This window comes from Cellulomonas sp. NPDC089187 (assembly GCF_040685135.1).
In the GTDB taxonomy this organism is placed as follows: Bacteria; Actinomycetota; Actinomycetes; order Actinomycetales; family Cellulomonadaceae; genus Cellulomonas.
Genome location: NZ_JBFBHI010000003.1, coordinates 77,464 through 132,984 on the forward strand (window position 1 = coordinate 77,464; position 55,521 = coordinate 132,984).

General features: G+C 70.3%; 58 protein-coding genes (1 of these 58 only partly in view). 22 read left to right on the top strand and 36 right to left on the bottom strand.

Going from position 1 to position 55,521, the window contains the following annotated elements; all coding sequences use genetic code 11:
- Nucleotides 1–218: 218 nt before the first annotated feature.
- From AB0N78_RS08555 to sigE, 6 genes are all read right to left on the bottom strand, one after another.
- The gene (locus AB0N78_RS08555; protein ID WP_363388459.1) at nt 219–1,226 is read right to left on the bottom strand and encodes a YihY/virulence factor BrkB family protein; all 1,008 of its coding nucleotides are present in this window, start codon (nt 1,224–1,226) and stop codon (nt 219–221) included.
- 10 nt (nt 1,227–1,236) lie between these two features.
- Nucleotides 1,237–1,818 carry a 2'-5' RNA ligase family protein gene (locus AB0N78_RS08560; protein WP_363388461.1) on the bottom strand — a complete coding sequence of 194 codons (582 nt, stop codon included), beginning with the start codon at nt 1,816–1,818 and terminating at the stop codon, nt 1,237–1,239.
- Complete coding sequence (gene trpS, locus AB0N78_RS08565; protein ID WP_363388464.1) at nt 1,815–2,834, bottom strand: tryptophan--tRNA ligase; 1,020 nt, start codon at nt 2,832–2,834, stop codon at nt 1,815–1,817. The genes AB0N78_RS08560 and trpS overlap by 4 nt, the downstream gene beginning before the upstream one ends.
- Before the next feature lie 64 nt (nt 2,835–2,898).
- Entirely contained in the window at nt 2,899–3,243 is a 345-nt protein-coding gene (locus AB0N78_RS08570; RefSeq protein ID WP_363388467.1) for a Sec-independent protein translocase TatB, read from the bottom strand.
- Nucleotides 3,244–3,287: 44 nt separating this feature from the next.
- Nucleotides 3,288–4,244, bottom strand: a complete 957-nt coding sequence (locus tag AB0N78_RS08575) for a zf-HC2 domain-containing protein (protein ID WP_363388470.1) — start codon at nt 4,242–4,244, stop codon at nt 3,288–3,290.
- Entirely contained in the window at nt 4,241–4,870 is a 630-nt protein-coding gene (sigE, locus tag AB0N78_RS08580) for an RNA polymerase sigma factor SigE (RefSeq protein ID WP_363389866.1), read from the bottom strand. Before sigE ends, AB0N78_RS08575 begins: the two co-directional genes overlap by 4 nt.
- A gap of 114 nt (nt 4,871–4,984) precedes the next feature.
- Here sigE and AB0N78_RS08585 point away from each other — a divergent pair, with 114 nt between their 5' ends.
- Nucleotides 4,985–5,617: an O-methyltransferase gene (locus AB0N78_RS08585; protein WP_363389869.1), complete on the top strand. Its 633-nt coding sequence runs from the start codon at nt 4,985–4,987 to the stop codon at nt 5,615–5,617.
- Between the two features lie 51 nt (nt 5,618–5,668).
- On the opposite strand, the gene AB0N78_RS08590 is transcribed toward AB0N78_RS08585, so the two are convergent.
- The 6 genes from AB0N78_RS08590 to dapE form a co-directional block, all read right to left on the bottom strand.
- Nucleotides 5,669–7,249, bottom strand: a complete 1,581-nt coding sequence (locus AB0N78_RS08590) for a leucyl aminopeptidase family protein (protein WP_363388473.1) — start codon at nt 7,247–7,249, stop codon at nt 5,669–5,671.
- Nucleotides 7,250–7,258: 9 nt separating this feature from the next.
- Nucleotides 7,259–7,426, bottom strand: a complete 168-nt coding sequence (locus tag AB0N78_RS08595; RefSeq protein ID WP_082812748.1) for a DUF3117 domain-containing protein — start codon at nt 7,424–7,426, stop codon at nt 7,259–7,261.
- A 189-nt stretch (nt 7,427–7,615) separates the two neighbouring features.
- The gene (locus AB0N78_RS08600) at nt 7,616–8,803 is read right to left on the bottom strand and encodes a hypothetical protein (protein ID WP_363388477.1); all 1,188 of its coding nucleotides are present in this window, start codon (nt 8,801–8,803) and stop codon (nt 7,616–7,618) included.
- Nucleotides 8,800–9,726 (bottom strand): dihydropteroate synthase, encoded by a 927-nt coding sequence (folP, locus tag AB0N78_RS08605; protein WP_363388480.1) that lies wholly within the window; start codon nt 9,724–9,726, stop codon nt 8,800–8,802. Before folP ends, AB0N78_RS08600 begins: the two co-directional genes overlap by 4 nt.
- Entirely contained in the window at nt 9,723–10,553 is an 831-nt protein-coding gene (locus AB0N78_RS08610; RefSeq protein WP_363388483.1) for a TIGR00730 family Rossman fold protein, read from the bottom strand. The genes folP and AB0N78_RS08610 overlap by 4 nt, the downstream gene beginning before the upstream one ends.
- Nucleotides 10,554–10,577: 24 nt before the next feature.
- Nucleotides 10,578–11,666, bottom strand: coding sequence for a succinyl-diaminopimelate desuccinylase (gene dapE / locus AB0N78_RS08615; protein ID WP_363388486.1), 1,089 nt, complete (start codon nt 11,664–11,666; stop codon nt 10,578–10,580).
- A gap of 41 nt (nt 11,667–11,707) precedes the next feature.
- Between dapE and dapD the strand changes: the two genes are divergently transcribed.
- Nucleotides 11,708–12,649 carry a 2,3,4,5-tetrahydropyridine-2,6-dicarboxylate N-succinyltransferase gene (gene dapD, locus AB0N78_RS08620; RefSeq protein ID WP_363388489.1) on the top strand — a complete coding sequence of 314 codons (942 nt, stop codon included), beginning with the start codon at nt 11,708–11,710 and terminating at the stop codon, nt 12,647–12,649.
- On the top strand, nt 12,649–13,581 hold the full coding sequence (locus tag AB0N78_RS08625; RefSeq protein ID WP_363388492.1) for a hypothetical protein: 933 nt from the start codon (nt 12,649–12,651) through the stop codon (nt 13,579–13,581). Before dapD ends, AB0N78_RS08625 begins: the two co-directional genes overlap by 1 nt.
- Here AB0N78_RS08625 and AB0N78_RS08630 read toward each other — a convergent pair.
- The 3 genes from AB0N78_RS08630 to fdxA form a co-directional block, all read right to left on the bottom strand.
- Entirely contained in the window at nt 13,557–14,849 is a 1,293-nt protein-coding gene (locus AB0N78_RS08630) for a citrate synthase (RefSeq protein WP_363388495.1), read from the bottom strand. The two genes, AB0N78_RS08625 and AB0N78_RS08630, sit on opposite strands and share 25 nt — an antisense overlap.
- A 172-nt stretch (nt 14,850–15,021) precedes the next feature.
- Nucleotides 15,022–16,143, bottom strand: coding sequence for a succinyldiaminopimelate transaminase (gene dapC, locus AB0N78_RS08635; RefSeq protein WP_363388498.1), 1,122 nt, complete (start codon nt 16,141–16,143; stop codon nt 15,022–15,024).
- A complete protein-coding gene (fdxA, locus tag AB0N78_RS08640; RefSeq protein WP_363388501.1) occupies nt 16,143–16,469 on the bottom strand; it encodes a ferredoxin in 327 nt (108 codons plus the stop codon). Before fdxA ends, dapC begins: the two co-directional genes overlap by 1 nt.
- Before the next feature lie 106 nt (nt 16,470–16,575).
- Here fdxA and AB0N78_RS08645 point away from each other — a divergent pair, with 106 nt between their 5' ends.
- Nucleotides 16,576–16,797: a hypothetical protein gene (locus AB0N78_RS08645; RefSeq protein ID WP_363388504.1), complete on the top strand. Its 222-nt coding sequence runs from the start codon at nt 16,576–16,578 to the stop codon at nt 16,795–16,797.
- A 1-nt stretch (nt 16,798) separates the two neighbouring features.
- Here AB0N78_RS08645 and AB0N78_RS08650 read toward each other — a convergent pair whose 3' ends face one another.
- The 6 genes from AB0N78_RS08650 to AB0N78_RS08675 form a co-directional block, all read right to left on the bottom strand.
- Nucleotides 16,799–19,093, bottom strand: a complete 2,295-nt coding sequence (locus tag AB0N78_RS08650) for a VanW family protein (protein ID WP_363388507.1) — start codon at nt 19,091–19,093, stop codon at nt 16,799–16,801.
- 129 nt (nt 19,094–19,222) lie between these two features.
- The gene (locus tag AB0N78_RS08655) at nt 19,223–19,711 is read right to left on the bottom strand and encodes a flavin reductase family protein (RefSeq protein WP_363388510.1); all 489 of its coding nucleotides are present in this window, start codon (nt 19,709–19,711) and stop codon (nt 19,223–19,225) included.
- Nucleotides 19,708–20,073, bottom strand: a complete 366-nt coding sequence (locus AB0N78_RS08660) for a hypothetical protein (protein ID WP_363388513.1) — start codon at nt 20,071–20,073, stop codon at nt 19,708–19,710. The genes AB0N78_RS08655 and AB0N78_RS08660 overlap by 4 nt, the downstream gene beginning before the upstream one ends.
- Nucleotides 20,074–20,078: 5 nt before the next feature.
- Nucleotides 20,079–21,023 (bottom strand): PIG-L family deacetylase, encoded by a 945-nt coding sequence (locus AB0N78_RS08665; protein ID WP_363388515.1) that lies wholly within the window; start codon nt 21,021–21,023, stop codon nt 20,079–20,081.
- Nucleotides 21,024–21,049: 26 nt separating this feature from the next.
- Nucleotides 21,050–22,978: a translational GTPase TypA gene (typA, locus tag AB0N78_RS08670; protein ID WP_363388518.1), complete on the bottom strand. Its 1,929-nt coding sequence runs from the start codon at nt 22,976–22,978 to the stop codon at nt 21,050–21,052.
- 131 nt (nt 22,979–23,109) lie between these two features.
- The gene (locus AB0N78_RS08675) at nt 23,110–24,912 is read right to left on the bottom strand and encodes an ABC transporter ATP-binding protein (protein WP_363388520.1); all 1,803 of its coding nucleotides are present in this window, start codon (nt 24,910–24,912) and stop codon (nt 23,110–23,112) included.
- Between the two features lie 88 nt (nt 24,913–25,000).
- Between AB0N78_RS08675 and AB0N78_RS08680 the strand changes: the two genes are divergently transcribed.
- Entirely contained in the window at nt 25,001–25,627 is a 627-nt protein-coding gene (locus AB0N78_RS08680; RefSeq protein WP_363388523.1) for a PH domain-containing protein, read from the top strand.
- A 16-nt stretch (nt 25,628–25,643) separates the two neighbouring features.
- On the opposite strand, the gene AB0N78_RS08685 is transcribed toward AB0N78_RS08680, so the two are convergent.
- The 3 genes from AB0N78_RS08685 to AB0N78_RS08695 form a co-directional block, all read right to left on the bottom strand.
- Complete coding sequence (locus AB0N78_RS08685; RefSeq protein WP_363388526.1) at nt 25,644–26,705, bottom strand: ABC transporter permease; 1,062 nt, start codon at nt 26,703–26,705, stop codon at nt 25,644–25,646.
- The gene (locus AB0N78_RS08690) at nt 26,702–28,318 is read right to left on the bottom strand and encodes an ABC transporter permease subunit (RefSeq protein WP_363388529.1); all 1,617 of its coding nucleotides are present in this window, start codon (nt 28,316–28,318) and stop codon (nt 26,702–26,704) included. The genes AB0N78_RS08685 and AB0N78_RS08690 overlap by 4 nt, the downstream gene beginning before the upstream one ends.
- A 192-nt stretch (nt 28,319–28,510) precedes the next feature.
- Nucleotides 28,511–30,364: an ABC transporter family substrate-binding protein gene (locus AB0N78_RS08695; RefSeq protein ID WP_363388532.1), complete on the bottom strand. Its 1,854-nt coding sequence runs from the start codon at nt 30,362–30,364 to the stop codon at nt 28,511–28,513.
- A 531-nt stretch (nt 30,365–30,895) separates the two neighbouring features.
- Between AB0N78_RS08695 and AB0N78_RS08700 the strand changes: the two genes are divergently transcribed.
- The 5 genes from AB0N78_RS08700 (at nt 30,896) to AB0N78_RS08720 (ending at nt 34,697) form a co-directional block, all read left to right on the top strand.
- Nucleotides 30,896–31,336 carry a DUF1801 domain-containing protein gene (locus AB0N78_RS08700; RefSeq protein ID WP_363388535.1) on the top strand — a complete coding sequence of 147 codons (441 nt, stop codon included), beginning with the start codon at nt 30,896–30,898 and terminating at the stop codon, nt 31,334–31,336.
- Complete coding sequence (locus AB0N78_RS08705) at nt 31,336–31,869, top strand: isochorismatase family protein (protein ID WP_363388538.1); 534 nt, start codon at nt 31,336–31,338, stop codon at nt 31,867–31,869. Before AB0N78_RS08700 ends, AB0N78_RS08705 begins: the two co-directional genes overlap by 1 nt.
- A 30-nt stretch (nt 31,870–31,899) precedes the next feature.
- Nucleotides 31,900–32,589, top strand: coding sequence for a DUF2510 domain-containing protein (locus AB0N78_RS08710; protein ID WP_363388541.1), 690 nt, complete (start codon nt 31,900–31,902; stop codon nt 32,587–32,589).
- A 123-nt stretch (nt 32,590–32,712) separates the two neighbouring features.
- Nucleotides 32,713–33,315, top strand: a complete 603-nt coding sequence (locus AB0N78_RS08715; RefSeq protein ID WP_363388544.1) for a TetR/AcrR family transcriptional regulator — start codon at nt 32,713–32,715, stop codon at nt 33,313–33,315.
- Nucleotides 33,316–33,449: 134 nt separating this feature from the next.
- Nucleotides 33,450–34,697 (top strand): MFS transporter, encoded by a 1,248-nt coding sequence (locus tag AB0N78_RS08720; protein WP_363388547.1) that lies wholly within the window; start codon nt 33,450–33,452, stop codon nt 34,695–34,697.
- On the opposite strand, the gene ychF is transcribed toward AB0N78_RS08720, so the two are convergent.
- On the bottom strand, nt 34,694–35,779 hold the full coding sequence (gene ychF / locus AB0N78_RS08725; RefSeq protein WP_363388550.1) for a redox-regulated ATPase YchF: 1,086 nt from the start codon (nt 35,777–35,779) through the stop codon (nt 34,694–34,696). The genes AB0N78_RS08720 and ychF overlap by 4 nt on opposite strands.
- 54 nt (nt 35,780–35,833) lie before the next feature.
- Here ychF and AB0N78_RS08730 point away from each other — a divergent pair, with 54 nt between their 5' ends.
- The 7 genes from AB0N78_RS08730 (at nt 35,834) to AB0N78_RS08760 (ending at nt 42,422) form a co-directional block, all read left to right on the top strand.
- Nucleotides 35,834–37,105, top strand: coding sequence for a DNA recombination protein RmuC (locus AB0N78_RS08730; RefSeq protein ID WP_363388553.1), 1,272 nt, complete (start codon nt 35,834–35,836; stop codon nt 37,103–37,105).
- 11 nt (nt 37,106–37,116) lie between these two features.
- Nucleotides 37,117–37,470 (top strand): hypothetical protein, encoded by a 354-nt coding sequence (locus tag AB0N78_RS08735; protein ID WP_363388556.1) that lies wholly within the window; start codon nt 37,117–37,119, stop codon nt 37,468–37,470.
- 152 nt (nt 37,471–37,622) lie between these two features.
- The gene (gene xseA, locus AB0N78_RS08740) at nt 37,623–38,999 is read left to right on the top strand and encodes an exodeoxyribonuclease VII large subunit (protein ID WP_363388559.1); all 1,377 of its coding nucleotides are present in this window, start codon (nt 37,623–37,625) and stop codon (nt 38,997–38,999) included.
- 9 nt (nt 39,000–39,008) lie between these two features.
- On the top strand, nt 39,009–39,251 hold the full coding sequence (locus tag AB0N78_RS08745) for an exodeoxyribonuclease VII small subunit (protein ID WP_363388562.1): 243 nt from the start codon (nt 39,009–39,011) through the stop codon (nt 39,249–39,251).
- An 82-nt stretch (nt 39,252–39,333) separates the two neighbouring features.
- Nucleotides 39,334–40,248, top strand: a complete 915-nt coding sequence (locus AB0N78_RS08750) for a carbohydrate kinase (protein ID WP_363388565.1) — start codon at nt 39,334–39,336, stop codon at nt 40,246–40,248.
- A gap of 70 nt (nt 40,249–40,318) precedes the next feature.
- Nucleotides 40,319–40,972 carry a carbonic anhydrase gene (locus tag AB0N78_RS08755; RefSeq protein WP_363388568.1) on the top strand — a complete coding sequence of 218 codons (654 nt, stop codon included), beginning with the start codon at nt 40,319–40,321 and terminating at the stop codon, nt 40,970–40,972.
- A gap of 22 nt (nt 40,973–40,994) precedes the next feature.
- Nucleotides 40,995–42,422, top strand: coding sequence for a class II fumarate hydratase (locus tag AB0N78_RS08760; protein ID WP_363388570.1), 1,428 nt, complete (start codon nt 40,995–40,997; stop codon nt 42,420–42,422).
- A 53-nt stretch (nt 42,423–42,475) separates the two neighbouring features.
- On the opposite strand, the gene AB0N78_RS08765 is transcribed toward AB0N78_RS08760, so the two are convergent.
- The gene (locus AB0N78_RS08765) at nt 42,476–42,910 is read right to left on the bottom strand and encodes a hypothetical protein (RefSeq protein ID WP_363388572.1); all 435 of its coding nucleotides are present in this window, start codon (nt 42,908–42,910) and stop codon (nt 42,476–42,478) included.
- A 28-nt stretch (nt 42,911–42,938) separates the two neighbouring features.
- A complete protein-coding gene (locus AB0N78_RS08770) occupies nt 42,939–43,424 on the bottom strand; it encodes a MarR family transcriptional regulator (protein ID WP_363388574.1) in 486 nt (161 codons plus the stop codon).
- 59 nt (nt 43,425–43,483) lie between these two features.
- On the opposite strand from AB0N78_RS08770, the gene AB0N78_RS08775 reads away from it, so the two are divergent.
- Nucleotides 43,484–44,674 (top strand): FUSC family protein, encoded by a 1,191-nt coding sequence (locus tag AB0N78_RS08775; RefSeq protein ID WP_363388577.1) that lies wholly within the window; start codon nt 43,484–43,486, stop codon nt 44,672–44,674.
- On the opposite strand, the gene AB0N78_RS08780 is transcribed toward AB0N78_RS08775, so the two are convergent.
- Entirely contained in the window at nt 44,643–45,980 is a 1,338-nt protein-coding gene (locus tag AB0N78_RS08780; RefSeq protein ID WP_363388579.1) for a PhoH family protein, read from the bottom strand. The two genes, AB0N78_RS08775 and AB0N78_RS08780, sit on opposite strands and share 32 nt — an antisense overlap.
- Before the next feature lie 148 nt (nt 45,981–46,128).
- A complete protein-coding gene (locus AB0N78_RS08785; protein WP_363388582.1) occupies nt 46,129–46,890 on the bottom strand; it encodes an isoprenyl transferase in 762 nt (253 codons plus the stop codon).
- Nucleotides 46,891–47,070: 180 nt separating this feature from the next.
- On the opposite strand from AB0N78_RS08785, the gene AB0N78_RS08790 reads away from it, so the two are divergent.
- The gene (locus AB0N78_RS08790) at nt 47,071–47,742 is read left to right on the top strand and encodes a hemolysin III family protein (protein WP_363388585.1); all 672 of its coding nucleotides are present in this window, start codon (nt 47,071–47,073) and stop codon (nt 47,740–47,742) included.
- Nucleotides 47,743–47,749: 7 nt separating this feature from the next.
- Here the strand turns inward: AB0N78_RS08790 and AB0N78_RS08795 are convergent, their stop codons facing one another.
- Genes AB0N78_RS08795 through mca form a run of 3 tightly spaced genes read right to left on the bottom strand, consistent with a single transcriptional unit; the run spans nt 47,750 to nt 49,697 of the window.
- Nucleotides 47,750–48,565, bottom strand: a complete 816-nt coding sequence (locus AB0N78_RS08795; protein ID WP_363388588.1) for a carbon-nitrogen hydrolase family protein — start codon at nt 48,563–48,565, stop codon at nt 47,750–47,752.
- Complete coding sequence (locus AB0N78_RS08800) at nt 48,562–48,852, bottom strand: hypothetical protein (RefSeq protein ID WP_363388591.1); 291 nt, start codon at nt 48,850–48,852, stop codon at nt 48,562–48,564. The genes AB0N78_RS08795 and AB0N78_RS08800 overlap by 4 nt, the downstream gene beginning before the upstream one ends.
- Nucleotides 48,849–49,697 carry a mycothiol conjugate amidase Mca gene (gene mca, locus AB0N78_RS08805; RefSeq protein WP_363389872.1) on the bottom strand — a complete coding sequence of 283 codons (849 nt, stop codon included), beginning with the start codon at nt 49,695–49,697 and terminating at the stop codon, nt 48,849–48,851. Before mca ends, AB0N78_RS08800 begins: the two co-directional genes overlap by 4 nt.
- A 125-nt stretch (nt 49,698–49,822) precedes the next feature.
- On the opposite strand from mca, the gene AB0N78_RS08810 reads away from it, so the two are divergent.
- Complete coding sequence (locus tag AB0N78_RS08810) at nt 49,823–50,218, top strand: DUF4307 domain-containing protein (protein WP_363388594.1); 396 nt, start codon at nt 49,823–49,825, stop codon at nt 50,216–50,218.
- Between the two features lie 189 nt (nt 50,219–50,407).
- Nucleotides 50,408–50,896: a transcription elongation factor GreA gene (gene greA, locus AB0N78_RS08815; protein WP_363388597.1), complete on the top strand. Its 489-nt coding sequence runs from the start codon at nt 50,408–50,410 to the stop codon at nt 50,894–50,896.
- 56 nt (nt 50,897–50,952) lie between these two features.
- On the opposite strand, the gene ilvA is transcribed toward greA, so the two are convergent.
- Genes ilvA through AB0N78_RS08830 form a run of 3 tightly spaced genes read right to left on the bottom strand, consistent with a single transcriptional unit; the run spans nt 50,953 to nt 54,544 of the window.
- Nucleotides 50,953–52,158 (bottom strand): threonine ammonia-lyase, encoded by a 1,206-nt coding sequence (gene ilvA / locus AB0N78_RS08820; protein ID WP_363388600.1) that lies wholly within the window; start codon nt 52,156–52,158, stop codon nt 50,953–50,955.
- Complete coding sequence (locus tag AB0N78_RS08825) at nt 52,155–53,342, bottom strand: AI-2E family transporter (RefSeq protein WP_363388603.1); 1,188 nt, start codon at nt 53,340–53,342, stop codon at nt 52,155–52,157. The genes ilvA and AB0N78_RS08825 overlap by 4 nt, the downstream gene beginning before the upstream one ends.
- Complete coding sequence (locus tag AB0N78_RS08830; RefSeq protein WP_363388605.1) at nt 53,339–54,544, bottom strand: cystathionine gamma-synthase; 1,206 nt, start codon at nt 54,542–54,544, stop codon at nt 53,339–53,341. The genes AB0N78_RS08825 and AB0N78_RS08830 overlap by 4 nt, the downstream gene beginning before the upstream one ends.
- An 89-nt stretch (nt 54,545–54,633) precedes the next feature.
- Here AB0N78_RS08830 and msrA point away from each other — a divergent pair, with 89 nt between their 5' ends.
- Nucleotides 54,634–55,314: a peptide-methionine (S)-S-oxide reductase MsrA gene (gene msrA / locus AB0N78_RS08835; RefSeq protein ID WP_363388608.1), complete on the top strand. Its 681-nt coding sequence runs from the start codon at nt 54,634–54,636 to the stop codon at nt 55,312–55,314.
- A 183-nt stretch (nt 55,315–55,497) separates the two neighbouring features.
- On the opposite strand, the gene deoD is transcribed toward msrA, so the two are convergent.
- Nucleotides 55,498–55,521, bottom strand: the final stretch of a protein-coding gene (deoD, locus tag AB0N78_RS08840) for a purine-nucleoside phosphorylase (protein ID WP_363388610.1). The gene runs 690 nt beyond the window's last position; the window shows 24 of its 714 coding nt (coding positions 691–714); its start codon lies beyond the right edge, outside the window; the stop codon is at nt 55,498–55,500.

Sequence of the window (55,521 nt, forward strand, 5' to 3'; positions counted from 1 at the left end):
CACGCCCACGCCCACGCCCACGCCCACGCCCACGCCCACGCCCACGCCCACGCCCACGCCCACGCCCACGCCCACGCCCACGCCCACGCCCACGCCCACGCCCAGACTACGAAAATCGACGCATCTGGCCGTGTCCAGCGTCGGTTTTCGTAGTCTCAGCGCCGATGGCTGGCGCGGTTGGGGAGGGCGACAGCGAGGGCGTGCGAGAGGCGGGCGGGTCAGGCCGGGTCGTCCGGCGCAGGCGGATCTGCAGTCCACGCCGCTGCCAGCAGCACGATGCGGGAGATCAGGTTCATCCAGACCAGCAGGGTGATGATCACGGCGAACGAGGCCAGCAGCGCGTTCTTGCTCGCCGAGCCCGCCACCACCGAGGTGCCGAGCACCCGGACCACGCCCAGACCGATCCCCGCGATGATCGCCCCACCGCGCAGGTCCTTCCAGGCCGGTCGCAATCCGGACAGCAGCAGCACGATCAGGCAGAAGGTGGCCGCGTCCACCACGAACGCGACCAGGATGCCGAGCACTCGCACGGCGATCGCCCCGGCGGTGGAATCGTCCAGTCCGACAATCCCGAGCAGCCAGTCCGCAGCAGTGGTCGTGACGATGCTGAGCACCGCGGACAGCAGGATTGCCACCCCGAGGCCGACGAACCCGCCGAGCTCGCGCAGTTTGCCGACCACCGGGTTGTCACCGCCGGAGGGGTCTTGGTCGAACATGGCACGCACCGCGGTGCGCAGCGCGGCCATTGCAGAGATCGCTGACATCAACAGCACGACGAACGCGATGATGCTGGCGATCCCCAGCCCACGGCTGAACTGCAGGGCGTTCGGGTCGATAATCCCGCCGCCGTCGCCGGTGTCGACCAGACCGGGCAGGTTCGCGTCGATGGTGTCGAGCACCGTGGCGCGCAGGTCGTCGTTCCCGCCGAGCACGGCCATGAACGCGGTGTACCCGATGGTCAACCCGGCAAAGACTGAGAACAGCGCAGCGTAGGCGATGCCGCCGGTGAGCACCCCGCCACCGGCGGAACCGAAGCGCGCGTTGGCTCGGGCTGCGCGGGTGCGCTGCCACCAGGCCAGCGCCGCCTGGCCCCGGGCGATCAGGCCCTTGAGCCCGGCCGGGTACGCCCGCGTGCCGACATCCTTGCGGTCACCGGCTGCGGTGTCCGCCGGTCCGGCGATGTCGGCGTGCACTCGCCCCGCTCCACGTGGTTCTGCCGGGTTCATGCTGGTGAGACTAGGAGTCGGCGCGGGGCTCCGCACCCCGGAGCGGGTGGGCGGCCAACACCCGCCAGCGCCCGTCGTCGCCGTGCTCGTAGACCTGGATGCTGCCGACCTCGAACCGCGCCTCGAACTCGGCCATGTCGGCGAAGGCCCGGTCCAATGCCTCGTCCGGGACCTCGTGTGCGATGGTGACATGCGGGTGGTAATGGAACCGCAGCTCCTGCGCCAACAGGCCCGTGCGCACCCGGCTCTCCAGCGTCTCGCAGGAGCCGATGCCCTCCACCACCTGCACAAAGACCACAGGGGACACGGGGCGGAAGCTCGCGGTCCCGCGCAGATGCACCCCGAAGGGTTCCTGAGCGCGCGTGACCTCGGCCAGGTGCTCGTGGACGGCCGGCAGCTGGTCCTCGCGGACGGTGGTGGGGCCGAGCAGGGTGATGTGCGGGGCGATCAGGTCGGCGGCGGGGTCGCCGACGCGGGCGCGGGCATCGTGCAATTCGGTGGCCCACGGCTCCGGGATCCCGATCGCCACCCCGATCCGGACGGTTCCGGGGTCGCGGCGGATGATCGGGATCGCCTGCGTGTACTGGGTCATGCCGTCCGACGGGGCAGCAGGCCGAACCGGTCGGAGATCCGCCGCATCACCGGGGCGGCGATCTCCGCGGCACGGTCGGCACCGTCCGCCAGGATCGCGTCCAGCTGCGCCGGGTCGGACAGGTAGCCGTTCACCCGCTCCTGGAAGGGCGCGAGGAACTCCACCACCACATCCGCCAGGTCGACCTTGAGATGGCCGTAGCCCTTGCCCGCGTAGTCGGCGACGATGGCGTCGATCTCCCGGCCGGTCAGCGCGGAGTAGATGGTCAGCAGGTTGGCGATGCCGGGCTGGTTCTCCCGGTCGAAGCGGATCTCGGACCCCGCATCGGTGACCGCGGAACGGATGCGCTTGGCGACCGTCTTGGCCGGGTCCAACAGCTCGATGATGCCGTTCGGGCTGGAGGACGACTTGCTCATCTTGGACGTGGGGTCCTGCAGGTCGTAGATCTTGGCGGTGGCCTTGACGATGTGCGCCTCCGGCACCACCGCGGTGCCCTCGCCGAACCGGGAGTTCAGCCGCTGGGCCAGATCGCGGGTGAGCTCGAGGTGCTGGCGCTGGTCTTCACCCACCGGCACGAGGGCGGTGTCGTAGAGCAGGATGTCCGCGGCCATCAGGATCGGGTAGGTGAACAGCCCGACCGAGGTGCCCTCCGCGCCGTACTTGCTGGACTTGTCCTTGAACTGGGTCATCCGGCCCGCCTCGCCGAATCCGGTCTGGCAGGACAGCAACCAAGCCAGCTCCGCGTGCTGGGACACGTGCGACTGCACGAACAGGATCGAGCGCTCCGGGTCCACACCGGCCGCCAAGTACTGCGCGGCGGTCCGCCGGGTCCGCTCGCGCAGCACCGCCGGGTCCGGTGCCACGGTCAGCGCGTGCAGGTCGACCACGCAGTAGATCGGGTCGTAGGACTCCTGCAGCGCCACCCACTGGGTCAGCGCGCCCAGGTAGTTGCCGAGGTGGAGCGAGTCGGAGGTGGGCTGCATCCCGGAGAAGATGCGGGGCGTACCTGGAGCCATGGGTCCATTCTTGCGTTCGTGGGCCGGAGGGGGCCCGGGGGCGGAGAGGGGCGATGTGCGAGGTCTAGGTGGCCTCGTCGTCAAAGGGCGCTGGCCCCGCGGTGGTGGCGGTGGCGGCAGCCGCAGCAACCCCGGCGGTGGCGGGGCGGACCGGGTCGGGGTCGAGCAGAGCATCCCGGACGATCCGGCGCGGGTCGTAGCGGCGCGGGTCGAGGGCGGCCCAGTCGATGTCCTTGACGTCCTCGCCCAACTCCTCGTCCACGCGTGAACGGGCGTCCTGGACGAAGTGCCGCGCCTGCTTGGTCAACCGCGCCAGCTGCTCGGCGTACTTGGGCAACCGAGCCGGTCCGATCACGATCACGGCGACGAGCAAGATCACAAGGAACTCGCCGCCGTTGATCCCGAACATCGGGCCAGGCTACCTGTCCGATCGCCGGAGCGGGAGTGCCGAGGTCAGGGCAACGAGACCGCCGCGGCCAGGGTGTCCCAGCCGCGGGTCAGCCGCGCGGGCACCCCGTCGTCGTAGGCCCGCCCGGGGAACGCCGAGACCACCTCGGTGGCGGAGACCTGGTCGTCCGCGGACACCACCTCAACCACGGTGTCGCCGTCCTGCCAGGCCAGGTGCCAGGGCGACTCCGAGAGCAGGTACACGGTGCGATCACCGACGGTGAGCTGGTCAGCGCCGACCAGGGCGGTGGCATCCAACTGCCCGTGCTGCTCGGTGATCACCAGCTCGCCGAGCGGACCGGCGATACCCACTCGCAGCGTGTTGCCGTCGTCCTGGAGCCGGGCCGAGGTCACAGACCACCCTGCGGGAATCTCGGTGGGGCAGGTCCAACCGTGCTGACGCATCCAGTCCAGGTACTCCTGTGTGCTGGAATCCTCGGTCGCAGTGGAGATCGGGGCGGCGGCCGCACTGGTCTGTCCGAGTAGGGACAGCGCCTCCTGCGGCTGGGCCGAGGGAGTCACGGTGGCCGGGCGTCCGCCGAGCATGAACAGCCCGACCGCGACCACGCCCACACCGGTGACCGAGCCGACCAGCAGTCGCAGCCCGCGTCGGGTCGGGGTCAGCTCGCCGGTGAGCGCACCGTGCCCGCTCAGTGCCGGGGCCAGCCAGGAGGTGATCCGACCGGGCTGGGGGGCGGATGTCGGAGCCGGACGATGTGCCGTCTCTCCGGGCGGGGCGAAGGCGGCCGAGGCACAGCCCAGCGCCATCAGCCGAGCGGTCAGGTCACCGTCGGGGCGCACGTCGCACACCTGAGCGAGCATCCGGCGCGCCTGCCGGGCGTCGGCGAGTTCGGCGGCGCAGCGCGGGCAACCGGCCACATGGGACAGGGCGCGCTCGGTGGCGGCCGGATTCAGCTGACCGTCGACCAGCGCGCTGACCCGGTCGCCCAGGTGCGCGCTCACCGGACGACCGCCGGTTCGATCGGGTCCACCGCCAGCATGGTCTGCGGGGCGCGATGCTCCAACGAGACCCGCAGCCGGGCGCGGGCGCGGTGGATGCGGGAACGCACGGTGCCCAGCTTGATGCCGAGCGTCACCGCGATCTCCTCGTAGGACAGGCCCTCGATGTCACAGAGCACCACGGCGGCGCGGTAGTCCGGGGGCAGCTCGTCCAGCGCCTGCTGGATGTCGACGTCCAGGTTGTCGTGTTCGAAGGCGCGCTCCGGGCGGTCCAGCCCCTCCGCGGCGGCGAAGCGGTCGGAGTCCTCCCCCATCGCGTCCATCCGGATCCGCTGCTTGCGACGCGCGCCGTCCAGGAACAGGTTGGTGGTGATCCGGTGCAGCCAGCCCTCGAAGGTGCCGGGGGTGTAGCTCGACAGCGAGCGGAAGACCCGGATGAAGGTCTCCTGGGTGAGGTCCTCGGCGTCCTGACGGTTGCCGGTCAGTCGGTAGGCCAGCCGGTACACCCGCGCCGAGTGCTCGCGCACGATGGCCTCCCAGCTGGGAGGCTGCCAGTCCGCGTCGGGTGCCGAAGTGGCCAATCCACGTCCTTCGTCGTCGTGATCCGCTCGGTGCGGAACGGCTACCAGTGTCCACCACAGGTGAACCCCGATGCTCCCCGAACGCGTGAGGGTGTCGTGGAGTTCCCGGGCACTAGGCTGAGCAGCAGCGTTTCACCCCGTCGATTTCACCAGGAGGGCACCATCGCCAGCGACAAGGCCGGGAGCTGGGTCTACGCCGAGTCCTTCGTCCCCGAGGACGAGATCCTGCTGCGCGCCCGGGAACGGGCCGCCGAGCTGGGCTGCACTGCGGTCGCGCCGGGCACCGGTGCGGCGCTGAGCATGCTGGCCGCGGCCTCCAAAGCCCGGGCCGTGGTGGAGATTGGCACCGGCGCTGGAGTGTCGTCGCTGCAACTCCTGCGCGGGATGCCGGCCGGCGGTGTGCTGACCACTATCGACGTGGAGGTCGAGCATCACCGGGCTGCCAAGCAGGCCTTCGCTGAGGAGGGCATCCGCCCGGCTCGGACCCGGACCATCTCCGGGCGTGCGCTGGACGTGATCCCCCGGCTGACCGATGCCGCCTACGACCTGGTGTTCGTGGACGCGGACATCGAGCACTACCCGACCTATGTCCGCCAGGCCGTGCGACTGCTGCGTCCCGGTGGCGTGCTGGCTGTTGACGACGCGCTGTGGCACGACCGGGTGCCCGATCCGGCTCGCCGGGACGAGGCGACCACCCTGGTGCGGGAGACCGGCAGGATCGTGCGCGAGGACGAGGATCTGGTGGCCAGCCTGTTGCCGGTGGGCGACGGCCTGTTGGTGGCCGTCCGCCGCTGACTCCACGCGCGGGTCCGGCGCGCATGGCACCGGACCCGCGCTGTGTGCGCCCTACACCAGCGCGCTGAGGTAGCTGAGCAGCAGGCGCGCGCCGTAGCCGGTGGCACCCTCGGTCAGCTCGTGCTTATCCGCGGTGGACCGAGCGGGCCCGGCGATGTCCAGGTGCGCCCAGGCCCGGCCACCGGTGAACTCCCGCAGGAACAGGGCCGCGGTGATCGACCCGGCCCCGTACTTCAGGTCCTGGGCGACGTGCCGCAGATCGGCCACATCCGAGTGTGTGGCGTCGAGGTAATCCGGCACCAGCGGCATCGGCCAGGCCGACTCACCGGAGACATCCGCGGCGGCGCGCAGGGCGTCCACCAGGGCCGGGTCCGTGCCGTAGAGGGCTGCGTGCTGCTTGCCCAGGCCGAGGCTCGCCGCACCGGTGAGGGTGGCGACGTCGATCAGCACATCCGGGTCGAGGGTGGCATCGGCGAAGGCGAGCGCGTCACCCAGCACCAGTCGGCCCTCGGCGTCGGTGTTCGCCACCTCGACCGTGCGTCCGCCGTACATCCGTAGCACGTCCGCGGGCCGGTAGCTGGCCGCACCGAAGTGGTTCTCGGCCAGCGGCAGCACGGCGGTCACCCGGTGCGGCAGCTGCGCGTCCGCGGCGGCAAGCACCGTGGCCAGGGCGACCGCGGCACCGGCCATGTCGGTCTTCATGGTGACCATCGACTCGCGCGGCTTGATCGAGATACCGCCGGTGTCATAGGTGATGCCCTTGCCGACCAGCACCACATGCCGACCCGTGTCAGCGCTGGGCCGGTACTCCACGGTGACCAGACGGGGGGTGGAGGCCGACCCGGCCCCGACGGCCAGAATCCCGCCGAAGCCTTGCGCGGTCAGCTCCTTCGGGCCGAGCACCGTCGCGGTCAGACCAGCGGCCTGCGCCAGTTCGGTGGCCCGATCGGCCATCCAGGCCGGGTCCTTGACGTTGGACGGGGTGTTGGTCAGGTCGCGGACCAACCAGGTGGCGGTGGCTCCACGGACCGCGGTGGCCAGCGCGTCGGTGGCGACCGCATCGTCCCGGCCGACCAGCACCAGCTCGGCAGCGGGCTGCTCGGACTCCGGCGCGGGGGCACCGATCCGCTGCACCCGGTACGCGGCGAGCAGGTAGCCCTCCGCCGTGGCACGCACGGTCTCCGGCGACTCGATGCCGACGGTGGTCAGCACCCGGCGCAGGCCACGGGTGGCGCGGGCGAGTGCCGCACCGGCCCGGCGCAGCGCCAGCGGGGAACCGTTCCCTACCCCAACCAGCACCACCCGGCGCGGCAGTGACTGCCAGGGCAGCGCAGCGGCGGCGCTGCCCACGGGCCGGGGCAGCAGCAGAGTCCAGGCCTCACCCGCGGCACCGGTCAGACCGGCACGTTCGGCCAGTTCGGCCAGGTCGATGCCGTAGCGGGCGGCCGCCTCAGCGGTGCCCTGGCGGGGCTGGAGGTCGGTGTCGTCCGGGGCAGCGGGAGCCACCGGCACGGCGACCGCGTCCACATCCTGCGCATCGAGCAGGGCCGAGGACGCCAGCGAGCCCGGTGCCAGCGAGATTGCCGGCACCGGGCGTCCGATACGCACCTGGTGCGCAGTGGTGCGAGCCATGTGGGCTCGTCAGCTGACGACGGAGGTGAGGGCCTCGCCCAGCTCCTGCGCCTCGGTGGCGTTCAGCTCGACGACCAGTCGACCGCCACCCTCGAGCGGAACCCGCATGACGATGCCGCGCCCCTCCTTGGTCACCTCGAGGGGACCGTCACCAGTCCTGGGCTTCATCGCGGCCATGCGTGGCTCTCCTTCTGCATCGGTAGCGGGTCGGTGTTCACGGTCCGTGCGCGCTGCTCCGCGGGCTGCGGAACGGGTCGTTCACGGGCACCGACTCGATGGATGTCCAGCGCACAGTCTAGTTCACCGGGCGCACTAGTCCGCCGAACAGCGCCGGTCAGCGCGGCCAGACACCCGGACGGCGGCCGATCACGGCGGCCAACCCGACGGCGGCACGAAGCGCCAGATCTGCCACAGCCACACCACCTGGAGCACCAGCATCGTCAACGTCAGCAGTCCGGTCCACAGCCGGGCGGCCCAGCGCGGACCCGAGACGATGCCGACCGTCGCCGTTCCCAGCGGGAACGCGAGCAGCAAGAACCGCGCCAAGCTGCTGCCCGGCTCGATGGCGGCTCCGATGTACAGCGGGTAGGCAGCGCCCCAGGTGTAGAGCTCACCGCCGAGTCGCCGAGTGGACGGGGCCAGCAGGATCACCGCGACCAGCGCGATGATCCCCACGGCAACCCACGGCCAGTGGTCGTGGAACCAGAACGGCAGGATGTACCCCCAGGCCCCGAAGGGGGCGATCTCCGCGCTCCCCCGCCACGCCGCCTGGGTCCGCAGGTAGCCGTCCGGCACACCGGTCATCACCCCGCACAGCACCGGCCAGAGCACACCGGAGACCGCCGAGGCCCCGGCCAGACCGATCAGCGCGGCCCAGGTCCGGCCAGGCAACGACCGGGTCTCCCGCCAGCGCAACCAGGCGTGCACCAGCACCACCGCGGCGATCGGCAGGGCCACCGCACGGGTCAGCCCGAGTGCCAGCACGCCGAGCGCCGCCCAGCCGTAGCGCCGGGTCACGATGGCCCACAGCGTCAGCGCGATGAGCAGCAGCGCCAAGGACTCCGTATAGCCGACCTGGAGCACCACCGCGGTCGGGAACACGCTGACCAGCAGCACCGTCGCCAGAGGCAGGCCGGGCCGGGCCGCCACCGCCCGCGGCGCACCGCGCTCGACCAGTCGGTGCATCACCGGCATCGCCGCCGCACCCAGCAGCAGGGCCAGCGTCGGTGCCACCACCGTCCACGAGGCCCCGGTCACCGTCATGAGCAACCGAGCGAGCAGCGGGAACAGCGGGAAGAACGCCCAGGCGTTCTGCTGCACCGCCCCGTCCTCGCCCACCGGCAGTGCCTCCGGGTAGCCGTCCTCGGCGATCTGCCGGTACCAGCTCGCGTCCCACATCAGCCCGGTGTAGTCGGCATAACTCGGGGACTCGCCGGTCCAGCCGTTCGCCACCTGGTGGGAGGCCACCACCAGCAACGCCACTGCGGAGAACAGTCGGGCGGCGGCGTAGATAGCCAGGCACTGGACCCACCACGGCCAGCGGCGCGGGTTCACAGCAGCCCCCGTGTCACCCGGGCCGGAACGCCCTCACCCCGCACCGCCGCGACCAGATCCACCGTCCGGCGGGTGGCCTGAACGTCATGCGCCCGGAACACGCGTGCGCCCTGCCAGGCCGCGAGCGCCGTCGCCGCCAGTGTGCCCTCCAACCGGTCCTGCGGCGGCAGGTCCAATGTCTCGCCGATGAAGTCCTTGCGGGACAGCGCCACCAGCACCGGGTACCCGAGCTCGACCAGCGCGGCGGTACGACGCAGCAGGTGCAGCGAGTGCCAGGTGTTCTTGCCGAAGTCGTGGGTGGGATCGACCAGCACCGACTCCGGGGGCACACCGAGCGCCGCTGCCCGGGCCGCTGCCGCTCGCAGGGTGTCAAGCACGTCGATCAGCACCCCGTCGCGCGGGTCGGTCGGTACCGGGGCGTCCGGGGGCACGGGGTAGGACACCCGGAACGGATCAGTGCGGGGCGGCAGGCCCCCGGTGTGCGAGCAGACCACGCCCAGACCCCGTTCGGCGGCGACCTCGACCAGTGCCGGGTCGTGTCCGGCCCAGGTGTCGTTCAGCAGATCAGCGCCGGCGTCGGCGGCGGCCCGGGCGACCTCGGACCGCCAGGTGTCCACGCTGACCAGCAGGTCCGGGTGGCGCTGGCGGACCCGAGCGATCAGGGGCACCACCCGGTCGATCTCCTCGGCGACGGTGACCTCCGGCCCGCGCCCGGCACGCACCCCGCCCAGGTCGACCAGGTCAGCGCCCTCCTGCTCGGCGCGGGCGACGGCGGCGTCCGCTCCCGCGTCGTCGTAGCGTGCCGCGGCGTAGAACGAGTCCGGGGTCCGGTTGATGACCGCCATCACTGCCGGGTGTTCCGGGCCGAAGCGTCGACCCCGCAGCACCAGGTCGGCACCGGCCGAGGGAACGCCGGTGGTCATTCCTCGGCGTAGGCGGCCGCGGCGGAGGCGTCCTGGTCGGTCTCCTCCTGCTCGCGGGCGGCCTGCTCGGCGGCACGGAGCTGCGCGCCCCGTTCGGCGACGATCCGCACCGCCTCAGCGGGGTCGTCCACCAGCGTGATCAGGGCCAGGTCCGCCTCGGAGATCATGCCGCGCTCCAGCACCGGGCCCCGCACCCAGTCGAGCAGGCCCTGCCAGTACTCGGTGCCGACCAGCACGATGGGGAACTCGACCACCTTGTGCGTCTGCACCAGGGTCAGTGCCTCGAACAACTCGTCGAAGGTCCCGAAGCCGCCGGGCAGCACGATGAAGCCCTCGGCGTACTTCACGAACATCGTCTTGCGGGCGAAGAAGTACCGGAAGTTCACCCCGAGATCGACCCACGGGTTCATTCCGTGCTCGAAGGGCAGCTCGATGCCGAGCCCGATGGACAGCCCACCGGCCTCACTGGCTCCCTTGTTGGCGGCGGACATGATGCCCGGGCCGCCACCGGTGATCACGGCATACCCGGCCTCGACCAGACGTCGCCCGACCTCCTCCGCGGCGGCGAAGTCCGGGTGCTCCGGCTTGACCCGGGCCGACCCGAAGACGCTGACCGCGGGACCGACCTCGGCCAGCGCACCGAAGCCCTCGACGAACTCGCTCTGGATCCGCATCACCCGCCACGGGTCGCCGTGCAACCAGTCGGCGCCGTCGCTGCCGGACAGCAGGCGCTGGTCGGTGGTGGTGGCAGGGATCTGGTCCCGGCGCAGCAGCACCGGGCCCTTGCGGTAACCGGTGCCGGGGACCGGGAGGCCGTCGTCGCTCATGGCCCCGACTGTACGGCGCGCGGCTCAGGCAGTGAGCCAGGCCCGCAGCGCGTCCCGACACTGGTCCAGCTGCTCTACCGGCAGGTGCTCGTCGTCCTTGTGCGCCAGCAGCGGGTCACCCGGGCCGAAGTTCACCGCGGGCACGCCGAGCGCAGAGAACCGGGCCACATCCGTCCAGCCGTACTTGGGGGCGGGCACACCACCGGTCACGCCGAGCACCGCCGCCGCAAAGTCCGCCGCGACCGGATCGTCCAACCCCGGACGCGCCCCGGACGCGGAGTCGGTGATCCGTACGGTGAAACCGTCGAAGAGCTCACGGACATGCGCCTCGGCCTGCTCCACCGACCGTGCCGGCGCGAAGCGGTAGTTCACGGTCACCACACACCGGTCCGGGATGACGTTGGTGGCGATGCCTCCGCTGATCAGCACGGCGTTCAGGCCCTCGCGGTAGACCAGTCCCTCCACCTCGACCTGCTCCGGGGTGTACGCCGCGAGCCGGTTCAGCACCTCCGCGGTGCCGTGGATCGCATTGCGGCCGGTCCACGCCCGAGCCGAGTGCGCGGCCACCCCGGTCACCTCCACCTCCGCGCGCAGGGTGCCGTTGCAGCCGCCCTCGATGCCCGCATTGGACGGTTCGCACAGCACCGCGAAGTCGGCGGCCAACCACTCGGGGTGGTTCCGCGCGATCCGGCCCAGGCCGTTCAGCGCGGCGTCGACCTCCTCGTGGTCGTAGAACACCCAGGTGATGTCCCGGCTCGGCGCGGTCAGCTCCGCGGCCAGCGCCAGTTGCACGGCGACGCCGCCCTTCATGTCGACGGTGCCGCGGCCCCACAGGATGCCGTCCGCCAGCCGGGTCGGCAGATTCGCCGGGTTCTCGGCCACCGGCACCGTGTCGATGTGTCCGGCGATCACCACCCGGGAGGCCCGGCCCAGATCAGTGCGGGCCACCACCGCGTCACCGTCCCGGTCGACCGTCAGGTGCGGCAGCGCCCGCAACGCCAGCTCCACCGCATCGGCCAGCGCGGTCTCCTGGCCACTCACCGAGCGCAGGTCGCACAACTGCGCGGTCAACGTGGTCAGGTCGGCGCTCAGATCCAGGGTGGTGACAGTCATGTCACCGGACCCTAGTCGCCCCGCCCCGTAGGCTTTCGGTCATGACCGACACGCGCACCGCCTGGGGCTGGGGACTGGCCACGCTCACCACCACCGGGAACGTCCTGGACACCTGGTACCCCGAGCCCGCGCTGGGCGAGCCGACCTCCGACACCGCGCCGCAGCACCTGCGGGCAGCCGAGGGCGAGGACCCGCTGCGCGACGTGCGAATCGAGCTGGTGTGCACGGTCATCGACCTGGACGCCGACCCTGCGGACACCGCGGACGCCTACCTGCGCCTGCACCTGCTCTCCCACCGCCTGGTCCGCCCGCACGGGGTCAACCTGACCGGGATCTTCGGCGTGCTGCCGAATGTGGTGTGGACCGACCGCGGCCCCTGCGCGGTGGACGGGTTCGAGGACGTGCGCGGTCGTCACCTGGTGGCCGGACAGCGGATCAGCGTCTTCGGGGTGGACAAATTCCCGCGGATGGTCGACTACGTGCTGCCCTCCGGGGTGCGGATCGCCGACGCGGACCGGGTCCGGCTGGGCGCGCACCTGGCCTCCGGTACGACCGTCATGCACGAGGGTTTCGTGAACTTCAACGCGGGCACCCTGGGCACCTCGATGGTCGAGGGACGGATCTCCGCGGGTGTGGTGGTCGGCGAGGGCTCGGACATTGGGGGCGGTGCGTCGATCATGGGCACCCTGTCCGGCGGTGGCCGCGAGGTGGTGTCCATCGGTGAGCGCTCCCTGCTGGGTGCCAACGCCGGGCTGGGCATCGTGCTGGGTGACGACTGCGTGGTCGAGGCCGGGCTGTACGTCACCGCGGGCACCAAGGTCACCATCGTCGGCGGTGAATCCGCGGGCACCGTGGTCAAGGCGCGTGAGCTCTCCGGCGCGAACGGTCTGCTGTTCCGCCGCAACTCCGTGACTGGCGGTGTGGAGGTTGTGGCCCGCACCGGCACCGGGATCACCCTGAACGCGGATCTGCACGCCAACTGATGTCGGCCCGGCCCGCGAGCGCCCGCCCACGGTCCTCGCGGATCGGGTGCGCGGCGCTCACTGCCCTCCTGCTGCTCCTGGCCGCGGTCGCCGGTGGCGTGGTCTGGCTGGTGCAACGCCCAGCGACGAGCACCGCATCGAACCGGTGCACCGCCGAGGCCGAGGACACCGACTGGGAGCTGTCAGCTGCGCAGGCGGACAACGCGGCGCTGATCGCGGTGACCTCGATGCGGCGCGGTATGCCCGCCCGGGCCGCGACCATCGGCTTGGCCACCGCACTGCAAGAGTCCCGGCTGATCAACATCGACTACGGCGACCGCGACTCGGTCGGGCTGTTCCAGCAGCGGCCCTCCCAGGGCTGGGGCACCGTGGAGCAGATCATGGACCCGGTGTACTCCACCGGAAAGTTCTACGACGGCCTGGCCGACGTCGAGGGCTATACCGAGCTGGAGATCACCGAGGCCGCGCAAGCCGTGCAGCGCTCCGCCTTCCCGGAGGCCTACGCCCAGCACGAGTTCCGGGCCCGCGCCTGGGCCTCGGCGCTCACCGGCTGGTCGGAGACCGTGCTCACCTGTGATCTGTCAGCACCGAACGAGCCGGGCTCCCCTGATGCCCTCGCCGAGCGCGTCGCCCGCGACTTCGGCAACACGGTGGTCGCGACCACCGATGGCACCACCGACGGGAACCGGGTGCTGCTGGCCACCGACGAGCTCGCCCGGGTCTCCGGAGCCGAGGCACGCCGGGCGGGCTGGGCGGTGGCGCAGTGGGCGGTTGCGGTCGCTGCCGGTCAGCAGGTGATCGAGGTGCGGGTGGGCGATGCGGTGTGGGACCGCGCCACCGGGAGTTGGACGCTCGACACCGAGGCCGACCCACTGCCCGATGACACGGTCGCGGTCACTGTGGAGGCTCAGCGCCCGGCGACCTCGACGTAGTCACGCTGGCCGGAGCCGGTGTAGACCTGGCGCGGCCGCCCGATCTTGGTCTTGGGGTCGAGCATCATCTCCCGCCACTGCGCGATCCAGCCGGGCATCCGGCCGAGTGCGAACAGCGGGGTGAACATCGACTCGTTGAATCCCATCGCCTTGTAGATCAGGCCGGTGTAGAAGTCGACATTCGGGTAGAGCTTGCGCGAGACGAAGTAGTCGTCGTTGAGTGCGATCTCCTCCAGCGCGCGGGCGATGTCCAGCAGCTCGTCGTTCTTGCCCAGCGCGGACAGCACCGCGTCGGCGCTCTCCTTCACGATGGCGGCGCGCGGGTCGTAGTTCTTGTACACCCGGTGCCCGAAGCCCATCAGGCGGACGCCCTGCTCCTTGTCCTTGACCCGGCGCATGAACTCGGTGGCGTCCCCGCCGTTGGCCTGGATCTCCGCCAGCATACGCAGCACCGACTCATTGGCCCCACCGTGCAGCGGGCCGGAGAGCGCGTTGATCCCGGCGGCGACCGAGGCGTACAGATTCGCGTGGGCGGAGCCGACCTGGCGGACGGTGCTGGTGGAGCAGTTCTGCTCGTGGTCGGCGTGCAGGATCAGCAGCTTGTCCAGCGCGCGCACCACCGTCGGGTCGACGTCGTACTGCTGGTAGGGCACCGCGAAGGTCATCCGCAGGAAGTCCTCGACGTACCCGCGCGAGTAGTCCGGATAGAGCAGCGGCTCGCCCCGTGAGGTCCGGTGCAGGTAGGAGGTGATCGTGCGGGTTTTGGCCAGCAGCAGGACGGTGGCCAGCTCGACCGCCTCGGGGTCGAAGGGGTCCAGCGACTCCGGGTAGAAGGTGGCCAGCGCGTTGATCGCCGAGCTCATCACCGCCATCGGGTGCGCCCCGGACGGGAAGGTCCCCATGAAGGTGCGGAAGTTCTCGTGCACGAAGGTGTGCCGGTTCACCCGCTCCACGAAGGCGTCCAGCTCGTCCGCGGTCGGCAGCTCCCCGTTGAACAGCAGGTAGGCGACCTCCAGGAACGAGGAGTTCTCGGCCAGCTGGTCGATCGGGTACCCGCGGTAGCGCAGGATGCCCGCGTCACCGTCGATGTAGGTGATCTGCGACTCGCAGGATGCGGTGTTCATGAAGCCGGGGTCGACGGTCACCAGACCGGTGTCCCGCAGCAGCGACGAGACCTCGATGCCGGAGTTTCCCTCGGTCGCGGGGACGACGGGCAGCTCATGGGTCCGGGCGTCCACGGTCAGCTGCACGGTTGCGGGGTCGGTCATGACGCTCCTCCTCGGGCGGGGTGTCGGGCGGGGATGGATCGCCCGGAGCGGGGTACGGCTGCGGCTACGTTGCGGCGCCTCACCCGGTCGGCCGGTTGACGGCCCGCGAGCACGCTACGTGACCCGGGGCCCGGCGACCATCCCGAGATAGGACTAACAGCTGTGACCCGTCTCACACGGCGGAGAGCCGATCCGCGGCAGCGGCGATCCGCTCGTCCGTGCCGGTCAGCGCGACCCGGATGTGCTCCGGCGCGCCGTAGAACGAGCCCGGCGCGACGAGGATTCCGGCATCGGCCAAGCGACCCACCGTGGCCCAGCAGTCCTCCCCGGCAGTCACCCACAGGTAGAGGCCCGCCTCGGAGCCATCGAGGCGCAACCCGGCACCGGTCAACGCCGGAAGCAGGGTCGCCCGGCGAGCGCGGTACAGCTCCCGCTGCGCGGCAACATGCGCGTCATCCCCGAGCGCAACGGTCATTGCCGCCTGCACCGGACCGGGCACGATCATCCCGGCGTGCTTGCGCGCGGCCAGCAGGGCGGCGATCAACGCCGGGTCACCGGCCGTGAACGCCGCCCGGTAGCCGGCCAGATTCGACTGCTTGGACAGCGAGTACAGCGCCAGCACGCCGGTCGGGTCGCCGCCGGTGACCCGCGGGTCCAACACGCTCGGCACACCCTCGGTGATCCAGGGCGCGGACCAAGGCAGCTCGGCGTAGCACTCATCGGAGGCCACCACCGCACCCACCGCACGCGCCGCCTCCACCACAGCCCGCAGCTGCGTCACGCTCAGCACGCTGCCGTCCGGGTTGCCCGGCGAGTTCAACCAGACCAGACGCACCCGGGCACCGTCGGGGCCGACCAATATCTGCACCGGGTCGGCGGTCGGCACCGGTGTCGCACCGGCCAGACGAGCCCCCACGTCATAGGTGGGATAGGCCGCAGCCGGGTGCAGCACCAGGTCCCCCGCGCCCAGACCCAGCAGGGCGGGCAGCAGTGCCACCATCTCTTTGGAACCCACCGTCGGCAGCACACCGGCCGGGTCCAGACCCGGCACATTCCTCCGCCGGGCGAACCAGTCGACCACGGCCTGCCGCAGCGCCGGGGTGCCCCAGGTCTGCGGGTAGCCCGGCGAATCGGCTGCTTGCGCAAGCGCGGTGCGCAACAGCTCCGGTGTCGGGTCGACCGGGGTGCCCACCGACAGGTCGACGATCCCGTCCGGGTGCTGTCGCGCCCGGTCGGCGAAGGGGGTCAGGGTGTCCCAGGGGAAGTCCGGCAGCGCCGCGGTGAACAGACCCATCAGTCGCCGTGCACCTGCAGCGGGAGGGTGGCGATCACCGGGTGGTCCTTGTCGATCTGGCCCATCTTGGCCGCGCCGCCCGGAGAGCCGATCCCGTCGAAGAACTCGACGTTCGCCTTGTAATAGTCGGACCACTGCTCGGGGACGTCGTCCTCGTAGTAGATCGCCTCCACCGGGCACACCGGCTCACAGGCACCGCAATCCACGCACTCGTCGGGGTGGATGTACAGCGAGCGCTTGCCCTCGTAGATGCAGTCGACCGGACATTCCTCGATGCAGGCCTTGTCCTTGACGTCCACACAGGGCTGAGCGATCACATAGGTCACGACATGTCCTCCACGCACCCGGTTCGCCCGGGCGTCTGTCATCGGTCCGGCGGCTGATGCCTAGTATCGCTCACCTGCACCCCCGACGACGCTCCGAGGAGGACCGATGGCCGAGGAGGACCCCTGGCGCAGCTGGCCGGTCGGCGCACGTGCGATGGTGCGGCGGCGGCTGCCCGCCGAGGACACCCACCTGTTCAGCGATGTGGTCGGGGACCTGCTGGCGGTCGACGACGACGGTGTGCTGCTACGCACCCGACGTCACGGGGATGTCCGGGTGCCGGGGACGCAGATCGCCATCGGCAAACTGGTGCCCCGTCCCCGGCGCTGACTCAGCCCTCGGGCGCGGGCGGCTGGGTCGCCGGATCAGCGCCGCACACCACCCGGTTCTGTGCCTTGTACCGCCAGGACAGGTTGTCGGTGGACTGCACCTCACCGTTCAGCGAGATGGTGCGGGTCACCTGAATGCTGAACCCGGGGTTGCCCGCGGACTGCGGTGAGCAGGAGGCCGAGGTGTTGTAGACCGTGGTCGGGGAGACGACATTGGTCTTCTCCCCCGACGTGATCGACACCTCGTAGTACGGGGTGCTCCACAGCCGGACCCACGTCTTGCCGTCCGCGACATAGGACTGCACCAGCACTCCGTACGGTGTGGTGTTCTTCCACTGCATGTCGATGGAGCCGGTGTACAGCGTGGCCTCACGACCCGCCGGGTAACGCTGGAACCACTCCGAGTGCGGGGTGTGGTCGGTGTCCTCCATCCCGGCCTCGAAGGCGGCGTTGAAGGTGGTGGTGGACAACTGCGACAGGCCGCCGCCCCAGGCATCGGAGTGCTCGCCGTTGACGATGGCCCCGGCCTGCACGAACCCGTGCGCGGCATCGATCGGCCCCAAGGCGTCGGTCAGCGAGAAGGTCTCCCCCGGGCGGACCAGGGTGCCGTTGATCGCCGCGGCCCCCGCGGAGATGTTCTGCGTGCGACGGGACTCGCTGGTCAGCGGGGTGGAGAACTCGGAGATGACCTCCTTGACCCCCAGCTCCTCCAGCGCCTGCGTGCTCTGCGCCGGGTCGGAGGACACCAGCTCCACACTGGCCGTGCGCTCGTCGGTGCTGCTGGCCGCTGTGGTGACGGCGGTGCCGAGTGCAGCCGGGTCCAACGTGGTACCCGGGGTGCCCGGCACGATCACCGGCGCACCGTCCTGGAACTCGAATCGGGCGTCCGCCGAGTCGGTGAGCAGATTCGATGTCCGGGACACGACCTGCTCGACCAAGGCCGCACCGTCCATCTGCAACACCAGCTGGTCGCCCTCCGGGACGAAGGACGCCGCTGCCACCAGCACATCGACCGGGAGCTCGGCATTCTGTCCCGCCACGCCCACCGTGACCGGACCGGAGACCACCGCCGAGGCGACATCGCGCACCACGCGGTCCACCTCGTCCTGGGTGATCGCGGGTTCGACCGTGTCACTGGGCAGCTCGATGGGCATCGCCTCGGTCAGCCAGCCGTCCTCCAGTGTGCTGCGGGCACCCTCCTGGTCCAGCGACCAGCCGTCCACCGCGTCGACCCCCTGCGGGGCACCGTCCACGAACACCACCGACCCGTCCACCGGCGCGAGGGTCAGCGCACCGGACAGCTCCTCGAGTGCCGCGTCCAACTTGGCCTCGTCCACCGTCGTCACCGGGGACTCCTCGCCACCACCGGCGATGTGCTGCCACATCCGCTGCGGGCGCAGGTCCACGCCGGTCAGGGAGTTCACCGTCGCGTCGACGTCCAGACTCAACCCCGCGGTCGCCGGGTCCACCGACCCGCTCACCTCACGGGCGATCACCGCGATGGCCTGATTGGATCGCTCCGACAGGCCGTCGGACAGGGCAGTCCGGGCATCGTCGGCGGTCATTCCTCCGACCTCGATCCCGGCCACCGTCGTCCCGCGCGGCACCCGATCCGCCAGCGCATAGGCACCGCCGACGTACGCGCCGCCCAGCACCACCAGCACACCGGCCACGATCAACACCGGTCGCCACCAGCGGCGCTGTCCGGTGGGCTCGGATTCGAACACGTCCAGCGGGGATCCTTCACTCGGGGTGGCGTCCGACTCGTCATCGGCGACCGGGTCCGGGGTAGCCGGGGCTGCAACGGGGAGGACGGTGGTGGTCTCCGTGGCTGGGGTGCCTTCCGGCACGGGCTCGGCGAGCGACGCGGTGACGTCAGTGGCGGTGGCCTGCGCCGACGGTTCATCGGCGAGCCGCTCGGTGACGGGGGTGCGGACCGGTGCGGCGGGGGTCTGGTCCGGGGCATCGGCGTCCTCGTCGGGCGCGGCGTCAGGGTCGGCAGCCGGCGCATTCAGGTCCGTGTCCGGCGTGCCGTGGTCGGTGTCCCGCTCGTCCAGATCGGTGACCGGCTCATCCACGTCCGCGGCAGACTCGTCCGCGTCGGGGGCAGGTGCGTCGTCGCCGGGCTGCTCCGCGACGTCGGCATCGCCGGTCGGGCGCTCGCCGGTGTCGTTCGGCTGCGGCACTGGTGCGGTCACGTTCGGGCTCGCAGAGGTGGCCGTGGTGTCAGCCTTTCCCTGCGGCGCGTCGGCGGTGGTGTCCTCCGGCGCGCTGCCGTCCGCGTTCCCCTGGCCCATCTGGTGGTCCCTTTCTCACCGGTGCCTCCCGCAGCCGCGGGCACAGTCCGCGATTCTACGGGCGGATACCCACAATCCCGCGCCGGATTCGCCGTGACCCGGTGCAGAAACCAGGCACTGTGGGCGAGTTCAGCGAATGGGGTGCATCCGTCGACGCAGATGCACCAGGCCTCCGGCGTCCGGGCGGCCCTCGCGCACGCTGAGCACGTCGCCGAGCACCAGGTCATGGTCCCCGGCCGGAACGATCTGTCGGGTGCGGCACTCGGCCCAGGCGGCGGCACCGTCGACCCAGGCGGCACCGAACTCCGGCGCGCGGTGATGCGGCACCCGGTCGAGTTGACCGATCACCGGTCGCCCCGGCGAGGCCAGCCAGTCGGCCACCGGGATCTGGTCGTCGGCCAGGATGCTCAATCCCCAGGTGTCCACCTGGTCGAGCGCGTCGCGGATCCGGCTGTCGGCGTGCAAGCTGACCAACAGGATCGGCGGTTCCAAGGAGACCGAGACCACCGCGGAGACCGTGGCGGCGTGATCCGCGCCGCGCCAGCGCACCGCGGTGACCGCCACTCCCCCGGGCAACCGCGCCATCGCCGCCCGGAACGCCTCGACGTCGACGCTCATACCGCCGACCGACGCCGCAGCGGCTGGTCGCTGAACCACCGCGACGGTAGGGCGAGCACACCGAGCGCGACGACGACCGCACCGCCCAGCCAGTACCAGCCCCAGTTGTCACGGCCCGGGATCAGCACATCGCCGCCCGGACCGTATTGGGACAGCCCGCCCAGCACGAGGAGCAGACCGGCCAGCTGCACCAGGACGTACACCCGACCGAAGCCGGCCCGGACCAGCACACTCGAGGTCAGCACCAGCGCCAGGGCAAGCACCAGGCCCCACGGCTGACTCGACCGGTGCATCACGGTGCCGACCGCGCCGACGACGGCAGCGATCAGCAGGACACCGAGCAGACGGAGAAGGGCGCGCACGCGGCTCAGGCTACGGGGTCGGGCTGGGACGGGACCGCCCAGGGCAGGTCGACGGTGCGAGAGGGGTCCGCCCACTCGTAGCGCTCCTCCGGGAGAATGGGGGCCAGCACACCGTTGGACAGCGCATAGCACCCGGCCAGAGCGGGCCGTCGTTCCAGCGCCGTCACCGCCTGCACCTGGGTGGCGTGTGCACCCAGCGCGTCCAGCACCGCCCCGCGCACCGGCCACACCGGGACGATGAACCCCGCGCCCGGGCGCGTCCGGGCCATGGCGGGTAGGGACCCCGCTGGGTCAGGCAGCGTGAACGGCCCTTGACGGCTCGACGCCCATGCAAGGTCAGCGTGTGCGGCAATCAGTGCTGCCACGTCGGCGTCGTCGGCCAACACCCGGTAGGCCGCGTGCAGATCAGCGCCAAGGGCGACCGCCCACGCCACGGGTGGCGCAGCAACGCCCATCAGCTCCGCCGCACGCCGCACGATCCGGTGGGTGCGCACGTGGTCCGGGTGCCCGTACCCGCCACCCGGCTCATACGTCACCACCAGAGCAGGCCGACGCTCCCCCAGCCACGCAGCCAGTCGTCCGGCTTGCGCATCCAGATCACCGGCGACCAGCGCGTCAGCGGGCAGCTCAGCCGCGGCACCGGCCTGGGCGAACCCGTCCATCCACGCCATGCCCGAATCGACGTAGCGCACCGCCGGACCGGGCAACTGGTCGAGGAACCGCTGCTCCACTCCCCCGAGCGCCCGCATCGCCGCGGCGATCTCGGTTTCCCGATACGCACCGAGCGCCGGGCCGTTCCCCTCCAGTTCAGCGCGGAGGGGACCGATCACCTCTCCCTGCTCACCGCGGGTGCAGGTGATCACCGTGGTCGGCAGATCAGCCGCGACGGCGGTGGACAGCAGAACGCCCGAGGTGAGGGTCTCGTCATCGGGGTGCGCGTGCACCGCCACGACCCCACCTCGGGCGTTCAACGGGTTCAGGCCTTCTTGCTGCGCGCGGTGATCCGGGCGCGCTCGGACTGGTCGAGCACCACCTTGCGGATCCGGACCACCTCCGGGGTGACCTCGACGCACTCGTCCTCGCGGGCGAACTCCAGGGACTCCTCCAGGGTCAGGTGCCGCGGCGGCACCAGGTTCTCGAAGTTGTCCGCGGTGGACGACCGCATGTTGGTGAGCTTCTTCTCCTTGGTGATGTTGACGTCCATGTCCTCACTGCGGGAGTTCTCACCGACGATCATGCCCTCGTAGACCTCCTGCGTGGGGTCGACAAAGAAGCTGCCGCGCTCCTGCAGGTTGATCATCGCAAAGGGCGTCACCGCACCGGCGCGGTCGGCGACCAGCGACCCGGCCACCCGGGTCTCGATCGGCCCCGCCCACGGCTCGTAGCCCTCGGCCAGCGAGGAGGCGATGCCGGTGCCACGGGTCTCGGTCAGGAACCGGGTCCGGAATCCGATCAGGCCACGGGCCGGGACCAGGAACTCCATCCGCACCCAACCAGTGCCGTGGTTGGTCATGGTCTCCATGCGGCCCTTGCGCTGGGCCAGCAGCTGGGTGACAGCACCGAGGTACTCCTCCGGCACGTCGATGGTCATCCGCTCGACCGGCTCGTGCACCTTGCCGTCGATCTTCTTGGTGACCACCTGCGGCTTGCCCACGGTCAGCTCGAAGCCCTCGCGGCGCATCTGCTCGACCAGGATGGCCAGCGCCAGCTCACCGCGGCCCTGCACCTCCCAGGCATCCGGACGCTCGGTGGGCAGCACCCGCAGCGAGACGTTACCGATCAGCTCCTTGTCCAGGCGGTCCTTCACCTGGCGCGCGGTGACCTTGTGGCCCTTGCCGCCCTTGCCGGCCAGCGGGGAGGTGTTGATCCCGATGGTCATGCTGATCGCCGGGTCGTCCACGGTGATCAGCGGCAACGGGCGCGGGTCATCCGGGTCGGTCAGGGTCTCACCGATGGTGATGTCCTCGATGCCCGCCACCGCCACGATGTCACCGGGGCCCGCCTGATCGGTGGGGACACGCTCGAGCGCCTTGGTCTCCAACAGCTCGGTGATCCGCACGTTCTGCGTCGTGCCGTCCGCACGGCACCAGGCCACGGTCTGCCCCTTGGTCAGCGTGCCGTTGAAGATCCGCAACAGCGCCAGTCGACCCAGGAACGGCGAGGCGTCCAGGTTGGTGACATGCGCCTGCAACGGTGCGCCCTCGGTGTAGGTCGGGGCCGGGATCTTCTCCAGGATGGTGGCGAACAGCGGCTCGAGGTTCTCGCTGTCCGGCAGCTCGCCATCGCCAGGCTGGTTCAGCGACGCGCGACCGGCCTTGGCAGCGGCGTAGACCACCGGCACGTCCAGGATCGCGTCCAGGTCCAGGTCCTCGACCTCGTCGTGCAGGTCGGACGCCAGGCCGAGCAGCAGGTCGGTGGCCTCACCGACGACCTCGGTGATCCGGGAGTCCGGGCGATCGACCTTGTTGACCACCAGGATCACCGGCAGCTTGGCGGCCAGCGCCTTGCGCAGCACGAACCGGGTCTGCGGCAACGGCCCCTCGGAGGCGTCCACCAGCAGCACCACACCATCGACCATCGACAGGCCGCGCTCGACCTCACCGCCGAAGTCCGCGTGGCCCGGGGTGTCGATCACGTTGATGGTGATGCCATCGGGCTGGCCCGCCGCGACCGCCGCCGGGCCGGAGTACCGGACCGCGGTGTTCTTGGCGAGGATCGTGATGCCCTTCTCACGTTCCAGGTCACCGGAGTCCATCGCCCGCTCGTCCACGTGGGAGTGCTCGCCGAATGCGCCGGACTGCCAGAGCATGGCGTCGACGAGGGTGGTCTTGCCGTGGTCGACGTGGGCGACGATCGCGACGTTGCGCAGATCGCCGCGCACGCTGGTGCCGGAGGGCACGGACATAGAAGGTTTCCGTTCCGGAGAGTGGGGTGTGGGGGCGCAGCGTCGTCGAGCGCCGATCGATTCTACGCGTAGACGCGAATGCGGCGCGGAGGCGTTCGTCACGCTCCGCGCCGCATCAGCGTCAGGACAGGTCAGGCCTTCGGGGACAGCCCGAGGGCAGCGGCCTCCTCCGCGGCGGCCTGCTCCAGCAGCCGGTCGCGGGTCTCGCGGCGCAACTTCTGCTCCGCCGGGTTCGGCACCGGCACGGCAGCCAGCAGTCGCTGGGTGTACAGCTCCTTCGGCTGGTGCAGGATCTGCTCACGCGGCCCGACCTCGACCAGGTCACCGTGGTTCAGCACCGCGATCCGGTTGGACAGGATCTCCACCACCGCGAGGTCGTGGCTGATGAACAGGCAGGCGAAGCCGTACTCGGACTGCAGTTGCTGGAACAGCTCCAGCACGCGCGCCTGCACCGACACGTCCAGCGCGGAGGTCGGCTCGTCGGCGATCAGCAGCTTGGGCGACAGAGCCAGAGCGCGGGCGATACCGACGCGCTGGCGCTGACCACCGGAGAGCTCGTGCGGGTAGCGGTTGCGCATCGCCCGGGGCAGGTGCACCTGGTCGAGCAGATCTTCGACCCGCTTGTTCAGCTCGGCGCCCTCGGCCACCTTGTGCAGCTTCAGCGGCTCGCCGATGGACTCACCGATCGGCATCCGCGGGTTCAGCGAGGAGCCCGGGTCCTGGAAGACGATCGACACGTCCTGCCGGACCGCGCGCAGGTCCTTCGCCTTCACCCCGGCCAGCTCGACACCGTTGATCTTGAGCGACCCGCCGGCGACTGGCAGTAGACCGACCGCCGCACGGCCGACCGTGGTCTTGCCGGAGCCCGACTCGCCCACCAGGCCGACAACCTCGCCCTTGCCGATGGTCAGGTCAATCCCGTTGATCGCCCGGAACGCCGGCACCCGACCACGGCCGGGGTACTCGATGATCAGGTCCTTGGCCTCAAGCGCGAACTCGGTGAACACCTTCGCGGCCGGTGCCGGCTCGCTGACGTGGGCGACGCCCTCCTCCACGGCCACCGGGTGCTCGCCGTGCAAACCCTGGGCGGCGTAGGTCTCCGAGCCCAGGTGCGGCACCGCGTCCAACAGCTGGCGGGTGTACGGGTGCTGGGGCCGGTTGAAGATCTCGTCCGAACTGCCGGACTCCACCACGCGACCGTTCTTCATCACCATGACGCGGTCGGAGAGGTCCGCGACCACACCCATGTCGTGGGTGATCAGCACGATGCCGGAGTCGATCCGGTTCCGCAGGTCGCGCATCAGCTTGAGGATCTCGGCCTGGACCGTCACGTCCAGTGCGGTGGTCGGCTCGTCGGCGATCAGCAGCTTGGGGTCGCAGGCCAGCGCCTGGGCGATCATCGCGCGCTGCCGCTGACCACCGGACAGCTGGTGCGGGTACTTGTCCACCGAACCCTCGGGGTCCGGGATGTCCACCAGCGACAGCAGTTCGATCGCCCGTGCCCGGGCCTGCTTCGGGGACATCTCAAAGTGCACCCGCAGCGTCTCGGCGATCTGGAAGCCGATGGTGTAGACCGGGTTCAGCGCGGTCATCGGCTCCTGGAAGATGACCGAGACGTCCTTGCCGCGCACCGAGGACAGTTGCTTGTGCGACAGGCCCAGCAGCTCCTTGCCACCCAGCTTGGCCGAGCCGGAGGCGCGACCGTTCGGCGGCAGCAGACCGATCAGCGACATCGAGGACTGGGTCTTGCCCGAGCCGGACTCACCCACGATGGCGAGCACCTCACCCGGGCGCACGTCGTAGTTGACGTCGATCGCAGCGGGGAACCACTCGCCGTCCACGAAGAACTCGACCGTCAGGTCGCGCACCTCCAGGATCGGGGCCTTGCCGGCCGGCTGCGCGGGGACGCCGGCAGCAGTGGTGTCAGTGGTCACGGTGGTGATCCTTCCGTGTGGCGCGGTGTCCGCCGATCTGGCGGGTTCCCTGCGACTCGGTGTCCGGCCGGTCTGCGACGATGACCGCATGACTGCGGCAGACAGCTCGGCTGAGGTGGTGGTGTTCCGACCGGTGTTCGGTCGGGTCCTGGCTGTGGTGGTGATCGTGCTCTGCCTGGGCGGAGCGATCACCGGGCTGGTGACGGATGCCGGGGCGACGCTGCGGTTCCTCCCGCTGCTCGCCCTGCTGGGCACCGCGATGTGGGCGGCCTACTGGCGTCCGGCGGTCATCGTGACCCCCGCCGCCGTGGAGCTGCGCAATGTCACCCGCACGGTGGAGATGCCCTGGCCGGCGATCCAGCGGATCGATACCCGCTTCGCGCTGACCCTGCACACCCCCTACGGGCAGTACGCCGCGTGGGCAGCTCCCGCCCCGGGCCGGGCCCAGGTCCGGATGGCCGGCCCCGCCGATGTGCGAGACCTGCCCTCCTCGACCTACGGCGCCGGTGGCACGGTGCAGGCCGGTGACCTGGCGTCGACCGGCTCCGGTCAGGCCGCCCTGCTGGTCCGCGCCCGCTGGGAGGCACTGCGCGACGCCGGTGTGCTGGACGACCCGCGGCTGGAACGTGAGCGCCCCCGCGTGCGTTGGCACACCGGCACGCTGGCCGCGATCGTGGTGCTGATCGCGGCCAGCGTGCTCGCGCTGGCGCTGTGACATCAGGGGCACCGGGTCAGGCCTTGGCCGCGGCCCGCTGCTCGGCGCGCTGCTTGCGCTTGTCCGCCTTGGCCAGCGCCCGGGCGGTGGGGATCCGGCGCTGACGCGGGTCGAAGGCGTCCCGCAGTCCGTCACCGATGAAGTTCACGCACAGCGCGATGATCACGATGAACAGACCGGGCCACCAGAACAGCCAGGGCCGAGTGGCGAAGGCGGTCTGGTACTCGTTGATCAGCTGACCCAGGGAGACCTCGGGGCTGTTGATACCGAAGCCCAGGTAGGACAGCGCCGTCTCCAGCAGGATCGCCGAGGCCATCAGCAGGGTGGCGTTGACGATGATCACGCCGACCGCATTCGGCAGCATGTGCTTGAACATGATCCGGAAGTCGCTGGCACCGGCCACCCGGGCCGCGTCGACGAACTCCCGCTCACGCAGCGCGAGGAACTGTCCGCGCACCAGTCGGGCCATGTTCATCCAGGACACCAGCGACAGCGCGATGGCCAGCGACCACGGGCTCGCACCGCCGACCAGCACACCCAGGATGGAGCCGACCATGATCACCGGGATGGTGATGAACATGTCGGTGAGCCGCATGAGCAGCCCGTCGAGCCAGCCGCGGAAGTACCCGGCCAGCGCGCCGACGATCACGCCGATCAGCGTGGACAGCAGACCGATGACGAACATGACGGTCAGCGACTGCTGCGTACCACGCATCACCATCGCGAAGCCGTCGTGGCCCACGTTGTCCTGACCGAAGGGGTGCGACCCGAAGACGAATCCGCCGTCCTTAAAGCCCATGGTGGGCGCGCCGCCGGAGTTCACGATGGCGTTGAGGTCGCGGTAGCCGTACTGCCACCAGCCGGGGATCGGGCCCCAGCCGATAGAAGTGGTCACCAGGATGATCACCAGCAGCAGCACGACGGTGGACACCATCGCGCCGCGGTGCCGCAGGAACCGGCGCAGGACGATGCGGCCCTGGGACAGGCCCTCGACCTCCTTGAGCTCGATCGCGTTCTCGACGTTCTCGGCCGGGGTCGTGGCGCCCTCAGTGGGCTCGATCGGGGGATTGATGCTCATGAGTTCACTCGAATCCGGGGGTCGAGGGCCGCGTAGATGAAGTCCACCGCGATGCTGGCGATGACCAGGAGCGTGCCGGTCACGAGGAAGTACCCCATGATCGGGTCCGGGTCACGCTCGTTCAGCGCCTTGATGAACATCGTGCCCATGCCGGGGATCGCGAACACGCGCTCGGTGATGATCGCGCCACCGAAGAGCGCCGCGATGTCGAGCGGGATGACCGTGGCCAGCGGGATCAGGGCGTTGCGGAACGCGTGCCGCATGGTGACAACCCGCTCCGGCAGGCCCTTGGCCCGCGCGGTGCGGATGTAGTCCTGGTTCATCACCTCGAGCAGGCTGGCCCGGGAGTACCGGGTGTAGCTGGCGAAGGAGATCAGGATCAGCGCGATCGTCGGCAGCAGCAGGTGCGTGTAGGTGTCCAGCGAGGTGACCCAGAAGTCACCGGTCAGACCCGGCGTCTGCGAGCCGATGGTGGCGATCGGACGCCCGTTGATCTGCGACGCGTTGGAGTAGGCCTCCCAGACATCCATCACCCGGTCGATGAAGATCAGCGCGCCCACACCGACACCGGTGATGATCGCGGCCCGGGCGGTCTGAGAGACCTCCCAGCCGCCGAAGAGCTTCGCGACCACGATGCCCACGATCACGACCGTGGCCACGAGCCCCAGCATGAGCAGCCAGGAGGCGTGCACGAAGGCGTACTGCAACGGGTAGTACAGCGCAGTACCGATGGCGACCATCACCAGGCTCGCATAGAGCACCCGGCGGTTCTGCACCCCGGCGGTCAGGGCGACCACCGCGAAGGCGATGCCGACACCGATCACCGCGACGCCGGCAACGCCGAAGCTGGGGTTGAGCAGCCAGTCGGTCTCACTGAGGAACAGCAGGAGGAGCGCGGTGGCCACGGTGGACGCCGCGAAGGAGATCCAGCGGGTCCGGGAGCTGCCACCGATGATCGACGACCAGATCACACCGGAGATCAGCGACACGATCACCATCACCAGCGGTGGGATGTGCGGGTCCGCGAGGAAGTCGTTGAAGCCGATGGCGCCCCAGAGCTTCAGCAGCACCGCGACCCAGAACGAGGGCAACGAGTACAGCACGAAGGACAGGAACGTCACGCTGTAGTCGAAGCGGGTGTACTGGCGCAGCGCGGAGACGATACCGACCAGCACGCCGAGGCCAACCGCGATCACGATCGAGAGCGCGACCAGCTGGACGGTGTTCGGCAGGGCGTTGCCGAGCATCGAGCTCACGGACTGCCCGGAGCGGAAGGCGACACCGAGGTCACCGGTGAACAGCGCGCCGAGCCACTTGAAGTAGCGGACCACCGGCGGGGTGTTCAGGTCGAGCTGGCGGACGCGCGCTTCGATCAGCGCTTCTTTATTCGGTGCCGTGCTCTGGCGCAGGTCCTCGAGCGGATCGAGCGCGTACGACAGGAGCATGTACACGATGAACGTCGCGCCCAGCAGCACGACGGCCGACGACAGGAGTCGACGGGCCAGGAAGATCAGGGTGGGCGCGCTGTTCCGGAACCAGGAGCTGCGCGCGGTGACCGGTGCGTCGGGCGCGGATGGCGCGCCGGAGGCACGGGTCGTCACAGAGGTGGCCATGGGGTCGTGGACCTTACGGGAAGGGGAGTACTCGCGGTCGGCGATTCTACGCGGCTCGTGGCCGACTGCGGTCACCGGTGGTGGAACGGGCCTCCCAGAGCGGGCAATTGAGCAGATCAGGCACAGCAGAGGGGGTACCGCGGCGGGTGCCGCGGTACCCCCGTGCCGTAGCGCTAGATCCGGGTCAGACCGTCACTCGGAGGCCGAGTCGGACGGAGCGCCCAGGGAGTCGTCCGCGCTGATCTCCCAGTCCCAGTAGTTCCAGAAGATCGTCGGGGACAGGGTGATGGTCGAGACGCCCTGCAGCACGTCGCGGTGCGCGACGACACCCGGGAACTGGAACAGGGTCACACCGAAGGCGTCCTCGTTCAGCAGGGTCTCCATCTGGGTGGCCAGCTCCACCTCCTTGGCCGGGTCGGTGTTCGGGCGGATCTGCGCCCAGAGAGCGTCCACCTCGGGGTTGGAGTAGCCGCTGTAGTTGTTCTGGCCACCGGTGAGGAAGTTGCCCTCGCCGTTCAGCACGAACGTATTGGTGGACTGCCAGCCGAAGAGCGCGGCGTCGTAGGAGCCGTTGCCCAGGATGGTGCCCCAGTTGTCGTCACCGTTGTCGATGACGTTGAAGCCGGCCTGCGCGGCCGAGGCAGCGATCAGCTGGTACTCGTTGGCGCGCCGCACGTTGGACTTGCCGTACAGGAAGCGCACGTCCACCGGAGTGGTCACGCCAGCCTGGGCGAGCAGGGCCTTGGCACCCTCGATGTCGACCTCGGCCCACGCGTCGGAGCCGTTGTTGGCGACGACCTCGTCGTAGTCCGGCGAACCCGGCACGTACAGCTGGGAGTCACGGGTGGTGGCGTCCTCCTGCAGCGGAGTGATCAGCTTCTCGATGATCTCCTGCCGCGGGATGGTCTTGAGGAACGCCTCGCGGACCAGACGGGCCTTCTCGGCGTCGCCGCCGTAGGTCGCCGGGTCGAACGGACCACCGTTGTCGAAGGTCAGGTCGACGTGCTCGTAGGTGCCCTCGGGGGCGGTGGTGTAGGAGACACCGTCGATGGTGTCCAGGGTGGACAGCACGTCCACGGAGGACTGCGGCTGGATCAGGTCCACCTCACCGTTCTGGAGCGCGGTGACCGAGGCCAGCGGGTCCTCCGAGTAACGGACGGTGATCGAGTCGACCTTGGGCTGCGGGCCCCAGTCGCCGAAGTTCTCGTTGCGGACCAGGGTCAGGTACTGGCCCTCGACGTACTCGCTGAGGATGTACGGCCCGTAGGAGAGGTACTGGAGCGGGTTGTCCGGCATCGAGGTGAAGTTGAACCCGTTGGTCCAGGTGTCGGCGATCTTCGCCAGCGCCTCGGTGTCGTTGTTCTCGAACGCGTCCTCGATGGCCTGCTTGCCCTCGGTCGGGTCGTCAATGCCCAGGGCCAGGCTCGCGACGGCGTGCGCGGCGACCGGCGCCGGCTGGTTCATCGACACCTCCCAGTCGGAGCGCGGCTCGTCGTAGACGAACGTGACCGAGCGGCCGTCGTCACCGATCTCCGGGAACTGGGAGATGGAGGTCATTGCCTGCGAGGAAGCGTCGAAGTAGACCTCGCCCTCGCCGACCACGGCGTTGCCGTCCGCGTCCGTCTGCACCTCGTCACCGGCGACGGTGTCGAAGTTGTCGTTCTGAGTGCCCCAGAACAGGATCATGTCAGCGGCGTCGACGGGGGTGCCGTCCGACCACTCCACACCCTCGTTGACCGTGTACTTGACGGTGAACGGGTCCTCGGTGACGACCTCGTAGGTGCCGAAGTCCTCGTTCTTCGCGAGGTTCAGGTCACCGTCGTAGTAGTTAAAGAACGAGGTGGTCAGGTAGATGATGTTGGCGTTCGCCGTGGCGTTGCCGTTCGCCGTCAGGTTGTTGGTGGAGCGGAACGGCTCGTTCCAGCCCACGTTGACCGACGTGGTCTCGTTGATCTCGGAGCCAGTCTCGGGGCCCGAGCACGCGGTGAGCACCAGGGCACCCGCTGCGACGGCCGCCAGAGCAGCTCCAGTTCGCCTGATCTTCAATGTTCCTCCTGAAAAGGTGGCGCCCGGTGTCGTGCCGGCACCCGAACCAGAGGGCGCTCGGCGGACGCACGGTCCCGCCATGGATGGGGACACGCTAGTGAGCCGAGGTGGGACAAATCGGACACTGTCCCGGGTCAGAGGTGATCGTTACCGGATTGATACTGAGCAGTAGTGTCCAGCATTCGAGACGACACCGGGTGGAAACATGCCGGAAACACGCACAAGGGCCACCGCTCCCGTCTCGCCAGTCGGTCAAAGTCCGGAACCGGCCAGCGCGGACATCACCGGGTGTGTTATGGGTGCCGCAGCTGGGTGCTCGGCGTGTGGTCCAGCACCGGCAACGCGGTCGCGCAGAGGGACGCCGCAACGATCAGCCACCCGACGGCGCGCAGGCCCGTACCGAACGGCGCGTCCCCGAAGGTGGACCGCTCGTCAGATCACGGCCAGTCCAGACTCGACGCTCACTCTCCGAGAGCGAGCCGACTGCTTCTACGATGTCCGTCGTCAGCGTCACGGAGCGAGAGGGGCACCATGAACGCCAAGCGCGACGACGAGGTCGAGGGCTTCACCGCTGAGGAGAAGGCCGCCATGAAGGAGCGCGCCGCCGAGGTGCGCAAGAGCAAGCGCTCCGGAGCCTCCGGCGATCCCGCCCAGGAGGTGCTCGACAAGATCGCCGAGATGCCCGACGAGGACCGGGTCGTCGCCGAGAAGATCCACGCCCTGGTCGTTCAGCACGCCCCGAGCCTGACCCACCGCACCTGGTACGGCATGCCCGCCTACGCCAAGGACGGCAAGGTGCTGCTGTTCTTCCAGCCCGCCAGCAAGTTCAAGGCGCGCTACTCGACCTTGGGCTTCAACGACATCGCCGCGTTGGACGACGGCACCATGTGGCCCAACTCCTACGCCATCACCACGCTGACCCCCGACGACGAGCAGCGGATCGCCGAGCTGATCGTCCGGGCCGTCGGCTGATGGGCACCGCCCTCGTCGTCATCGACGCCCAGGTGGACGTGCTCGACGACTGCGTCCAGGTGGAGCCCACGCTCGACGCCATCCGCACTCTGCTGACCGGCGCGCGCTCCGCAGGTGTGCCCGTGGTGTGGGTGCAGCACGCCGACTCCCACCTGGTCGCTGGTTCAGACGGGTGGCAGATCCACCCGGCGCTCGACCCGCTGCCCGGTGAGGCAATCGTGGCCAAGGCCTACCGGGACTCCTTCGCCGACACTGAGCTGCGGGATGCACTCGGCGACGCCGACCACCTGGTGCTCTGCGGGGCGCAGACCGACTACTGCGTGCGGACCACCGCCCAACGCGCCGCGGCGGACGGGTACGGGCTGACCTGGGTCACCGATGCGCACACCACGACGGATGCGCGGACCACCGACGGGGTGGTGCGTGCGCAGGACGTGATCGCGCAGCACAACCACTACTTCGCGGGGCTGCGGTACCCGGGGCAGACGGTGCGGGCGGTGGCGGCGGACCAACTGGCCTGGTCACGGATCTGATCTGCGGGGCAGGGCCGCTAGATTGCGGACATGACTGAGAGCGCTCCTGTTCCCGGCTGGTACCCCTCCGACAACCAGCTCCGCTGGTGGGATGGTCACCAGTGGACCGAACACACCCAGCCGATGCCCGCGCAGAACGTGCCCACACCGGCAGCCGGTCCTGCAGCGGACGTTCCCGCAGGCACGATCTGGCACGCGGTGGGCAAGCCACTGACCGGCATCGGCGCCGGTCGGTACCGGCTGACCGAGCAGTACCTGTTCTTCGAGAAGGGCACGCTGCGCACCACCGCCGAGCAGATTCCGGTCGAGAGCATCGTGGACGTGGATGTCGACCAGTCGATCTCCCAGAAGGCACGAGGCATCGGCACCCTGACCGTGCACTACCAGCTGGGTGGCGGGCGCGGCACCAGCTCCGTCGAGCTGGAAGACATTCCGGACTTCCGCGACGGGGTACAGGCGATCAACGACGCGGCGCACACCCGCCGAGAGCAGCTGCAAGCCCGGGCCAACACGCAGACGCTGCGCTACCAGGGCGGCGGATACCCGGCCCCGGCGGCACCGACGGTTCCCTCGGCACCCGCGGCTCCCTCGGCACCGACGCCCTCTGCCAGCGACGAGATCTTCGCGCAGCTGGAGCGCCTCGGACAGTTGCGCGATGCGGGCGTGCTCTCCGGCGAGGAGTTCGACGCCAAGAAGGCCGAACTCCTCCGCCGCCTCTGACAGCTCGGGGTGTGGGCCTCGGCCCACACCCCGCCGGGCCGGCATCTGCTCCGCGCAGAGACGACGGGGCAAGCGGGCTCAATTCTGTATTGCTGATTCCAGAATGAGCTAGAGTCGCCCCCCATGGGACGACCACGAGGCTTCGACGAAACCGCAGTCCTGGACGCGGCCGCCGGACAGTTCCGTGTGCACGGCTTCGAGAGGACCTCGACTGAACAGCTGTGTGAGGCTGCGGGCGTGCGGCGCAGCAGCCTCTACAACACCTTCGATTCCAAGGACGAGCTGTTCATCCGCGCCCTTGAGCACTACATCACCTCGGTGCGCGCGCAACAGGCCGCCATCCTGGAAGACACTGAGCTCTCGGGGGCCGATCGACTCCGCAGCCTGATCGACGCCGTCATTCGCGAGGAAGAAGACGCTGCCGAGCGCGGTCACGCTGCCGGATGCATGGTCGTGCACAGCTTCATGAACCCGGATCTTCGCGAGCGAGACGAGCGGATCCAAGCCATGCTCGACCACGACCTGCGCCAGCGCACCGACCTCCTCGTCGCCGCCATCCGCGCCGGTCAGGCCGACGGCTCGCTCTCCGGTGCGGTGAGCCCCCTCGACGCTGCACTGCTCGCCAACACCGTCATCTCCGGGCTCCGAGTGACCGCGCAGTCCGGGTGCACCCCCGAGACCCTCCGGCGCATCGCCCTCACCGGGCTGCACGCCCTTCTGCACTGAGCGTCACCAGTCCGGCCCCCCGGGGGCACTTCACTCTGACTTCGTTATGGATTTTCCAGTACAGAAGGGTTCACCTCATGACCACATCGACCCCCGCAGTGACGAAGCCTCCAGCGGTGCCCTGGGCCGTCCACGTGATCGCCGTCGGCATCTTCGCGATGACCACCAGCGAGTTCGCCGTCGCCGGCCTCATGCCCCAGCTCGCCGTGGCCCTGGGTGTCAGCGTCGAGCAGATCGGCTACCTCGTCACCGTGTTCGCGGTCGCGATGACTGTCGGCGGGCCTGCGTTGACGATTCTCCTCCTGCGTCTGCCACCCAAGCGGGCTCTGATGGTCATCTTCGGAATCTTCCTGGTCGGCAACCTTCTCGCAGCGGTGTCGACGTCCTACGCAGCCATGATGGTCGCCCGAGTGATCAGCGGCGTCGCAGCCCAGGCATTCTTCGGTATCGGGATCTCGCTGAGCGCGCGCACCGTCGAGGAGAGCATGCGTGGCCGTGCCAGCGGAGTCGCGATGAACGGTCTGATGCTCGGCACTCTGCTCGGTCTGCCACTGGCCACCTTCGTAGGCGGGCAGCTCGGATGGCGCGCCGCCTTCTGGGTCATCTCGGTGATCACCGTCCTCGCGGCGCTCCTGACGCTCGCGTTCGTGCGTAACCCCGACAGTGCTGGCACAGAGGAGGCCGCCACACTGTCCATGCGTGACGAGCTTGCTGTGCTGCGCCACCCGCAGTTTCTCCTGGCGTTGGCCTCCAGCACGCTCATCATCGGAGCGACCTTTTCAGCCTTCAGCTTCTTCACGCCGGTCCTCACCGAGATCACCGGCTTCTCGACCACCCTCGTCCCGGTCCTGCTGCTCGCCTACGGGGCGGCCACCGTGGTGGGCAACATGGTCGTCGCTCGGCTGGCTGACCGATTCACCATCTCAACACTGCTGACGGGCACGGCCTTGAACGCAGTCTTCCTGGCAGGCTTCGCGCTGTTCACCGACGTTCCGCCGCTCGCACTGGTGTTCATGCTCGGCATCGGCCTGGTCGGGGTGACGATGAACCCGGCCATGGTCGTCAGGGCGCAGCGCGCAGGGTCCACCACGCCACTGGTGAACACCATCCACACCTCGTTCATCACCCTCGGAGTCATCCTTGGCTCCGCTGTCGGCTCCGCCCTCATCCCTGGGTTCGGCTTACGGGCACCCATCGTGCTCGGAGTCGTCCTGGCGGTGCTGGCCCTCGGCACCATCCTGCCCGCGCTGGCCAACCCCTCCCTGCGCGGTGGGCACAAGCAAGCCGCGGCCACCATCGCCGTGCAGCAGGAGCCGGTCATCGCAGCAACCAACGAGCTCTCAGAGGAGACCAACACCAGCCGCCAGCCGGCCCGCAACTAGACGTTGAAGCGGAACTCCACCACGTCCCCGTCCACCATCACGTAGTCCTTGCCCTCCACCCGGGCCTTCCCCGCAGCACGGGCAGCCGCGACGGACCCCGTCTCGACCAGGTCGTCGAAGGAGATGACCTCGGCCTTGATGAACCCCTTCTGGAAGTCGGTGTGGATCACACCGGCTGCCTGCGGGGCGGTCCAGCCCTGGTGGATGGTCCAGGCGCGGGACTCCTTGGGACCGGCGGTGAGGTAGGTCTGCAGGCCGAGGGTGTGGAAGCCGACCCGAGCCAGCTGGTCCAGACCGGACTCCTCCTGGCCGTTCTCGGCGAGCATCTCGCGGGCCTCGTCCTCGTCCAGCTCGACCAGCTCGGACTCGAACTTGGCATCCAAGAAGATCGCGTCGGCGGGGGCGACCAGGGCGCGCAGCTCGTCCTGCATGGCGGTGTCGGCGAGACCGGCGTCGTCGGTGTTGAAGACATAGATGAACGGCTTGGCGGTCATCAGCTGCAGGTGCGAGACATCGGCCAGGTCCAACCCGGCGGCCTTAGCACCGGAGAACAGGGTGGTGCCGGTCTCGAGGATCTTCTGCGCAGCCTGGGCGTTGGCGAGGTCGGCCGGGTCCGCCTTCTTGCCGCGGACCTCCTTCTCCAACCGCGGGATGGCCTTCTCCAGGGTCTGGAGGTCGGCGAGGACCAGCTCGGTGGCGATGGTCTCGATGTCGTCCTTGGGGTCGACCTTGCCGTTGACGTGCACGACATCTGGGTCGGCGAAGGCACGGGTCACCTGGCAGATGGCGTCGGCCTCACGGATGTTGGCCAGGAACTGGTTGCCCAGCCCCTCCCCCTCGGAGGCCCCCTTGACGATGCCCGCGATATCCACAAAGGACACGGTGGCGGGCAGGATCTTCTGGCTGCCGAAGATCTCCGCCAGCTTGTTCAGCCGGGGGTCGGGCAGCGGGACCACGCCGACATTGGGCTCGATGGTGGCGAACGGGTAGTTCGCCGCGAGCACCTGCGCGCGGGTCAGGGCGTTGAAGAGGGTGGACTTGCCGACGTTGGGCAGTCCGACGATGCCGATGGTGAGTGCCACGGGAGGTCATCCTACGGGGGCCGGGTGTCGGTGGTGGCTGGCAGGGTGCGGGTCATGACGACGTCACTGGTGTTCGCGCTGGCCGGAGCGTTGCTGGCGGGCGCCCTGGTCGGGTGGTTCGCGGCGCAGGGCCGGACGGCGGCGCGGCTGCGTCGAGCGGAGGTGGAGGCGGCGCGCTGGCGTGCAGTGGCCGAGACCGCGCGCCCGGACGACGGGGAGCGGTTCCGGGCGTTGGCGGCGGATGCGCTGTCACAGAGCTCGGAACAGTTCTTGGCGCTGGCACATCAGTCGTTGGCGGCCCGACACCAGGAGCAGAGCGGGGAGCTGGCGCAACGCGAGCACGCAGTGCGGTCGATGGTGGACCCAATGGCGCGGACGCTGGACGCGGTGCGGGCTGAGCTGCGGGCGGCCGAGCAGGCCCGGGCCGAGGGCAATGCAGCGATCAACGAGCAGGTCCGGCTGATGCGGATCGAGGCGACCGAGCTGCGCGAGCAGACCACCCGACTGGCGACCTCGCTGCGCGCCTCGCAGGTGCGGGGGCGCTGGGGTGAGGTGCAGTTGCGCCGGGTGGTGGAGGCCGCCGGGATGCTGCCGCATGTCGACTTCGTGGAGCAGGAGCAGGTCCGGACCGACGACGGCGCGCTCCGGCCTGACCTGGTGGTGCACTTGGCCGGGGGCAAGCGGATCGTGGTGGACGCGAAGGTGGCGTTCCTCGGGTTCTTGGAGGCGGTGGAGGCCACCGAACCGGCCGAGCGGGATCGACGGATGGCGGCGCATGCGACCCAGCTGCGGCGGCACATCGACCAGTTAGCGGCCAAGCGGTACTGGGACCAGTTCGGGCCCGCACCGGAGTTCGTAGTGATGTTCGTGCCCGCCGAGGCGTTCCTGCACGCGGCGCTCGACCAGGACCCGGCCATCGTGGAACGCGCCTTCGAGCAGGGGGTGGTAATTGCGACGCCGATGACCCTGCTCGCGTTGCTGCGGACAGTGGCCTACGCCTGGAAGCAGGATGCACTGGCGGACAACGCTCAGGCAGTACTGGACCTGGGCAAGGAGCTGCACGGACGGATCGCCACGTTCGGCGGGCATCTGGGCAAGGTCGGACGCAGCCTGGACGCGGCGGCCACCGCGTACAACCAGGCGGTGGCGTCCTTGGAGTCCCGGGTGCTGGTCAGTGCCCGGCGGTTCAGCGACCTGCACGTGGTCGATCAAGGGCTGGACAGCCCGCCGAGCGTGGACCGTCGACTGTCGGTGGTCTCCGCGCCGGAGTTGGTCGCCGGTGAGCAGATCGGCGACCTGGGCTGGAACGGGACGGCGGACCGCTAGCCTCAGCGGTCATGGGTCTGTTCCGCCGTCGCACCGTCGAGCTCCAGCCGCAGCAACCGTTCACCTTTGAGGTGACGGATGTGTTCACGATCACCGGCATGGGGCCGGTGCTGACCGGGCGAGTGCTCGACGGGGTGATGACCAAGGGTCAGGCCGCGGAGCTGCACCTGCCGAACGGACCGCGGACGGTCACCGTGAAGCGGATCGAGTCCCGACGGCGCAAGCAGGAGCAGGTGCTGGCGGGCGCCGAGGCAGGCGTCGCACTGGACGGCCTGAGCGCGGCCGACATCCCGACCGCACCGGGCGGCGACTATCGCGTCATCGACTCGGCCGGGCTGCGCGGGGTCCAGCTGATCGGTCGCTGAGCTGGGGCGCGGCTGATCGGGCCCGAGGCCCGCAACCGGCCCGGGGGCTGACCCTGGTGCGTCAGGTCGGTGCCGCGTGCCATCGGCCTGATGCCGCCGGGTACCGCCTGTCATTGCCTGGTGATGTCGGCGCATCGTGGCAGGGTGTGCGGGTGTCCTCCCCGACCGACGCACCCGCTCCGCTGCCCGCACGCGCCCTTGATACGACCGCCGAGCACCCGTGGCCGGTGCGATTGCTGTCCGCCAAGATCGCGGACTACGTCGCCAAGATGTCGCCGCTGTGGGTCGAGGGGCAGATCGTCCAGTTGAACCGTCGTCCGGGTGCGGGGATCGCGTTCCTCACCCTGCGCGACACCGACGTCGACATGTCGTTGCCGGTGTCGATGCCCGCCGGGGTGCTGGCCGCCGCGACCACTCCGCTGGAGGAGGGCGCGCATGTGGTGGTGCACGCCAAGCCGACGTTCTGGACCAAGCGCGGCACGCTGCAGCTCAGCGCGGACGCGGTGCGCGCGGTGGGTGTCGGCGAGCTGCTGGCGCGGATCGAGCACCTGAAGAAGGTGCTGGCCGCGGAGGGGATCTTTGACGCGGACCGCAAGGTGCCGCTGCCGTTTCTGCCCCGGGTGATCGGGCTGGTGTGCGGGCGGGAGTCCAAGGCTGAGCACGACGTCGTCGTGAACGCCCGGGCACGGTGGCCGCAGGTGGAGTTCGAGATCCGCGAGGTGGCGGTGCAGGGGGCGAACGCCGTGCCGCAGGTGTCCAAGGCCATCGCGGAGCTGGACGCCGACCCCCGGGTCGAGGTGATCGTCGTGGCCCGTGGCGGTGGCGCGGTGGAGGATCTGCTGCCGTTCAGCAATGAGGCAATGGTGCGGGCGGCCGCCGCCTGCCGGACACCCCTGGTCTCGGCGATCGGCCATGAGACGGACAGCCCCCTGCTGGACCTTGTCGCCGACTACCGCGCGTCCACCCCCACCGACGCGGCCAAGCGGATCGTGCCGGATGTCAACGAGGAGCGCGCCCGCGTCACCCAGGCCCGCAACCGGATTCGGTCGGCGGTGGAGCACCGGCTGCGCCGGGAATCCGAGGGGCTGGCACAGCTGCGGTCCCGTCCGGTGCTGGCGCGGCCGCAGTCGATGATCGACGACCGCACCGCCGAGCTGCACCGGATGCGCGACTCCGCGCGGCGCTGCCTCGACCACGCATTGACCAGCGCCTCGCACCAGATCACCGCGCTGGGCGCGCAGGTCCGGGCGCTGTCCCCCGCTGCGACGTTGGAGCGTGGGTACGCGGTGGTGCAGACCTCGGACGGCTCGGTGGTGCGGGAGGCGACGGCGGTATCCGCGAAGGACAGTCTGCGGATCCGGGTCGCCCAGGGTGAGCTGATGGCGACCGTGCTGGCGGTGGCCCCGGCGAAGCGGACATCCGCCACGTCGAAGGCCGCCGGGTCTCCGGCCGCAGCCACGAAGGCCACGAAGGCCACGACCGATGTCACAACGCCGGAACAGCGGCCCGAGACGCCGGGGATTGGTTAGATGGGCACCGTGAGCGAGCAGACCGACGTGGCAGAGCTGTCCTACGAGCAAGCCCGGGACGAGCTGGTCGCCGTGGTCTCCCGGTTGGAGGCCGGTGGTGCCGGGCTCGAGGAGTCGCTGGCGCTGTGGGAACGCGGAGAGGCACTGGCTGCCCGCTGCCAGCAGTGGTTGGACGGCGCCCGCAAGCGACTGGACGCGGCACGTGAGGCCGACGGCGGCGGACCGGAACGGTCGGGGCCGGCCGACGACTGACGGTCGCCCCCATCCGCTCGACCCCGGTACGCACCCGCGCACCGGGTTCCCTTCCGGCAATGACGCTGATGCGGAGAACCCCATGACCGACACCGCCCTGATCATCGGCGAAGCACTCGTCGACGCCGTCGTCCCCCCGGACGGCGACCGCTCCGAACATCCCGGCGGCAGCCCCGCCAATGTGGCCCTCGGCCTAGCCCGACTGGGTCGGGATGCGGCGCTGCTGACCTGGCTGGCCGACGACCCACACGGCGACCTGGTGCGCGCTCACCTGACCGACTCCGGGGTCCGGGTGCTGGCCGGGGACGGCGGACCGGAACGCACCCCCGTGGCCACCGCGCACCTGGATGCGGACGGGTCCGCGAGCTATGACTTCGATCTGACCTGGGATCTGCCAGCCGTCGATGTAGGGCAGCCCGTCGTGGTGCACACCGGTTCCATCGGCGCAGTGCTGGAGCCCGGCGGCGCGAAGGTGGCCGAGCTGCTCGCCGCGCACCGGGACACCGCGACCATCACCTACGACCCGAACCTGCGCCCCGCGCTGATGCGCCCCGCGGTGGAGACCCTGCCGCTGGTGGAGCACCTGATCGGGCTCGCCGACGTGGTCAAGGTGTCCGACGAGGACCTGGCCTGGCTACATCCCGGCGTCCCCACCGAGGAGATCGCCCGAGACTGGGCGTCGCGTGGACCCGCACTGGTGGTGGTGACGCTCGGTGGCTCCGGTGCGCTGGCGGTGACCGCGGGCGGCGAGGAGCTGGCGGTGACCGCACCTCAGGTGCAGGTGGCCGACACCGTGGGTGCTGGCGACTCCTTCATGTCCGGGCTGATCGACGGGCTGTGGTCCGCCGGACTGATCGGGGCGGGCCGGCGCACGGCACTGCGCGCGATCACTCTGGATGCGGTGCAAGACGTGCTGGTCCGCTGCGTACGGATCGCCGCGATCACGGTCTCCCGGAGCGGTGCGAACCCGCCCACCGCAGCCGAGCTGGGCAGCTGACCCCAGGACCGTGCCATCCACGCCACCGGAGGGGTCCCGATCACCCGGTCGGTGGTGGGACTATAGGCCCATGTCGCAGCTGACCCCCACCCAGGCCTGGACCGCCCTCCGCGAGGGCAACGACCGATTCGTCCGTGGCGAGATGGCGCACCCCTCGCAAGGGATCGACCGTCGCGCGGAGGTCGTCAGCTCCCAGCACCCGTTCGCGGTGCTCTTCGGCTGCTCGGACTCCCGGGTGGCGTCGGAGATCATCTTCGACCAAGGGCTCGGCGACCTGTTCGTGGTCCGGACCGCGGGGCACGTGCTGGACACCACAGTGATCGGCTCCATCGAGTACGGGGTGGAGGTGCTGGGCGCGCCGCTGGTGGTGGTGCTCGGCCACGAGTCCTGCGGCGCGGTCGCCGCCGCCACCAAGGCACTGACCACCGGCGAGCAGGCCCGCGGATTCGTCCGGGCCGTGGTGGACCGGGTGATCCCGTCCATCGTCTCCCTGGCGCACGATCCGAAGGGCGGCACGACCGACCTGACCCAGGTGTCCGCCGCGGAGCTCGGCAGCGAGCACGTCCGACACACCGTGGACATGCTGCGCGGCTACTCGGTCTCGCTGGCGGAGGCCATCGACGAGGGCCGGGTGGCCGTGGTCGGCGTGGAGTACGCGCTCAGCGACGGGGTGGCACGGCTGACCTCCGCCATCGGCGAGGTGGGCGAGGAGCCAGAGCGCTGATCGGATGGCAAGATGACCGGCCATGAGCACCCGCGCCGATGACGCCGCCGGACAGTTCCGGATCGAACACGACACGATGGGTGAGGTCCGTGTTCCGGCCGACGCCCTGTACCGCGCCCAGACCCAGCGCGCGGTGGAGAACTTCCCGATCTCCGGGACCGGGCTGGAGCGCGGGCACATTGCCGCACTCGCCCGGGTGAAGAAGGCTGCTGCCCGCGCCAACGCCGAGCTGGGCATTCTGGACGCCGCGGTCGCCGACGCGATTGTGGCCGCCGCAGACGAGGTCGCCGCCGGACAGCACGACGCGCACTTCCCGGTGGATGTGTTCCAGACCGGGTCGGGCACCAGCTCCAACATGAACATGAACGAGGTGCTGGCGACACTGGCAGGCCGGGCGCTGGGTGCCGAGGTGCATCCCAATGACCAGGTCAACGCCTCCCAGTCCTCCAACGACGTCTTCCCGACCTCGGTGCACGTGGCCGCCACCGCCGCTCTGGTGGACGACGTGGTGCCCGCGCTGGATCACCTGGCGTCCTCGCTGGAGCGGCTGGCCGCGCAGCATGCCGACGATGTGAAGGCCGGTCGCACCCACCTGATGGATGCCACCCCGGTGACCTTCGGGCAGGTGTTCGGCGGCTATGCGGCTGCGGTGCGCTACGGGATCGAGCGCGTGCAGGCGGCACTCCCCCGGGTGGCCGAGGTGCCGCTGGGCGGCACGGCGGTCGGCACCGGGATCAACACCCCGGCCGGGTTCCCCCAGCGGGTGATCGAGCTGCTGGCGCAGGACACCGGGCTGCCGCTGACCGAGGCGCGGGACCACTTTGAGGCGCAGGGTGCCCGGGACGGGCTGGTGGAGCTCTCCGGGGCGCTGCGCACGGTGGCGGTCAGTCTGACCAAGATCTGCAACGACCTGCGCTGGATGGGCTCCGGCCCGAACACCGGCCTGGCCGAGATTCGGATCCCTGACCTCCAGCCGGGATCGTCAATCATGCCGGGCAAGGTGAACCCGGTCATCTGCGAGGCGGTGCTGATGGTCTGTGCCCGCGTGGTCGGCAATGACGCCACTGTGGGCTGGGCCGGTGCGAGCGGAACCTTCGAGCTCAATGTGCAGATCCCGGTGATGGGGCAGGCACTGCTCGAGTCCGAGCGCCTGATCGCCAACGCGGCCCGGGTGCTGGCGGACAAGACTGTCGACGGCATCGAAGTGGATGTCGAGCGGGGGGCGGCCTACGCCGGGTCATCGCCCTCCATCGTCACGCCGCTGAACCGGGTGATCGGGTACGAGGCGGCGGCAAAGATCGCCAAGCACGCGGTGAAGCAGCAGATCACCGTGCGGGAGGCGGTGATCGACCTCGGCTACGTCGAGCGGGGCGAGGTCAGCATCGAGCAGCTGGACCAGGCCCTCGATCTGCTCAGCATGACCGGCCCCGCCCGGCGGTCAGCGCGCTAGCACAACCTCCTGGCCAGGCGGCGGGCTCGCCGGCCACCCGCGCTGGGTGACCATCAATGAAAGGTCACCGGATCACCGTCGCCGGCTCGGGGGTGCTCGCCGGCCGCCACCATCGAGAAGGTCAGCGCGAAGGTGACCTCCTCGCCGTCGACCAGCACCCAGTAGGCCCAGTTGATCGGCTGACAAGCGGCGAGTTCGTCCGGGTCGAGGACCGCGAAGGCGGTCATCCCGTCCGGGTACGCCATCTCACCCCAGTGCCAGCCGAAGGCGCGGATGAACTGCTCTCCGAGGAGCGCGCCGACGGCGACGACGTCATCGGGGTCGATCTGCGCACCCGCATCCCGGGATGCCAGCGCCCAGCCGTTCAGTGCGCGCACGATCTCCTCGGCGTCATCCGAGACCGTCACGCCGCACAGCGACGCCCCACGCTCGGCCATCGTCGCCACCTGGGCGAGCAGTTCCTCGGACATCGCCGTCACGTTCACCATGGCCACACCGTAGGCGGGGCGGGGCGGCTCAGGCGTGCCGGTCGACCCGAATGAGTACCCGGGACAGCAAACTTGCGAGCTGCGCCGCCTCCGCCGGGTCCAGGTCCTCGATCGCCTCCCGCTCGACAGCGGTGCGCAGCGGGATCAGCCGGTCCACCGTGGCACGCCCCTCCTCGGTGAGCGACAGCAGCACCCCCCGGCGGTCCCGGTCCGGCACCGCCCGGTGGATCAGCCCGGCCCGTTCCAGGGCGTCCCCGCGTTTGGTGATCGCCGCGCCGGAGGCCTGGGTGACCGTCGACACCTCGCTCGCCCGCATTGGCCGGTCCGCGCGGCGCAGGGCGCTGAGCAGGTCGAGTTCGGCGCGAGTGAGGCCGGAGCCGGTCAGAGCCTCGTCGAGGTGGGTCGTCATCAGGGAGGCGATCCGGGAGATCCGGGCGACCACGGCAGCTGGAGCGGTGTCGATCTCCGGCAAGGTCCGAGCCCATTCGGCGCGCATCCGGTCCACGTAGTCCACATCGGGCAGCCTACCGGCGGTTTCTTTACCAGTGAAACACCAGGGTAGGATCACCCCTCGTGCCCCACCGCCTCACCCTGCTCCGCGACCTGACCCACCCCGACCAGTTCCGCGCCGCCATGCGACCGAACCGCGCCTCGGGCACCCTCGGTGGCGCGCTGCGCTGTGGGATCACGGTGACGATCGCCTTCCTGGTGGTGGCCGCCGCGGGACACTCCGAGCTGGCCGGCTTCGCCTCCCTCGGCGCATTGGCCTCGCTGTACGGCCGAGACGAGGTCTACCCGTGGCGCTGGCGACTGATGGCGCTGGCAGGTGGCTCCCTGACGGCCTCGGTGGCGGTGTGCGCCGGACTGTCCGCGATGGAGGCACCGACGGTGGTGCTCCTGATCGCCATTGGGGTGATCGCCTCCCTGGCCACCGCGGCCTGCGCGCTGCTGCGCAGCGGCCCGCCCGGGGGGACGATCATCATCTTTGCCGCGGGCGCCGGCATGTCACCGGTGACCGGGGATGCCGCCACCGTGGTGGGTGAGCGCACGCTGGTGACGCTGGTCGGCGCGGTCATCGCCGTGCTGGTGTGCAACGCGGGCGTGGTCTGGCAGCTGGCCCGGCGACTGCCACTCGGTTCGGCCCCGCGAATCCGGGATCTGGTCCGCCCGGATGCCGCCGTGCGGTCCTCCGCTCTGATCGTGCTCGGTGCCTCGCTCGCTGCGGGTGCGGTGGCGACGCTGGCGGGCTGGGGTCATCCGGCCTGGGCGGCGATGGGGGCCACCGCGGTGCTGCACGGGCGCGATGTGCACCACATGGGCCAGCGCGCGATCCAACGTGCGTTGGGCACCGTGGGCGGAGCGGCCATCGCCGTCCCGCTACTCGCCGCGCACCTACCGTTCTGGGCGGTGGCCACGCTGGTGGTGGTGCTCCAGACCGTGACCGAGGTGATCGTCGCCCGGCACTACGGACTGGCGATGCTGACCATCACCCCGATGGCCCTGTTGATGACCTCCATCGGCGGCAGCGCGGACCCGGTGGGCATGGCGGTCGACCGGGGCCTGGACACCCTGGTCGGCGCTCTGATCGGGGTGCTGGCCGCCGTGATCGCGGCACGACCCGGTGCACCCGCCACCGAGGCAGGCGAACCCGCCTCCGAACAGGGCCGCTCGGCCTCCGAGGCGGAGGTCGTCGTCATCCAGGCCGTGCCTGAGGACGACGACCCCGCGTCGCTCAGAGCTCCAGCCCCTCCAGCATCTCGGTGACCAGCGCCGCCACCGGCGACCGTTCGGAGCGGGTGAGCGTGACGTGCCCGAACAGCGGGTGCCCCTTGAGCGTCTCGACCACCGCGGCGACCCCGTCATGCCGCCCGACCCGCAGGTTGTCGCGCTGCGCGACGTCGTGGGTGAGCACCACCCGGGAGCTCTGCCCGATCCGAGAGAGCACCGTGAGCAGCACGTTGCGCTCCAACGACTGCGCCTCATCGACGATCACGAAGGCGTCATGCAGCGAGCGCCCCCGGATGTGGGTCAGCGGCAGCACCTCCAGGATGTCCCGGTCCATCACCTCCTCGACCACCTCACGGCTGACCAGCGCGCCGAGGGTGTCGAAGACCGCCTGGGCCCACGGATTCATCTTCTCCGCCTCGGAACCGGGCAGATAGCCGAGCTCCTGGCCGCCGACGGCATACAGCGGGCGGAAGACCATCACCTTGCGGTGCTGCCGACGTTCCAGTACCGCCTCCAACCCGGCGCACAGCGCCAACGCCGACTTGCCGGTCCCGGCCCGGCCGCCCAGGGAGACGATGCCGACCTCCTGGTCGAGCAGCAGGTCGATGGCCACCCGCTGTTCCGCGGAGCGGCCGTGCAGCCCGAAGACGTCCTGGTCGCCGCGCACCAGCTGGATCTGCTTGTCGGCAGTGACTCGGCCCAGGGCGGACCCGCGCGGGCTGTGCAACACCGAGCCGGTGTGACAGAGCAGGTCCGCCGGGGCGGGCCGGTCATCCCGGTCGTCGGGGTCGACGTCCAGCAGCGGCAGCGACTCGTGCTCCCACAGATCGGCCATCTGCTGCTCGCTGAGCGTGAGCTCGTCCATCCCGGTCCAGCCGGACTCCGCGGCCAACTCGTGTCGGTACTCCTCAGCCCGCAACCCGATGGCCGACGCCTTGATCCGCATCGGCAGATCCTTCGACACCACCGTGACGTCCCGGCCCTCCTTCGCCAGATTCGCCGCCACCGCCAGGATGCGAGAGTCGTTGTCGCCCAGGCGGAAGCCCGCGGGCAGCGCTTCCGGGTCGGTGTGGTTCAACTCCACCCAGAGGGTTCCGCCCTGGTCACCGATCGGGATCGGCGCATCCAGTCCGCCGTGTTCGAGTCGCAGCTCGTCCAGCATGCGCAGCGCCGCCCGAGCGAAGAAGCCCAACTCGGCGTGATGCCGTTTGCCCTCCAACTCGGTGATCACCACCAGCGGGAGCACCACGTCATGTTCGGCGAAGCGGCGCACCGCCCGTGGGTCGGAGAGCAGAACCGATGTGTCCAGGACGTGGGTCCGGGTTCCCGAAGAGCTGACCACGGCTGACTCCCTCCGGCGCTCGCGACCAGCGCCGCTTCCGGGGGACGGCTGGTGCCATCCGTTGCGCCGGACGCTAATCCCGCCCACCGACGCTCCCGCGCACGCGCCCGGGTGTGTCGCCAGTCACATCGAGAAGTTCACACGGATGTCACTTGCCGCGTCGGCGGTCGCGGGCGGCGTAGTCGCGCATCGCCCGCAGGAAGTCCACCCGCCGGAAGTCCGGCCAGTAGGCCTCGCAGAAGTAGAACTCGGTGTGCACGCTCTGCCAGAGCATGAACCCGCCCAACCGCTGCTCACCGGAGGTGCGGATCACCAGATCCGGGTCCGGCTGACCCTTGGTGTAGAGGTGATCGGCGATGTGCTCCACATCGAAGCTGGCGGCGATCTCCTCCAGTGTGGCCCCCTCCGCCGCCCGCTCCCGCAGGAAGGAGCGCACCGCGTCGGCGATCTCCCGCCGCCCGCCGTAGCCGATGGCGACATTCACGTGCAGACCGGTGATGTCCGCGGTCGCTGCCTCGGCGTCGCGCAGCACCTGCGCAGTGTGCTCCGGGAGCAGGTCCAGGGAGCCGACCGCCTGCAACCGCCAACGCCGGGTCGCCGCCAGCTCGCGCACCGCATCCTCAATGATCCCGAGCAGCGGGGTCAGTTCCTCCGGGTCTCGGCTGAGGTTGTCCGTGGACAGCATCCACAGCGTGACAACCTCGACGCCGACCTCCTCGCTCCAGGCGAGCACATCGGCGATCCGGTCCGCGCCACGGCGGTGCCCGGTGGCGGTGGACTCCCCCAGCTCCCGCGCCCAGCGCCGGTTCCCGTCCAGGATCACCCCGATGTGCCGCGGCAGGCGCTCCCGGGGCAGCGAGGTGGCCAGACGCCGTTCGTACAGCCCGTACAGCGGATGGGGCAGGCGCACAGCAGGGGCTCCTCGGCGAGGTCGGGTCGGACGGGGATCACCGTACCGGGAGCGAGGGCGACGAACCGGTCCTCGAGCCGGGTGCCGACGGGGAGGATTCGTGCAGGAGAGGTCGAACCTACGGGTGCGTAGGTTAGGCTCGTTCGGTCGCATTCCCGCACCATTCACCGGAGGACAGCCGTGAAGGTCGCCGAGACCGCCGAGCAGGTCGCCGCCGCCGTCAAACCACGTCTGCGCGGCTGGATCCACGCCGGGATGTTCCCGCTGGTGACCGCCGCCTCCATCGTGTTGGTGGTCCTGGCACCAGGGACGGCCCGAACCTGGGCATCCGCGGTCTTCGGCCTAGCCGCGATGATGCTCTTCGGCACCAGCGCGGTCTACCACCGGGGCACCTGGTCGCCGCGGGTGGCCGCGGTGCTGCGCCGACTCGACCACACCAACATCTTCCTGGTGATCGCCGGGACCTACACCCCCCTGGCGGTGGCGCTGCTGCCGACCTCCACCGCCCGCACGTTGCTGCTCATCGTGTGGGCGGGGGCGCTGGGCGGGCTGCTGGCCCGGGTGTTCTGGTTGAACGCGCCGCGCTGGGTCTACGTGCCGATCTACATCGCGCTCGGCTGGGTGGCGGTCTGGTTCCTGCCGACCTTCTGGCGTGCGCCCAACGGTGGTCCGGCGGTGGTGTGGCTGGTGGTCGCGGGTGGGCTGGCCTACACGGTCGGCGCGGTGGTCTATGGGCTGAAGAAGCCCAATCCGAGCCCGCGGTGGTTCGGCTTTCACGAGATCTTCCACTCGCTCACCGTGGTGGGCATCACCTGCCACTTCATCGCGGTGACGATGGCAGTTCTGGGCTGAGTAAGCGTCAGGCGGGAACGACCCGATAGCGCCGGTTCGCCAACGACGGATTGCCCGCCCGGACCTCCGCCAGCCGACCCGGGTCCAGGTCCACGGTGCGCAGCTCCGGTTGGTCGGACAGCTCCAACCCGACCTCGCCGTCCGGTCCGACGACCAGCGACCGACCAGTGGTACCCGGTCCGGCCTGCCCAACAGCGGCCACCACGACGGTGTTCTCGATCGCTCGGGCCATCGCGAGTGTGCGCCAGTGCATCGCCTTCAACGGGCCCGCGGCCCAGGCAGCCGGCACCACCAGCACCTCAGCGCCCGCATCCACCACCCGTCGCGCCGACTCCGGGAAGCGCAGGTCGTAGCAGGTGATGACCCCCACGCGCATTCCGGCGATGTCTACCACCAGCGGCTCGGCATCCACCGGGCCCGGCAGCAGGCGGTCGGACTCCCGATGCCCGAAGGCGTCGTACAGGTGCACCTTGCGGTAGACCCCGGCCAGTGCGCCGTCACCGGTGACCGCGACGACGGCGTTCACCCCGTGGGTGTCGTCACCGGGCAGCACGGTGCCCGCGATCACGGCGACACCGGTGCGGGCGGCCTGTTCACGCAGCAGGGAGACGAAGGGGCCTTCCAGCGGTTCGGCATGCTCCGGCCCGGTGCCGCGCGGGTCGAAGCCGGCGGCGTACTCGGGCAGCACCAGCAGGTCCGCGTGCAGGTGCGCCGCGGAGTCGATCGCCCGGCGCACGGTCTCCCGGTTGGCGGCATGGTCGTCGCTGACCCGCAGTTGTCCGACGGTCAGCCGCACGGTCGGGCGAACCGGGGCGTCGGTCATCGCCGCCCGGACTCCGGGTCCTGCCCCGTGCCCTGCTCGACACCGGAGTCCTGGGCCGCCTCCTGCGCCTCGAGCTGCTGCCCGCGACGCTCCACCCTGCGCAGCTTGCGCACCAATGAGTACGCCAACAGCATCACCGCGAGCGCCGCGGCGAAGGTCACCAGGAAGCCCAGCAGCCCCGGCGAGGTCTGATCCTCCGGGGGAATCTCCAACGTGCTCGGACTGGGGCTCGGCGAGGCCTCCGCCCAGACCTGGAGCAGGGCGCCGTGCAGGGCCGCGGCGCTCATCCGCGCAGCCCGGCGAACAGGTCGTCCTCGGGCAGGGTGGTCGGCACCCGGGACTCGGCGAGCTCGTACTCGTCCCAGGGCCAGATCTCACGCTCCAGATCCCGGGGAATGCCGAAGAAGAAGCCGTCCGGGTCGATCTGGGTGGCGTGCGCCCGCAGCGCCGCATCCCGCTGCTCGAAGAAGTCGGCCACCGGCACCAGCGTCGTGACCTCGCGCTCCGGCATCTCCTTGGCGGCGCGGGAGGCCACCCACTCACCGAAGGGCGACTCCAGACCACGGGCCAGCATCGCCTCGTGCACGGTGCGCAAGCGCTTCATCGAGAAGCCGTGGTTGTAGTACAGCTTGGACGGGGTCCACGGCTCACCACGGTCGCGGTAACGCTCCGGGTCACCCGCCGCATGGAAGGCCTCGAAGGCCACCCGGTGGGTCATGATGTGGTCCGGATGCGGGTAGCCACCGGTCGGGTCGTAGGTGGTCATCACATGCGGGCGGAACTCCCGGACCGCCTGCACCAGCGGGGCCGAGGCCTCCTCCAGCGGCAGCAGCCCGAAGCAGCCCTCCGGCAGCGGCGGCAGCGGGTCACCCTCCGGAAGCCCGGAGTCCACGAAGCCCAACCACTGCTGGCGCACACCCAGTGCAGCGGCGGCGTTGGCCATCTCCACCCGGCGGATCTCCCCCATCTGCTCCGGGGTGCCGTCGAAGGGCGGGTACTGCGGGTTGAGGATGTCGCCCCGCTCGCCGCCGGTGCAGGTGACGATGAGGACGTCGACCCCCTCCGCGGCGTAGCGGGCGGTGGTCGCGGCACCCTTGCTCGACTCGTCGTCGGGGTGGGCGTGAACCGCCATCAGGCGGAGCTGCTCGGTCACGTTCCGTGGCTTCCTTCTGGTCGCGTCGTCGGGTCCGGACCCGACAGGGGACAATGATCGCTCATCCGTCCGACAGCACCGAACCGAATGAGGGGTCCACCGCCGTGACCACGCCCCAGCCGCCCGCCGGTCGCTACGGTCCGACCGCCTCCCCGCACCGCCGCCGGGCCGCTCAGATCGGGATCGGTGCGCTGGCCGCCGTGGGTGTGGGCATCGTGGTCTGGATCGGGCTCGGTGCCGCCGGGACCGATGTGCGGTGGAACGAGGTGGGCTACTCCCTCGACGGCAGCACCGCGGTGGAGCTCACCTTCGACGTGATCCAGGAACCGGGTGCGGTCGCGGTGTGCCGGGTCCAGGCGTTGAGCGCCAGTCACGCCGAGGTAGGGGTGCAGCAGGTCACCGTCGGGCCGTCCACCGAGCAGACCACCCGGGTGACCACCCGCGTGCCCACGGCGGAGGAGGCCGTCACCGCGGTGGTGCACGGCTGCGACGCCCAGTAGCCGGGCGTTGTGCGGGTCCGATTGCTATGCTTGCCGATTCAAGACGCCGCCTCGATCTGACGTGACCGTCGATGCGACCGTGAGGCGGAGCACCCGTTCCCACCCGTCGCGGACACGCGCGCACGTCGGGACGAGGTATCTCTCGAGCGCTCCCACCCTGGGGTGCGCCCGTGCTGGAAGGAGTGGGACGTGACCGACACGACGCAGGCCACCACCTGGTTGACGCAGGAGGCCTACGACCGCCTCAAGGCGGAGCTGGAGCACCTCGAGGGTGCGGGTCGCGCCGAGGTCACCGAGCGCATCGCCGCCGCTCGTGACGAGGGCGACCTGAAGGAGAACGGCGGCTACCACGCCGCGCGCGAGGAGCAGGCCAAGCAGGAGGCCCGGATCCGGGAGCTCAAGGCCAAGCTGCGCAATGTGCAGATCGGCACCCCGCCCGACGACGGCGTGGTCGAGCAGGGGATGGTCGTCACCGCCGAGGTCGCCGGGGACGAGATGACGTTCCTGCTGGGCTCGCGGGAGATCGCGGGCACCGCGGACATCGACGTCTTCTCCCCCACTTCCCCGCTGGGCGCGTCGATCAACGGCCACAAGGTCGGCGACACCACCTCCTACACCGCGCCGAACGGCAAGGACATCCCGGTGAAGATCCTCAGCGCCAAGCCCTTCGAGGGCTGAGCGCCCCACCGCCGTCGAAGGCCCGCCTCCCGTCCGGGATGCGGGCCTTCGACGTGTCAGTGCTCGGAGAGCCGGTAGCCGTCGTCGCGCAGCCGGGACAGTACCCCGGCGCAGTGCTCCGGTCCCTTGGTCTCGACCTGGAGCTCGACCTCCACCTCGTCGACGTCCAGATCGACGCCGGTGCGGGTGTGGTTGACGTGCATGACATTGGTGCCGAGCCGGGCCAGTTCGCGCAGCAGCCCCGCGAGCGCCCCCGGGGTGTCGTGCAGACGGACCCGCAGTTGCAGGTACCGGCCGGAGGAGGCCAGACCGTGCCGGACCACCCGCAGCAGCACCAACGGGTCGATGTTCCCCCCGGAGAGCAGCACCACCACCGGTCCGGGGAACGCCCCCGCGCCACCTGCCATCACCGCGGCCACACCGGCGGCACCGGCGGGTTCCACCAACAGCTTGGCCCGTTCTGCGACCAGCAGCAGCGCCCGGGACAGATCCTCCTCGGAGACGGTCCGCACCTCGGTGTCGTAGCGGTGCAGCAGATCGAAGGGCACCACACCCGGGGTGCCGACCGCGATCCCGTCCGCCATCGTGTGTAGCTCCGGTGCGGTGATCGGTTCGCCAGCGGCCAGTGAGGCGGGATAGGCCGCGGCCCGGGCGGCCTGCACCCCGACCACGCGCACCTGCGGCCGGAGCTCGGCCAGCGCCGCCTGCAACCCGGCGGCCAGTCCCCCGCCGCCAACCGGGACGAGCAGGGTGGCCACCTCCGGCACCTGCTCGACGATCTCCAGCGCCAGGGTCCCCTGCCCCGTGACCACATCCGGGTGGTCGAAGGGATGGATCAGCACCCGGCCAGTGCGGTCGGCCTCCGCGTGAGCCGCGGCCAACGCCTCGTCCACGGTGAGGCCGTGCAGGCGGACCTGCGCGCCGTACTCCTTGGTGGCGGCGATCTTGGGCAAGGCGGCGTCCATCGGCATGTACACCACGGCGTCGATGCCCAGGGCAGCGGCGGCCAGTGCCACACCCTGGGCGTGGTTGCCCGCGCTGGCAGCGACCACACCCCGGGCCTTCTCCTGCGCGGACAGACGCGCCATCCGCACATAGGCACCGCGGACCTTGAAGGAGCCGGAGCGTTGCAGGTTCTCGCACTTGAGGTAGACGTCGGTGCCGGCGATCTGACTCAGCGCACGGGAGTACTCCACCGGGGTCCGGGTCACCACACCGTCCAGCAGGCGTGCGGCATCCCGGACGTCATCGAGGTAGGTCACGCGGCGGCTCTCGGCGTGCGCTGCTCGATGTGATCCTCTACGCCCAACTGGGGGAATTTGTCATGCCCGTGCAGGTACAGCACCACGGTGTTGAGGACGGCAGCGATCGGCACCGCGAACAGCGCCCCGACGATCCCGGCGGCCATCGACCCGGCGGTCACCACCAGCAGCACCGCCACCGGGTGCAGCGACACCGCGTGCCCCATCAGGAACGGTTGCAGGATGTGCCCCTCCAACTGCTGCACCAGCAGCACCACGCCCAGCATGATCAGCGCGACCACCGGACCGTGTGCCACCAGGGCGACCAGCACCGCCACCGCGCCGGTGACGATCGCCCCGACGATGGGGATGAACGAGCCGACGAACACCAGCGTGGCCAGCGGCAGGGCGAGCGGCACCTGGAGGATGGCGGCACCGATGCCGATGCCGGTGGCGTCCACCAGTGCGACGAGGATCTGCGTCCGGGTGTAAGAGCCCAGCGTGACCCACCCGCGGCGTCCGGCCTGGTGCACCCGCTCGCGCACGGTGCGCGGCAACAGCCCGACCACCCAGGCCCAGACGGTGCGGCCCTCCCGCAGGAAGAAGAAGGAGCAGAACAGCGCGATGAGCGCGCCCGCAGCGACGTGGCCGACGGTGGTGGTCACCGACAGTGCCCCGGACAGCAGGCTGCTGGCATTGTTCTGCAGTTGCTCGCGGCCCTGGTCCACCAGATCGCTGACCTGGTCGGACGTGACCTGCAACGGGCTGGTCGCCAGCCAATCGAGCAGGCGGTCGACACCCTCGGATGCCTGGTCACTCAGGTCGCCGAAGCCGTTGGCGATGGACCGCCCGGCCAGAGTGACCAGCGCGCCCACCACCACCAGCAACGCGAGCACGGAGGTGATCGCCGCCAGTGTCCGGCCGAAGTGCAGTCGCCGCCGCAGGAACGCCGCCACCGGGGTGAGCAACACGGTCAGCAGCAGGGCCACCGCCACCGACACGACGATCACCTGGAAGTACCCGATCAGCCACAGCGCGACCGCTGCCGCCCCGGCGATCAGGATGAAGCGCCAGGACCAGGCAGCCGCCGCTCGCACCGCCGGGGTGACCGACTGCTCGGCGGACCAACCATGCGGGGTGTGCCCGCTGGCCAGGTCACCCTCGTGGAGCACCGGCGACGTGCGCGGGCGGCGGTGGACCCTCATTGGTCCAGCGCCCGGGTGAGGTCGGCGATCAGATCCACCTCGTCCTCGATGCCGACACTGAGCCGCACCAGATCGTCCGGCACCTCCAGTGCGGTGCCGGCCACCGAGCCGTGGGTCATCCGGGCCGGGAGTTCGATCAAGGACTCCACCCCGCCCAGCGACTCGGCCAGGGTGAACACCCGGGTGGTGGCGCAGATCTGCGCGGCCCGGTCGGCGCTGCCGGCCCGGAAGGACACCATCCCGCCGAAGCCGGACATTTGCCGGGCGGCGATCTGATGCTGGGGGTGCGAGTCCAGCCCCGGGTAGATCACGGCGGGCACGTCCTCACGTGCGGCCAGGAACCGGGCGACGGCGGCGGCGTTCGCGCTGTGCCGGTCCATCCGCACCCCCAGGGTCTTCAGCCCGCGCAGGGTCAGCCAGGAATCGAAGGGACCGGCCACCGCGCCGGAAGCGTTCTGGTGGAAGGTCAGGGCATCCGCGAGCGCTGTCGATCCGTTCGGGTCGGTCAGGCCCACCGGCAACTGCGCCCCGTCGGCGACGATCACCGCGCCACCGACCACGTCGGAGTGCCCGCCGATGTACTTGGTGGTGGAGTGCACCACTGCGTCCGCGCCGAGCGCGATCGGCTGCTGCAGGTAGGGGGTGGCGAAGGTGTTGTCGACCACCAGCAGCGCACCGGCACCCCGGGCCAGACCGCTGAGCGCCGCGATGTCCGCGATCCCGAGCAGCGGGTTGGTGGGCGTCTCGGCCCAGATCGCCTTGGTGCGTCCGGGCTGGATCGCGGCGGCAACCGCCTGCGGGTCGGACAGGTCGGCAGGGGTGTGCTCGATCCCCCACGGACCGAACACCCGGGCGATCAGCCGGTAGGTGCCGCCGTAGGCGTCATCGGGGATCACGACGTGGTCGCCGGGGCGCAGCACCGCCCGCAGCAGGGTGTCCTCGGCGGCCAGGCCGGAGGCGAAGGCAAAAGCCGCGCCACCACCCTCCGCGGCGGCGAGCGCCTCCTGCAGAGCGGTGCGGGTCGGGTTCGCCGAACGCGAGTACTCGTAACCGCCGCGCAGTCCACCGACGCCGTCCTGGGCGTAGGTCGACACCTGGTAGATGGGCGTGACCACCGCGCCGGTGGTGGCGTCGGGCGCCTGACCAGCGTGGATCGCGCGGGTGGAGAAGCCGGCCTCGGACCAGTCCTGATCGTCGTTCATCACCCACACAGGCTAGGCGCTCTGCCCCGGGAATGACATGGTGACGCCACCGGTTGAGCGTCATGGACCCGCGAGGAAGGGAGCCCTTGATGAACTGGCTTTTCGGTTCCGCACTGAAGACCACGATGGTGACGCCCGAGCGCGCGCTGCGTGGCCGCGACGACTACGCCTACCACGTGCCCAGCACCCACACCGTGCTCGGCACCCCGATCCAGGGCCCCTGGCCCGAGGGCACCCGCACCATCGTCCTCGGCATGGGCTGTTTCTGGGGTGCGGAGCGGGTGTTCTGGCAGCTGCCCGGCGTGGTCACCACCGCCGTGGGCTACCAGGGCGGTTTCACTCCGTACCCGACGTACGAGGAGGTCTGCACCGGTCTGACCGGGCAGGACGAGGTGGTGTTGGTCGCCTACGACCCCACCGTCATCTCCGACACGGACATCCTGCGGGCGTTCTGGGAGAACCACGACCCGACACAGGGCATGCGTCAGGGCAACGACGCCGGCACCCAGTACCGCTCGGCGATCTACACCAGCACCCCGGAGCAGACTGCGGCCGCGCAGGAGACCCGGGCGGCGTTCCAGGAGCGGTTGACCCGTTCGGGCTATGGCGAGATCACCACTGAGATCCGCTCTGCCCAGGACGCGGGACCGTTCTACTACGCCGAGGACTACCACCAGCAGTACCTGGACAAGAACCCGAACGGGTACTGCGGGCTGGGCGGCACCGGGGTGTCCTGCCCCCGCCCGGTCGATGGCGTCGCCTCGGCCTGATCGATGGCTGACAGAGCCCGGGGTCCCAAGCGGTGACCCCGGGCTCTGTCATCTCAGTGGGGCTCGCCTGGCGGTGTCCAGCGACGGGCTGAGGGCGGTGCGGTGCGCGCCCCGCGCCAGGATTGCTCCCGGCATGACGCAGGGGCGCCCGGGATCGCGCCCGGACGCCCCTGTCGGTTGGGGTCACGCGTTGGCGAAGGCCGCCAG

Bases quoted from the DNA above. Each gene is read 5' to 3' on its own strand.
- AB0N78_RS08555 (WP_363388459.1), bottom strand. From the start codon at position 1,226: ATGAACCCGGCAGAACCACGTGGAGCGGGGCGAGTGCACGCCGACATC.
- AB0N78_RS08560 (WP_363388461.1), bottom strand. From the start codon at position 1,818: ATGACCCAGTACACGCAGGCGATCCCGATCATCCGCCGCGACCCCGGA.
- trpS (WP_363388464.1), bottom strand. From the start codon at position 2,834: ATGGCTCCAGGTACGCCCCGCATCTTCTCCGGGATGCAGCCCACCTCC.
- AB0N78_RS08570 (WP_363388467.1), bottom strand. From the start codon at position 3,243: ATGTTCGGGATCAACGGCGGCGAGTTCCTTGTGATCTTGCTCGTCGCC.
- AB0N78_RS08590 (WP_363388473.1), bottom strand. From the start codon at position 7,249: ATGGCTCGCACCACTGCGCACCAGGTGCGTATCGGACGCCCGGTGCCG.
- AB0N78_RS08595 (WP_082812748.1), bottom strand. From the start codon at position 7,426: ATGGCCGCGATGAAGCCCAGGACTGGTGACGGTCCCCTCGAGGTGACC.
- folP (WP_363388480.1), bottom strand. From the start codon at position 9,726: ATGACCACCGGCGTTCCCTCGGCCGGTGCCGACCTGGTGCTGCGGGGT.
- AB0N78_RS08610 (WP_363388483.1), bottom strand. From the start codon at position 10,553: ATGAGCGACGACGGCCTCCCGGTCCCCGGCACCGGTTACCGCAAGGGC.
- dapE (WP_363388486.1), bottom strand. From the start codon at position 11,666: ATGACTGTCACCACCCTGGATCTGAGCGCCGACCTGACCACGTTGACC.
- dapD (WP_363388489.1), top strand. From the start codon at position 11,708: ATGACCGACACGCGCACCGCCTGGGGCTGGGGACTGGCCACGCTCACC.
- AB0N78_RS08625 (WP_363388492.1), top strand. From the start codon at position 12,649: ATGTCGGCCCGGCCCGCGAGCGCCCGCCCACGGTCCTCGCGGATCGGG.
- AB0N78_RS08630 (WP_363388495.1), bottom strand. From the start codon at position 14,849: ATGACCGACCCCGCAACCGTGCAGCTGACCGTGGACGCCCGGACCCAT.
- dapC (WP_363388498.1), bottom strand. From the start codon at position 16,143: ATGGGTCTGTTCACCGCGGCGCTGCCGGACTTCCCCTGGGACACCCTG.
- AB0N78_RS08645 (WP_363388504.1), top strand. From the start codon at position 16,576: ATGGCCGAGGAGGACCCCTGGCGCAGCTGGCCGGTCGGCGCACGTGCG.
- AB0N78_RS08650 (WP_363388507.1), bottom strand. From the start codon at position 19,093: ATGGGCCAGGGGAACGCGGACGGCAGCGCGCCGGAGGACACCACCGCC.
- AB0N78_RS08655 (WP_363388510.1), bottom strand. From the start codon at position 19,711: ATGAGCGTCGACGTCGAGGCGTTCCGGGCGGCGATGGCGCGGTTGCCC.
- typA (WP_363388518.1), bottom strand. From the start codon at position 22,978: ATGTCCGTGCCCTCCGGCACCAGCGTGCGCGGCGATCTGCGCAACGTC.
- AB0N78_RS08680 (WP_363388523.1), top strand. From the start codon at position 25,001: ATGACTGCGGCAGACAGCTCGGCTGAGGTGGTGGTGTTCCGACCGGTG.
- AB0N78_RS08685 (WP_363388526.1), bottom strand. From the start codon at position 26,705: ATGAGCATCAATCCCCCGATCGAGCCCACTGAGGGCGCCACGACCCCG.
- AB0N78_RS08690 (WP_363388529.1), bottom strand. From the start codon at position 28,318: ATGGCCACCTCTGTGACGACCCGTGCCTCCGGCGCGCCATCCGCGCCC.
- AB0N78_RS08700 (WP_363388535.1), top strand. From the start codon at position 30,896: ATGAACGCCAAGCGCGACGACGAGGTCGAGGGCTTCACCGCTGAGGAG.
- AB0N78_RS08705 (WP_363388538.1), top strand. From the start codon at position 31,336: ATGGGCACCGCCCTCGTCGTCATCGACGCCCAGGTGGACGTGCTCGAC.
- AB0N78_RS08710 (WP_363388541.1), top strand. From the start codon at position 31,900: ATGACTGAGAGCGCTCCTGTTCCCGGCTGGTACCCCTCCGACAACCAG.
- AB0N78_RS08715 (WP_363388544.1), top strand. From the start codon at position 32,713: ATGGGACGACCACGAGGCTTCGACGAAACCGCAGTCCTGGACGCGGCC.
- AB0N78_RS08730 (WP_363388553.1), top strand. From the start codon at position 35,834: ATGACGACGTCACTGGTGTTCGCGCTGGCCGGAGCGTTGCTGGCGGGC.
- AB0N78_RS08735 (WP_363388556.1), top strand. From the start codon at position 37,117: ATGGGTCTGTTCCGCCGTCGCACCGTCGAGCTCCAGCCGCAGCAACCG.
- AB0N78_RS08750 (WP_363388565.1), top strand. From the start codon at position 39,334: ATGACCGACACCGCCCTGATCATCGGCGAAGCACTCGTCGACGCCGTC.
- AB0N78_RS08755 (WP_363388568.1), top strand. From the start codon at position 40,319: ATGTCGCAGCTGACCCCCACCCAGGCCTGGACCGCCCTCCGCGAGGGC.
- AB0N78_RS08760 (WP_363388570.1), top strand. From the start codon at position 40,995: ATGAGCACCCGCGCCGATGACGCCGCCGGACAGTTCCGGATCGAACAC.
- AB0N78_RS08765 (WP_363388572.1), bottom strand. From the start codon at position 42,910: ATGGTGAACGTGACGGCGATGTCCGAGGAACTGCTCGCCCAGGTGGCG.
- AB0N78_RS08795 (WP_363388588.1), bottom strand. From the start codon at position 48,565: ATGACCGACGCCCCGGTTCGCCCGACCGTGCGGCTGACCGTCGGACAA.
- AB0N78_RS08800 (WP_363388591.1), bottom strand. From the start codon at position 48,852: ATGAGCGCCGCGGCCCTGCACGGCGCCCTGCTCCAGGTCTGGGCGGAG.
- mca (WP_363389872.1), bottom strand. From the start codon at position 49,697: ATGGCGGTTCACGCCCACCCCGACGACGAGTCGAGCAAGGGTGCCGCG.
- AB0N78_RS08825 (WP_363388603.1), bottom strand. From the start codon at position 53,342: ATGAGGGTCCACCGCCGCCCGCGCACGTCGCCGGTGCTCCACGAGGGT.
- AB0N78_RS08830 (WP_363388605.1), bottom strand. From the start codon at position 54,544: ATGAACGACGATCAGGACTGGTCCGAGGCCGGCTTCTCCACCCGCGCG.
- msrA (WP_363388608.1), top strand. From the start codon at position 54,634: ATGAACTGGCTTTTCGGTTCCGCACTGAAGACCACGATGGTGACGCCC.